53 protein-coding genes (2 of these 53 cut by a window edge) are annotated in these 57,671 nt (G+C 41.4%); 16 read left to right on the top strand and 37 right to left on the bottom strand.

The genetic code is table 11. From position 1 onward, the window contains the following. The 18 genes from BFP97_RS14840 to BFP97_RS14755 all read right to left on the bottom strand — a co-directional run. A protein-coding gene (locus BFP97_RS14840; protein WP_069843176.1) for an acyl-CoA dehydrogenase family protein crosses the window boundary here: on the bottom strand, positions 1–1,616 show its 5' portion. 190 nt of this gene lie to the left of the window's left edge; the window shows 1,616 of its 1,806 coding nt (coding positions 1–1,616); the start codon lies at positions 1,614–1,616; its stop codon lies off the left edge, out of view. A gap of 48 nt (positions 1,617–1,664) precedes the next feature. Continuing rightward, positions 1,665–2,015 carry a four helix bundle protein gene (locus BFP97_RS14835; RefSeq protein ID WP_069843175.1) on the bottom strand — a complete coding sequence of 117 codons (351 nt, stop codon included), beginning with the start codon at positions 2,013–2,015 and terminating at the stop codon, positions 1,665–1,667. A gap of 51 nt (positions 2,016–2,066) precedes the next feature. Beyond that, positions 2,067–3,245: an acetyl-CoA C-acyltransferase gene (locus BFP97_RS14830; protein WP_069843174.1), complete on the bottom strand. Its 1,179-nt coding sequence runs from the start codon at positions 3,243–3,245 to the stop codon at positions 2,067–2,069. Between the two features lie 33 nt (positions 3,246–3,278). Beyond that, positions 3,279–3,635 carry a four helix bundle protein gene (locus tag BFP97_RS14825; protein WP_069843173.1) on the bottom strand — a complete coding sequence of 119 codons (357 nt, stop codon included), beginning with the start codon at positions 3,633–3,635 and terminating at the stop codon, positions 3,279–3,281. Positions 3,636–3,660: 25 nt separating this feature from the next. After that, positions 3,661–6,045, bottom strand: coding sequence for a 3-hydroxyacyl-CoA dehydrogenase/enoyl-CoA hydratase family protein (locus BFP97_RS14820; RefSeq protein WP_069843172.1), 2,385 nt, complete (start codon positions 6,043–6,045; stop codon positions 3,661–3,663). A gap of 4 nt (positions 6,046–6,049) precedes the next feature. After that, positions 6,050–6,484, bottom strand: a complete 435-nt coding sequence (locus BFP97_RS14815; RefSeq protein WP_069843171.1) for a MarR family winged helix-turn-helix transcriptional regulator — start codon at positions 6,482–6,484, stop codon at positions 6,050–6,052. Between the two features lie 101 nt (positions 6,485–6,585). After that, complete coding sequence (locus tag BFP97_RS14810; RefSeq protein ID WP_069843170.1) at positions 6,586–9,198, bottom strand: SLBB domain-containing protein; 2,613 nt, start codon at positions 9,196–9,198, stop codon at positions 6,586–6,588. Between the two features lie 197 nt (positions 9,199–9,395). Next, positions 9,396–9,596: a hypothetical protein gene (locus BFP97_RS14805; protein WP_069843169.1), complete on the bottom strand. Its 201-nt coding sequence runs from the start codon at positions 9,594–9,596 to the stop codon at positions 9,396–9,398. A gap of 8 nt (positions 9,597–9,604) precedes the next feature. After that, entirely contained in the window at positions 9,605–11,464 is a 1,860-nt protein-coding gene (locus tag BFP97_RS14800) for a tetratricopeptide repeat protein (protein WP_069843168.1), read from the bottom strand. Between the two features lie 368 nt (positions 11,465–11,832). After that, on the bottom strand, positions 11,833–13,467 hold the full coding sequence (locus BFP97_RS14795) for an Ig-like domain-containing protein (protein ID WP_069843167.1): 1,635 nt from the start codon (positions 13,465–13,467) through the stop codon (positions 11,833–11,835). Further along, complete coding sequence (locus BFP97_RS14790) at positions 13,464–14,348, bottom strand: class I SAM-dependent methyltransferase (protein WP_069843166.1); 885 nt, start codon at positions 14,346–14,348, stop codon at positions 13,464–13,466. The genes BFP97_RS14795 and BFP97_RS14790 overlap by 4 nt, the downstream gene beginning before the upstream one ends. Further along, the gene (gene mnmG / locus BFP97_RS14785) at positions 14,345–16,210 is read right to left on the bottom strand and encodes a tRNA uridine-5-carboxymethylaminomethyl(34) synthesis enzyme MnmG (protein WP_069843165.1); all 1,866 of its coding nucleotides are present in this window, start codon (positions 16,208–16,210) and stop codon (positions 14,345–14,347) included. Before mnmG ends, BFP97_RS14790 begins: the two co-directional genes overlap by 4 nt. 75 nt (positions 16,211–16,285) lie before the next feature. Further along, a complete protein-coding gene (ybeY, locus tag BFP97_RS14780) occupies positions 16,286–16,714 on the bottom strand; it encodes an rRNA maturation RNase YbeY (protein WP_069843164.1) in 429 nt (142 codons plus the stop codon). After that, positions 16,714–17,115 (bottom strand): ATP-binding protein, encoded by a 402-nt coding sequence (locus BFP97_RS14775; protein WP_069843163.1) that lies wholly within the window; start codon positions 17,113–17,115, stop codon positions 16,714–16,716. Before BFP97_RS14775 ends, ybeY begins: the two co-directional genes overlap by 1 nt. 8 nt (positions 17,116–17,123) lie before the next feature. Next, positions 17,124–20,510 carry a DUF4175 family protein gene (locus BFP97_RS14770; RefSeq protein WP_069843162.1) on the bottom strand — a complete coding sequence of 1,129 codons (3,387 nt, stop codon included), beginning with the start codon at positions 20,508–20,510 and terminating at the stop codon, positions 17,124–17,126. Positions 20,511–20,601: 91 nt separating this feature from the next. Next, the gene (locus tag BFP97_RS14765; RefSeq protein ID WP_069843161.1) at positions 20,602–21,360 is read right to left on the bottom strand and encodes an exodeoxyribonuclease III; all 759 of its coding nucleotides are present in this window, start codon (positions 21,358–21,360) and stop codon (positions 20,602–20,604) included. After that, complete coding sequence (locus BFP97_RS14760) at positions 21,357–21,722, bottom strand: hypothetical protein (protein ID WP_069843160.1); 366 nt, start codon at positions 21,720–21,722, stop codon at positions 21,357–21,359. The genes BFP97_RS14765 and BFP97_RS14760 overlap by 4 nt, the downstream gene beginning before the upstream one ends. Continuing rightward, on the bottom strand, positions 21,715–22,068 hold the full coding sequence (locus BFP97_RS14755; protein ID WP_069843159.1) for a carboxymuconolactone decarboxylase family protein: 354 nt from the start codon (positions 22,066–22,068) through the stop codon (positions 21,715–21,717). The genes BFP97_RS14760 and BFP97_RS14755 overlap by 8 nt, the downstream gene beginning before the upstream one ends. Positions 22,069–22,095: 27 nt before the next feature. Here BFP97_RS14755 and BFP97_RS14750 point away from each other — a divergent pair, with 27 nt between their 5' ends. After that, positions 22,096–22,800, top strand: coding sequence for a ComF family protein (locus tag BFP97_RS14750; RefSeq protein WP_069843158.1), 705 nt, complete (start codon positions 22,096–22,098; stop codon positions 22,798–22,800). Positions 22,801–22,853: 53 nt separating this feature from the next. On the opposite strand, the gene BFP97_RS14745 is transcribed toward BFP97_RS14750, so the two are convergent. Then, the gene (locus tag BFP97_RS14745; protein ID WP_069843157.1) at positions 22,854–24,407 is read right to left on the bottom strand and encodes an SUMF1/EgtB/PvdO family nonheme iron enzyme; all 1,554 of its coding nucleotides are present in this window, start codon (positions 24,405–24,407) and stop codon (positions 22,854–22,856) included. 282 nt (positions 24,408–24,689) lie between these two features. Between BFP97_RS14745 and BFP97_RS14740 the strand changes: the two genes are divergently transcribed. The 3 genes from BFP97_RS14740 to BFP97_RS14730 are packed head-to-tail and all read left to right on the top strand — an operon-like array spanning position 24,690 to position 27,182. Continuing rightward, complete coding sequence (locus tag BFP97_RS14740; protein ID WP_069843156.1) at positions 24,690–25,862, top strand: sensor histidine kinase; 1,173 nt, start codon at positions 24,690–24,692, stop codon at positions 25,860–25,862. Further along, positions 25,859–26,584 (top strand): LytR/AlgR family response regulator transcription factor, encoded by a 726-nt coding sequence (locus tag BFP97_RS14735; RefSeq protein ID WP_069843155.1) that lies wholly within the window; start codon positions 25,859–25,861, stop codon positions 26,582–26,584. Before BFP97_RS14740 ends, BFP97_RS14735 begins: the two co-directional genes overlap by 4 nt. A gap of 10 nt (positions 26,585–26,594) precedes the next feature. Continuing rightward, complete coding sequence (locus tag BFP97_RS14730; protein WP_069843154.1) at positions 26,595–27,182, top strand: hypothetical protein; 588 nt, start codon at positions 26,595–26,597, stop codon at positions 27,180–27,182. Here the strand turns inward: BFP97_RS14730 and mfd are convergent. Further along, on the bottom strand, positions 27,163–30,513 hold the full coding sequence (gene mfd / locus BFP97_RS14725; protein WP_069843153.1) for a transcription-repair coupling factor: 3,351 nt from the start codon (positions 30,511–30,513) through the stop codon (positions 27,163–27,165). The genes BFP97_RS14730 and mfd overlap by 20 nt on opposite strands. 132 nt (positions 30,514–30,645) lie before the next feature. On the opposite strand from mfd, the gene BFP97_RS14720 reads away from it, so the two are divergent. Further along, positions 30,646–31,272, top strand: coding sequence for a heme-copper oxidase subunit III (locus BFP97_RS14720; RefSeq protein WP_069843152.1), 627 nt, complete (start codon positions 30,646–30,648; stop codon positions 31,270–31,272). A gap of 93 nt (positions 31,273–31,365) precedes the next feature. Here BFP97_RS14720 and BFP97_RS14715 read toward each other — a convergent pair whose 3' ends face one another. The 5 genes from BFP97_RS14715 to BFP97_RS14695 form a co-directional block, all read right to left on the bottom strand. Further along, positions 31,366–32,589 (bottom strand): hypothetical protein, encoded by a 1,224-nt coding sequence (locus tag BFP97_RS14715; RefSeq protein WP_139135320.1) that lies wholly within the window; start codon positions 32,587–32,589, stop codon positions 31,366–31,368. A 148-nt stretch (positions 32,590–32,737) separates the two neighbouring features. Beyond that, positions 32,738–33,502: a LytR/AlgR family response regulator transcription factor gene (locus tag BFP97_RS14710; RefSeq protein ID WP_069843150.1), complete on the bottom strand. Its 765-nt coding sequence runs from the start codon at positions 33,500–33,502 to the stop codon at positions 32,738–32,740. A gap of 1 nt (position 33,503) precedes the next feature. Next, positions 33,504–34,523, bottom strand: coding sequence for a sensor histidine kinase (locus BFP97_RS14705; RefSeq protein WP_083262581.1), 1,020 nt, complete (start codon positions 34,521–34,523; stop codon positions 33,504–33,506). A gap of 9 nt (positions 34,524–34,532) precedes the next feature. Next, positions 34,533–35,798 (bottom strand): hypothetical protein, encoded by a 1,266-nt coding sequence (locus BFP97_RS14700; RefSeq protein ID WP_139135319.1) that lies wholly within the window; start codon positions 35,796–35,798, stop codon positions 34,533–34,535. Positions 35,799–35,928: 130 nt separating this feature from the next. After that, entirely contained in the window at positions 35,929–37,011 is a 1,083-nt protein-coding gene (locus BFP97_RS14695; RefSeq protein WP_069843148.1) for an amidohydrolase family protein, read from the bottom strand. A 95-nt stretch (positions 37,012–37,106) separates the two neighbouring features. Here BFP97_RS14695 and BFP97_RS14690 point away from each other — a divergent pair, with 95 nt between their 5' ends. After that, positions 37,107–37,865 carry an SDR family NAD(P)-dependent oxidoreductase gene (locus BFP97_RS14690; RefSeq protein ID WP_069843147.1) on the top strand — a complete coding sequence of 253 codons (759 nt, stop codon included), beginning with the start codon at positions 37,107–37,109 and terminating at the stop codon, positions 37,863–37,865. Here the strand turns inward: BFP97_RS14690 and BFP97_RS14685 are convergent. From BFP97_RS14685 to BFP97_RS14675, 3 genes are read right to left on the bottom strand one after another with little or no spacing between them, the layout of a single operon-like run. Further along, positions 37,862–39,187, bottom strand: a complete 1,326-nt coding sequence (locus tag BFP97_RS14685; RefSeq protein ID WP_069843146.1) for a sensor histidine kinase — start codon at positions 39,185–39,187, stop codon at positions 37,862–37,864. The genes BFP97_RS14690 and BFP97_RS14685 overlap by 4 nt on opposite strands. A 2-nt stretch (positions 39,188–39,189) precedes the next feature. After that, entirely contained in the window at positions 39,190–39,873 is a 684-nt protein-coding gene (locus BFP97_RS14680; protein WP_069843145.1) for a response regulator transcription factor, read from the bottom strand. Further along, positions 39,870–41,222, bottom strand: a complete 1,353-nt coding sequence (locus tag BFP97_RS14675; RefSeq protein WP_139135318.1) for a hypothetical protein — start codon at positions 41,220–41,222, stop codon at positions 39,870–39,872. Before BFP97_RS14675 ends, BFP97_RS14680 begins: the two co-directional genes overlap by 4 nt. 80 nt (positions 41,223–41,302) lie before the next feature. Here BFP97_RS14675 and BFP97_RS14670 point away from each other — a divergent pair, with 80 nt between their 5' ends. Next, positions 41,303–41,866 carry a DNA-3-methyladenine glycosylase I gene (locus tag BFP97_RS14670; RefSeq protein ID WP_069843143.1) on the top strand — a complete coding sequence of 188 codons (564 nt, stop codon included), beginning with the start codon at positions 41,303–41,305 and terminating at the stop codon, positions 41,864–41,866. On the opposite strand, the gene BFP97_RS14665 is transcribed toward BFP97_RS14670, so the two are convergent. Further along, a complete protein-coding gene (locus tag BFP97_RS14665; RefSeq protein ID WP_069843142.1) occupies positions 41,863–42,351 on the bottom strand; it encodes a hypothetical protein in 489 nt (162 codons plus the stop codon). The genes BFP97_RS14670 and BFP97_RS14665 overlap by 4 nt on opposite strands. Before the next feature lie 79 nt (positions 42,352–42,430). Here BFP97_RS14665 and prfA point away from each other — a divergent pair, with 79 nt between their 5' ends. Both prfA and BFP97_RS14655 read left to right on the top strand, forming a co-directional pair. Beyond that, complete coding sequence (gene prfA / locus BFP97_RS14660; RefSeq protein WP_069843141.1) at positions 42,431–43,504, top strand: peptide chain release factor 1; 1,074 nt, start codon at positions 42,431–42,433, stop codon at positions 43,502–43,504. Beyond that, positions 43,501–43,923: a secondary thiamine-phosphate synthase enzyme YjbQ gene (locus BFP97_RS14655; RefSeq protein WP_069843140.1), complete on the top strand. Its 423-nt coding sequence runs from the start codon at positions 43,501–43,503 to the stop codon at positions 43,921–43,923. Before prfA ends, BFP97_RS14655 begins: the two co-directional genes overlap by 4 nt. Here BFP97_RS14655 and BFP97_RS14650 read toward each other — a convergent pair. Then, entirely contained in the window at positions 43,920–44,948 is a 1,029-nt protein-coding gene (locus tag BFP97_RS14650; protein WP_069843139.1) for a patatin-like phospholipase family protein, read from the bottom strand. The genes BFP97_RS14655 and BFP97_RS14650 overlap by 4 nt on opposite strands. Before the next feature lie 73 nt (positions 44,949–45,021). After that, positions 45,022–45,252 carry a helix-turn-helix transcriptional regulator gene (locus BFP97_RS14645; protein WP_255399468.1) on the bottom strand — a complete coding sequence of 77 codons (231 nt, stop codon included), beginning with the start codon at positions 45,250–45,252 and terminating at the stop codon, positions 45,022–45,024. Positions 45,253–45,358: 106 nt separating this feature from the next. Here BFP97_RS14645 and BFP97_RS20660 point away from each other — a divergent pair, with 106 nt between their 5' ends. Continuing rightward, a complete protein-coding gene (locus tag BFP97_RS20660) occupies positions 45,359–45,553 on the top strand; it encodes a hypothetical protein (protein ID WP_139135317.1) in 195 nt (64 codons plus the stop codon). Here BFP97_RS20660 and BFP97_RS14640 read toward each other — a convergent pair whose 3' ends face one another. Further along, a complete protein-coding gene (locus BFP97_RS14640; RefSeq protein ID WP_139135316.1) occupies positions 45,554–46,099 on the bottom strand; it encodes a hypothetical protein in 546 nt (181 codons plus the stop codon). 17 nt (positions 46,100–46,116) lie between these two features. After that, entirely contained in the window at positions 46,117–47,532 is a 1,416-nt protein-coding gene (locus tag BFP97_RS14635) for a pyridoxal phosphate-dependent decarboxylase family protein (RefSeq protein ID WP_069843137.1), read from the bottom strand. A 51-nt stretch (positions 47,533–47,583) separates the two neighbouring features. Here BFP97_RS14635 and BFP97_RS14630 point away from each other — a divergent pair, with 51 nt between their 5' ends. From BFP97_RS14630 to BFP97_RS14615, 4 genes are read left to right on the top strand one after another with little or no spacing between them, the layout of a single operon-like run. After that, a complete protein-coding gene (locus BFP97_RS14630; RefSeq protein WP_069843136.1) occupies positions 47,584–48,006 on the top strand; it encodes a VOC family protein in 423 nt (140 codons plus the stop codon). Continuing rightward, a complete protein-coding gene (locus BFP97_RS14625) occupies positions 48,003–49,253 on the top strand; it encodes a metal-dependent hydrolase family protein (protein WP_069843135.1) in 1,251 nt (416 codons plus the stop codon). Before BFP97_RS14630 ends, BFP97_RS14625 begins: the two co-directional genes overlap by 4 nt. A 1-nt stretch (position 49,254) precedes the next feature. Next, a complete protein-coding gene (locus tag BFP97_RS14620; protein ID WP_069843134.1) occupies positions 49,255–49,983 on the top strand; it encodes a DJ-1/PfpI family protein in 729 nt (242 codons plus the stop codon). Positions 49,984–49,998: 15 nt separating this feature from the next. Next, complete coding sequence (locus BFP97_RS14615) at positions 49,999–51,711, top strand: tetratricopeptide repeat protein (protein WP_069843133.1); 1,713 nt, start codon at positions 49,999–50,001, stop codon at positions 51,709–51,711. Here BFP97_RS14615 and BFP97_RS14610 read toward each other — a convergent pair. The 3 genes from BFP97_RS14610 to BFP97_RS14600 are packed head-to-tail and all read right to left on the bottom strand — an operon-like array spanning position 51,708 to position 54,809. After that, positions 51,708–52,406, bottom strand: coding sequence for an ABC transporter ATP-binding protein (locus BFP97_RS14610; RefSeq protein ID WP_069843132.1), 699 nt, complete (start codon positions 52,404–52,406; stop codon positions 51,708–51,710). The genes BFP97_RS14615 and BFP97_RS14610 overlap by 4 nt on opposite strands. 11 nt (positions 52,407–52,417) lie before the next feature. Further along, entirely contained in the window at positions 52,418–53,896 is a 1,479-nt protein-coding gene (locus BFP97_RS14605) for a DUF5687 family protein (protein WP_069843131.1), read from the bottom strand. A gap of 7 nt (positions 53,897–53,903) precedes the next feature. After that, positions 53,904–54,809, bottom strand: a complete 906-nt coding sequence (locus BFP97_RS14600) for a M20/M25/M40 family metallo-hydrolase (RefSeq protein ID WP_069843130.1) — start codon at positions 54,807–54,809, stop codon at positions 53,904–53,906. A gap of 177 nt (positions 54,810–54,986) precedes the next feature. On the opposite strand from BFP97_RS14600, the gene BFP97_RS14595 reads away from it, so the two are divergent. Continuing rightward, a complete protein-coding gene (locus BFP97_RS14595; protein ID WP_069843129.1) occupies positions 54,987–55,952 on the top strand; it encodes a hypothetical protein in 966 nt (321 codons plus the stop codon). Positions 55,953–56,030: 78 nt separating this feature from the next. After that, on the top strand, positions 56,031–57,581 hold the full coding sequence (locus BFP97_RS14590; RefSeq protein ID WP_069843128.1) for a M20/M25/M40 family metallo-hydrolase: 1,551 nt from the start codon (positions 56,031–56,033) through the stop codon (positions 57,579–57,581). A 50-nt stretch (positions 57,582–57,631) separates the two neighbouring features. On the opposite strand, the gene yjjX is transcribed toward BFP97_RS14590, so the two are convergent. Then, positions 57,632–57,671: the final stretch of an inosine/xanthosine triphosphatase gene (yjjX, locus tag BFP97_RS14585; protein WP_069843127.1), read on the bottom strand. It continues 491 nt past the right edge of the window; the window shows 40 of its 531 coding nt (coding positions 492–531); its start codon lies beyond the right edge, outside the window; it ends in the stop codon at positions 57,632–57,634.

Raw genomic sequence — 57,671 nt, 5'->3', positions numbered from 1 at the left:
TGCGCCATGTAGATTTGCGTCATCGCAATGTAGTCCGCGCAAGCTTCTTCGCCTCTTAGGCTGATCAGCTTCTCGGTTCTTAACATGGCAGATTCTACTGCATAAATCTCGATGAGAATATCCGCCAGGTTCATCATGACCTCTTGCTCATCCTCGATGCGATCTTGTAAAGCCATCGCAGCTTTACCACCCACCATTAGGAAGACCTTCTTTAGGTTTTTGATGACTTCCTTCTCTGCGTTGAAAAGTACTGACTTGTCAATCGTAGAGAAAGTCGGTACTGCAGTCAATTCTTTCGACACGGCCATCGCTGGCTCAAACATATTGAGTTCGCCTTTCATCGCACGCTTAAGGATCATACCAATCATTAACATGCGGTTGATCTCGTTGGTCCCTTCGTAAATTCTTGCAATACGGGCATCTCTGTACGCACGCTCCATTGGTGCGTCTGCCGAGTATCCCATTCCTCCATATACCTGAAGGCCCTGGTCAACTACATAGTCAAGTACTTCTGAACTGTGAATCTTTCCGATCGCACATTCAATAGCAAACTGCTCGACCCCTTTTAGTTTGGCCTGAGCGTCATCCATGCCTGAAGCCGTAAGATCATTGATCTTGTCTTCAATGTTTTGGCCTGCTCTATAATCCAATGACTCTGTTACATAAACACGGGTGGCCATTTCGGCTAGCTTATGCTTAATCGCACCAAAGCTGGAGATCGAAACATTGAATTGCTTTCTTTCATTCGCGTACTGTGTCGCTTGAGAGATGACTGTTCTGCAACCACCCAATACACCTGCACCGAGTTTGATTCGGCCAATGTTCAGGATATTTACCGCAATCTTAAATCCGTTTTGCCTTTCTGAAAGCATGTTCTCCACCGGCACTTCCGTGTCGTTGAAGAATACCTGACGGGTAGAAGAACCCTTGATTCCGAGTTTCTTCTCTTCATCGTTCATGGTAATGCCATTGAAAGATTTTTCTACGATGAAGGCGGTAAGGTTCTTATCGTCTTCGATTTTCGCGAAAACGATAAAGAGGTCTGCGAACCCTGCATTGGAGATCCACATTTTCTGACCCGTGATTTTGTAATGACTTCCGTCTTCTGAAAGTACCGCTTTAGTCTTCCCAGAATTCGCATCAGAACCTGCATCAGGTTCCGTCAAACAGTAACAGGCTGCCCACTGTCCCGTAGCCAATAATGGAAGGTATTTCTGTTTTTGTTCCTCGTTTCCGTAATACAAAATCGGTAGTGTACCGATACCCGTGTGGGCTCCGTATGTTGTAGAAAAAGAACCTGCCGCACCGATAATATCCGCGATGAGCATGCCTGTATTAAAGCTCATGCCCAACCCGCCATAGTTCTCTGGGACGGAAATACCTAGTAGACCTAGTTCTCCCGCTTTCTTGAAGATTTGCGGAACCAACTCAGGGTCTTTCATGCTATCGATCTCGTCCGCCTTTGGGGTAATTTCGGTATCGATAAAATCTTGACAGGCTTGCGCCATCATTTTTTGCTCTTCGGAAAACTCTTCTGGAATGAAGACTTCCTGGGCGTCTGTTTCTCTGACGAGAAATTCGCCTCCTTTGATTGAACGTTTAGTAACTGTAGTCATGTGATTGTATTTCGTTATTAGTATTGAGTACTGGGTAGTGAGTATTGATTACTTAAGCGATTTCTTTAGGTTAAAAATCATCTTTTGTAGTTGATCAATCTCACTGGTCAATACTTCAAACATTTCCATATTCAATAATTCTAATCTCTTTGCTATGATCAATTGTGTTTCTATTTCACACAAAGAGCCATATGCAATTCCTAACATCTGGTTGAATTCTCCTTTAGTATTCCTACCAGCACCTTCAGCAATATTTGAACTCACAGACACTGAAGCTCTTCTTAGTTGGCTCGTCAACCCAAACCTCTCGTCACTGGGGAAACCCTGAGTTGACTGATAAACTTTCTCTGCCAACTCAATGGCCTTCTGCCATATTTTGAGCTCTTTATAATTATGCATCTGTTTATTCAAATGTGAGTAGTCTCAATACGCACTACTCATTACGCTATACTATTTCAGAAACTCGTAGATTCCTGCTACTCCCTGGCCACCACCAACACATGCGGTCACCATACCATATTTGGCATTACCCATTCTCCTCATCTCGTTGAAAAGCTGTACCGAAAGCTTGGCTCCTGAACAACCCAGTGGATGGCCTAATGCAATTGCTCCTCCGTTCACGTTTAACTTTGAACGATCTAAGTCGAGCTCTTTGATGACTGCCAAAGATTGCGCGGCAAATGCTTCATTTAGCTCGATCAAGTCTAAATCGGATTGTTTCAAGCCTGCTTGCTTCAGGGCTTTTGGCACCGCCTCCACTGGACCGATACCCATGATTCGTGGGTGTACCCCGATCGCTGTGTAAGTCACCATTCTAGCGATTGGCTCTAGCTTCAACTCTTTTACCATTCGCTCAGACATTACCATCACAAATGAAGCACCATCTGAAACTGGTGAAGAGTTACCAGCGGTTACCTGCCCGCCTTGTGCGAACACGGGTCTCAAACCACCGAGTACATCCATGGATGTGTCTCCTCGAGGTCCTTCGTCCTTATCAACCGTGTATGACTTCTCGTGAATTTTTCCATCAGGACCAACTACTTTGTCCGTGACCTTAATCGGTACAATTTCATCGTCAAACTTGCCGGCCGCTTGTGCCGCCACTGCCTTGGTATGTGAATCCAGTGCAAATTGATCGGCTTCTTCTCTATTGATATTGAATTCCTTGGCTACCTGCTCAGCAGTTAAACCCATGCTGAGATAATAGTCGTTATGCTCGGTGGCCAATTTGTAGTTCAAGGCTGTTTTGTATCCCATCACTGGAACCATCGACATGGATTCGGTTCCGCCTGCAATGATGCAGTCTGCCGTTCCTGCATGTACTCTGGCTGAAGCCAAAGCAATCGCTTCGAGGCCTGAACCACAATATCTATTGACCGTAACTCCAGGTACTTCGATCGGCAATGACAAGAGTGAAATCATTCTGGCCATTTGCATGCCTTGCTCTGCTTCTGGGACCGCGTTACCCACGATCAAATCATCCACGCGTTTCGCGTCAAAGCCATCTACCTGGCTTACCAAATGCTTTATTACATCGGCAGCCATATCATCAGGGCGAACTGTTTTCAAAACACTTCTTTTACCCCTACCTACTGCCGTCCTATATCCTGCTACTATATATGCATTCATTAGATTATTAGATTATAGAGATCAGATATTAGACTATTGACCTCTTAGTTTATTCATTAAACCAATTATCATTCTTTGTACTTCAGATAATTTGGCCGTCATCTCGTCAAATGCAGAACTCTCTAAATAACTCAAGTCTGCTGATACAATTAATTGGCTTTCCAGCTCATAAGATGAGCCTAGTGCCATATCCAGAAAACGGGCAAAGTCATTGTCTGTCCCTCTTCCAGCACCTTCTGCTATATTCGACATCACAGATACGGCACATGATTGCATCTGTGATATCAAGTTGTATTTCTCACTCTTCGGAAGCCCAGCGGTTACCACATAAACTTCCTTGACCATTATTCTCGCCTTTTGCCATACTTTCAGTTCTTTAAAGTTGTGCATGAGTCTAATGTCTAAAATCTGATATCTAGTTTCTTAAAGGTTTACCCTTGAAAAGAATACTGTGAATTCTTTCGAGTGTTTTCGGTTCTGCCGTTAACTCGACAAACATTTGTCGCTCTAAATCCAGTAAATACTGTTCCGATACTTTTTGCGGATAGGTCAAGTCTCCTCCACACATGATCCAACCAAGTTTGCGTGCAATCTTTGCATCGTGCTCCGAGATATAATTCCCCAAGAGCATACCGTTGATACCTGCTTCAAAGAGTGCTAGGCCTGTTCGTCCCTGTACTTTGATATCCTTTCTCTCCATTGGTTGGGTATAGCCCGCTTCGTGCATCTCTAAAACTTTCGCTTTTGCATCCGTTAAGAGTCGCTTGCGATTTAGCGTAATGCCATCTTGCGGTCTCAAGATGTGCATGGCTCTGGCTTCTTCCGCTGAGGTAGCAACCTTGGCCGTAGCGATATTCATAAATGCTTCTTGCAAGCGATTGAGTTCTGGATCTCCTCCTTCAATGGAGTCGGCCACCCTCATGGTCAACTCTTTGGTTCCACCACCGCCCGGGATCAAACCAACACCAACTTCTACCAAACCAATATAGGTTTCCGCATGTGCCTGAATGGCATCGCAGTGAAGAGACAGTTCGCAACCTCCACCCAGTGCCAAGCCTGCCGGTGCAGAAACCACAGGAATAGATGAGAACTTAGCCCTCTTCATGGTATTCTGGAACTGTGCCACCATGAGGTTGACTTCGTCAAATTCTTGGTCTCCTGCGAACATAAAGAGCATTGCCAGATTGGCACCTGCAGAGAAGTTCTCTCCTTCGTTACCGATCACCAAGCCTTTGTAATCTTTCTCTGCCATTGAAATAGCCGTTTCGATACCTTCGATCACTTCCTGCCCAATGGCGTTCATTTTGGTATGGAACTCCAAGCATAATACACCATCTCCAATGTCGAAGATAGATGCGCCTGCATTCCCCCATACCTTATTGGTTTCTCGGATGTTTTCAAGGATTATCAGATCTTCAGTACCTGGAATGGTTTTGTATGCCTTGGATGGAATGTCATAGTACTTCTTGATACCATTCTCAATTTTATAGAATGACTCGTGACCCGCATCTAGCATCTCATAAACCCAAGCTGCTGGCTTCATGTCTATGCCTTCCATCTGCTCAACTACGGATCTAACACCCAATAAATCCCAAGTATCGAAAGGACCCATTTGCCATGCAAAGCCTGCACAAACGGCCTGGTCTATTCTGAATAGCTCGTCAGAAATTTCTGGGATACGATAAGTCACGTATTTGAACGTATCGTAGAATGTCTTTCTGTAAAACTCACCCGCCTTATCATCAAAGTTGACGAGTGTTTTAATTCTGGTTTTTAGGTTCTCTTCATCCTTTACTGCCTCAAGCGCCTTGAACTTAGCCCTTGTTCTATCTCCGTATTCGAAGGTTTTAAGGTCGAGTTCCTGAATTACTCTTTTGCCATTGGCGTCCTTCGATTTCTTGAAGTAACCTTGTCCGGATTTATCACCAAACCAACCTCTTTCGTGAACTTCTTTAACAATGCCCGGTAGCACGAAAGCCTCCTTAGATTCGTCATTCGGAAGGCCAGCATAGAGGTTGTTCGCAACATTAACAGTTGTATCCAAACCAACCACATCCATCGTGCGGAAAGTGGCTGACTTGGCCCGACCAATAATCGGTCCGGTCATACGATCTACTTCGCCCACCGTCAAGCCCATATCTTGTATGGTATGCATGGCCGACATGATGGCGTAAATACCAATTCGATTGGCGATAAATGCAGGAGTGTCTTTACATAGCACGGTTTCCTTGCCTAAGTATAGATCACCATAATGCATCAAATAGTCTATGATCTCTGAATCTGTTTTTGGACCTGGAATAATCTCCAGCAACCTCAAATACCTTGGTGGGTTAAAGAAGTGCGTTCCACAAAAGTGCTTCTGGAAGTCTTCACTTCTTCCTTCGGACATCATGTGCATAGGAATACCCGAGGTATTCGATGTAATTAATGTGCCGGGTTTTCTATACTGCTCGACTTGATCAAAGATGATCTTCTTAATATCAAGCCTTTCCACAACCACTTCAATGATCCAATCGACACTGGATATTTTCGACATGTCATCTTCAAAGTTGCCCGTCTTAATACGCTGGGCAAATGACTTGTCGTAGATAGGTGAAGGCTTAGACTTCAATGCAAATTGGAGTGCATCATTTACAATTTTGTTTCGTGCTGCTGGGTTGGCTTTTTGATCTTCGGCCAAGTCTCTTGGAACGATATCCAACAGCAATACTTCAACACCGATATTAGCGAAATGACAAGCTATCCTAGAGCCCATTACTCCAGAACCTAATACTGCTACTTTCTTAATACTTCGACTCATGTGTTTAGAATATTGATTTTGAATCTATCAATTGATTAATCTTAGTTATTACCTCAAAGAAGGCGTCAAGCTTTTCAGGTGCAATCGATTGCCGAATGACTTCATTAAATCGAATAACCGTTTCTCTTGAAACTCTCCTCTTTTCCTGGCCTGTTTCTGTGAGAAAAATTCTGACTGAACGACCATCATTTGGGTCTTTCTCTCGGTAGATAAAGCCCTTCTCTTCCATGCTTTTTAGCATTCGTGTCAAGCTTCTTGACTCTAAGCCCATTAATGGAGCAATCTTAGTTGCGGGAGTGCCTTCTGTCGGATCAATGTTCAATACCACGAAGGCCATGGACGTGGTGCTTTCATGTTGTACCGCCTGTTGATTATACATTCGGTAAATGGCATGCCAGCACATTTTTATTTGGTGATCTACAGTTTCTTCTCTCTTCATAAGCTGCTGTGAGGTTTACGAAGTTAGAAAAAATTTGTTATGCATGCATACTATTTTTCTTGAAAAGTGTTCTTCGACCAAACTGGCGAGATGTCATTAGATTAATTTCCGAGTCTTTCTACCAAGAATATGGTAGTCAGCGTTGAGCTCACAATGGCCGCGATAGTACCAAAGTTTTCCAGGAATTTGCCTGGCTCTCTCTCCCTAGTTTTAACCGGTTTGGTCGAAACAGTTATGACCGAACCATCTAAAACTTTTGGGTTAGAAAACCAGCCAATCTTACGTGTAAAGCCATCTGGCCTTGTGAGGAATATCTTTTTAGCCTGCTTTGTTTTTCCTCCTGAATTTCTCAGGTAAGCTCTTACCCCTTGGTTCTCAATGAACTTCTGCAAGGATGGGTTCACCACTTCTCCTTGAACATTTATCGTGTATACAGATTCAGGGATGTAAATTTGATCGTTGGGTTGCAAAACTATATCAAATTTCGAACTCCTTTTAGTAAATAGGTCGTCAAAAGAAAAGGCCAAACGCTGTCCATTACGTATAAATGTAGCCCCTCCTAGATATGCGTTGGGTGACAGCCCTCCTACTTTATCAATAAGACCCAAAAGTGTTTCTCCTTTGCTTTCCAAAGAGTATGTTCCAGGGAACTTAACTTCACCACCAACGGTGACGCTTCTTTGTTCAGAAGATCCAGGTATTCTGTCTACAGAAATGTTGTCATTATGTTCCAAGAAGTAGCTGGCGTTTGATTTAGCCTGAACTCCAAGTAAATAGGGTAAATCTGTTTTTACTCTTGTTAACTCGGCTATCTGGTTTCCCGTAAAGTCAAACTTCTCTCTCGAAACAGTAACTGAGTCTTTGAAGGAAGTTCTTACAAAGCCACCAGCTTGAAGAATTAAGTCTTCAACAGTCATGCTGTCAGTCAATACAAAACGGCCTTCGTTTTTAACAGCTCCACGAATGGTCACATACTTGTCAAGCACTTCATTGATATCACGACTATATAAGATCACCTTGTCCTTAGGTTTCAAAACTGCATTGAATTTCTTATCTAAAACATTGTCTAAATTGAACGGGATGACTTGATATTCTGTTTTTCCAGCCTGATACCTTAACAGGTCAGCTCGGCTAGTCAAGATTCTATTCTGATATTCCAAATCCTCAATGTTCGCAGACATAAAGATTAAATCATAAAGACTCAGGTTTTCTCTCCATAAGACTGTCTTAGGTTCTGACAAAAAGCCTTCAATAGACACCGTCTCTAGTGATTTTAACTCTTGGTCACTATAAATTTTAATCGAATCATCCGCTTGCAAATTCAAATCTGAATTTATCTGGCCATTGATAATTTCAGAAAGCGATAATGATCTGAACTTTAGATCACCGTTTCTGTCTTTCCTGAAAAGGTCAAGTTTTTCGAAGTAGGTATTTGGTCTAAGGCCTCCTGCGTTTTCGATAAGCGATCTTATAGTCATATCTTCCACAAGCTCATACTCTCCAGGTCTAAATACAGAACCTGCAATAGTTACTAAGTTGTCGAACTTGTCCAACACCTTGTTAAAAATAATCTCATCTCCATCTTGAATTCTGAAATTGACCCCATCCTGCAAGAGTTGTCCATAGTCGATAGTTATAATCTCACGATCGAAAACAGAATCGCTGTCTCTACCTATAAGAGGTTTCACCCTTTTAATTGTAACAGATGAAGTATGTGCAGTAGGTTTAAGTCCTCCGGCAAAGCCTAGCAGATCTACCAAACCTTCACCTGATTTCAATTCGTATATTCCCTGTCTATTAACCTCTCCCTTTAGCGATATACTATTCATTCGACTCTGAATAAAAATCACATCATTACTCATCAGACGTAGGTCTTCAGAGATAGAGCCTTTGATTAAATAGTCATAAAGGTCTATGGTCGATACAAACTTGTTGTTTCGAAAGACTTTTATGTCTCGTAGTGATCCTGAAGTTTTGATTCCACCAGAAGCATAAAGTGAATTCAGCGTAGTGGCGAAAGCGTTAATAAGGTGTGACCCTGGGTTATTAGACTCACCCATGACCATAATTCGAATCGGCCTTAGTTTCGTAAGTGAAACGTCTAAGAAAATTTTGTCTTTAGTCAGACCTGAATAGAATCGCGAGAGATATTGTTTTAATCTTTGATTTAAGTTTTGATATGTAGTACCTGAAACAAACACTTGCCCTACATTTGGCATAAAGAGGTTCCCATTGATATCTACGACTCCCTCAAACTGAAACTCAGCTTCTCCCCACAAGTAAACTCTCAATTCATCACCCGGCCCAACAATGTAGCCTGGGTCTATATTCCCAACAAGTGCCTGTTGATTTGCATAAGGGTTATTGTTGAAGACATCATAACCAAAGTACTTTAATCCATCATTGTCATCAGGCTTTTCGGAAACCTCAACAGTCGGTGCTACTTGATTGTTCTGATCCTTTATCTCTGTTGTGTAGTCTACAAGGTCGGGAGTAATCTTTGTAACAGGGTTTACTTCATTCGTTGACGTCTCTTTGTTTAAGATATACTTTTGAAGGTATTGGTCGTAATCCAATCCATAGAGTTTTGCTTGTCTCCTTGCATCCTCTTCAGAAAGGCCTCTTTTTCGCAGCTCTGCTTGAACCTCTTCAATGGTATCAATGCCTCTTTTCTCAAGTTCTCGGTTCACTTGTTGCTCAGTTTGAGCAATCATTAGTGATGTTAAACAGAGAAAAAGTAGCACATAAAAATTCCTTACTACTACGTATTTTAGTTTAGTGCTTATCATCGATAACTCCCCAAAAAAACTACCAGCCTAGATTTGGGGGATTCAAAAATAGTAAATTTCTCGTTTACAAAGTAAAATTTGATTTTTGTTGACACTTTATTAGCACTTAGATCATTTTCTGATCATATATCACTAACGTCAAAATCAGGACCTTTACCGTAGCGGATAAGGTCAAAGAGGGAGTAACTCTCAAGGGTGTGAATATCTTTTAGATTACAATCACCATCAGACATTATCTCCAGTACTTCAAACTCAAAGGATTCTCCAAAGTTGATCAGTTGGAACCTTTTACCTACCCTTAGGTTATTAAAGGAGCTCGCCATAAAACCCTTTAGTTTTCATTACTGAAATCACCCCTAAGTTCCCTAAATCTGGTTCTGGCTTCAGCTACATATATGCTTCCCGGAAACTTGGTCAGTAAGTCACTATAGATTTTCATAGCAGATTCGGAATCTCCAAGGTCATCCTCATGAATTACTCCTGTCAAGAACAATGCATCATCTCCCAGTATCTCAAAGTAATGTGCTTCGTTGATCTTATTCAAAGACTTAAGCGCGTTTTCAAAGTTTCCTAATTCTCTTTCTGTTTGAGCCTGTAGATAAAGCAGTTCGTCTACAATAGAGTGATAACTATATTTCACCAACATACTGTCCATCGCTCTCAAAGCCGCAGTTTTTTGGTTTTGAAATAAAAGCAATTCAATATTGGCATATTCTTGCATGACTACATCTGTACTGTCGAAAACGGTGTTGTTTTTGATAAGAATACTTAAATCAAGTGCATCATTCGCTATTTCTCTTGAGGTAGCAAGTTTCAGAATATCCAAATTACTTTGAGCAAGTTCAAAATCTCCTTTGAAATAGGACAGTTTGGCACTTTTCAGCTTAGCTGTATAGCCAAGGGGTTCATCCTTAAACATTCTTTCTACCTGACCATATAATAAGATGGATTCCCATGGCTCCTTATTCAAAAGGTATATATCTGCAAGATCCATTTTTGCTTCTGCTACCACATTATGCCTGCCCACTTGTTGTTCGAGCATCGTAGTCAGTGTTTCTATTGCTTCCTCAATTTCATTTAGTTGGAATGCCTGTAGCAATGCAATTCTTCTTTGGGACTCCATCACCGAAAAAACATCTCTCGATTCTGAGATAAAGACCTCATATCTCGTAATTAAATCTCTTATCGCAGCTGAATCAATAGGGTAGCTATTTTTCAACACCTCCTCTTCTGACAACAATACATAACGAGAAGCCAACCGTCTACTGGGGCTTTCAGGAAACTCTTCAATTATATAGCCGAAGGCTTTTTTCGAGGTTTTATAATCTGAATTTCTAAAGGAAATCATTCCCACATTCATAATGTTATCTCCGTTGTTAGCAAGCCTTCTGTCCAAAGCCCTAGCCTGTCTAAGTGCTGCGGAAAAATTCTTTTGCTGAAGATGTGTCCACACTAAAAGGTTATTGTATGTACTGTTACCTGCTTCCTTCTGTATCACTTCATAGAGTGTCATTTCCAGTGTGTCAAGATCTTCTGGCTCTTGCAAATAACGCTGAAGGGAGTTTTTTACATAGTTGAGGTTCTGCGGTTGATTTTTAGAGAAGTTCAGATACTCTGAGATCATTGGTTGCTTCTTGTTCATCAGTCGATAAACATTGGCCAAGTCCAGTGCAAACAAATCTTCTTGACCTAATGCATTTCTTCCCTTGATATAAGTATCAAGTGCTTTCTCTCTAAAGTTTCTTTCAAAAAACACCTGAGCAAGAAACCTCGTCTCATTAGATTTTTTACCGACTGACGCCCTATCTGTGACTTTCTTAATGACTTCTTCCAGTAAGGCATTGGCCTTCTCATCTTCGTTTTTAGTTCGGTAGAGTACCCCCAAATCAACTTCATAAATGAAATTAGAAGCATTATCTTTAATGATTCCCTTTAGATATTTTTCGGCTTCACCAAATTCCTCAATAGTAAGAAGCAACTTGAAGTAGGTATCGTGAATTCTCGGAATATTGCGTCTGTTCCGCGCAAGTTTTTTAAACTCTGCTTTTGCCTTATCGAACTCACCTTGGTTGTAGTATTCTTTGGCAATTTGAACTGGATCATTTGTCTGAGCATCTGCATAGTTTGAACTAATTATGGTGCAAGCTAAGATGGTTAGACAAGACTTTATCGACAGTTTCAACACACTCATATTAGTATATTATTCTTTATATAAAATTAAGTTGTTTCTATTAGGGCTGTGGATATGTGGAAATCTCTTTCATTCACACTAAGCTAAGATATTTGTTTACGAAATGTTCACGATACAGTTATTCTTAACATTTTATACACGTGCTAAACCTTTGTTTATTAAGTGATTAAAAAATTAGTATTGATAAGTCCGTGGAAACGTTGATAAATACGGGTGATATGTGAACTGTGGATGGCTTGGTGATAGCGTGTTTGAATGGAGGAACTTATCCAAGAAGATCAGAAAGTGTTTAAAGAAATGACCGAAGGTGTGGAGAAGTTGATGAGATTAAATCTTTTATACACAAGTTATCCTTACGGATTCAGAACCTAAAAGTAGATGTTTAGGTCCGTTTGCTCCCAGTTCTTTCGCACTTCTATGAGTTTCGTTTTATAGAAATCATCATAGTAGAATTTAGCAGGTTCGGGACCTTCCCATTTGAGAACATTTCCAATATCCCATTTCCCATTAGCATTAAGGTCCTTGATAACCCTGATGAAGTAACGTCCCGCAGGTAGATAATTGAATAAGAACTCCTTTTCAGTAGAAGATTCTATGACTTCGAGGGTTCTTCCGTCTAGTAATTGAACTATAATATTTGGTGACTCGGATATAACTGTGCCTCCTATAGTTGCAGAGTTTTCAGTGGTAAGGAGAGATATGTTTTTGTCTTGGGCGATTGATGAATCATTTTCAGCGGAGATGAAAGCTGCTTGCTTGAATGATAAGGCAATGCTAGGTGATGATTTTTGATTTAGTAGAGCTACAACATCAATCGGGAAGGAAGCCTTTGTGTTGAGCGTATTCCAAGTGATGGATGTAATATCAATAGGTACTTGAGCCGTACTATCTAATTGATAGTACAAACTGTCAGCATTGAAGTCTATTACAGGTTTACTGAATGATAAGGAAATGGTGTCCTTGGGAGGAAGTTCATTGCTGGTAGGTGTTACGTCTATACTGAAGTTTGCTGGGGCTAACTTTGAGTCATTGAATGTAACTTGGGCTGTGTCGGTGTGAATGGTGTTTAAGGAATCCTTTGCGCTAAAGATAACTTGGGTGGTATCTGAATATGATCTATTAGAACGATATAACCTGACCTTTGAGTTTTCAGGTTTACTATAGATGAAGTCTTCACCTTCTAATATTTGGAAGTCCGTGATCGATTTGTTGAATGATATATCGAAGTATACCCCAAAAGGTCTGGCTGAAGTGGTTCTGAGTTTGTCTGTATTGAGACCTTGTATTGTGAAATCTATATCTGTAAGGGAACGGCTTACGTTGAGGGTGTCCTTGTAAAACCCATATAATTCAGTCTCGCTATCAGCTTGGCTATTATTATTCTTATCCCGTACAGCATAGACTCTGAACTTTCCATTAGGTAGATTACGGAAGCTGTAGTTACCAACAGAGTCGGTTCTACTGTAATAGGATGCGGGGCCGTTTAAAATATCTAGGGAATCATTTTCTGTATAAAGAGAGACGAGGAGGTTCTCTATTGGTTCTTGATTATAGAGGTTTAGAACTTGACCTGAAATAGTCAGAGAGTCAATATATTCACCAGTAGAGAAACTCAGATTTATTCCTTCAGCAGGATTGTTATTGGTAATGTCCTGAATGGTACTACCGAAACTCAGGCTATATGTTGTATTCTCATCAAAAGGCTCAGTGAAGCTTAAGGACAATATATTTTTATTGACTCTGGCTCTGTAGGTACCATTTGGTTTTGGGGTTATGATAAGATCTGTTTCAATGGATCTTGTAACGATACGCTCATCGAATGTGAGTTGGATTGCCTGACCTGTGAAATTGGTAGTTCCATCTGTAGGAGAGGAATTGAGTAACGATGGAGGCGTCTCGTCAATTGGCCCGCCTGTGGGAGCTCCTACTCTCGCACAGGAAGTAGCGATCAGAATTACAAGGCCAAAGAGAAGACTTGAAATGAATTTACCGTCAGACTTCATTTGCTTAGAACGTAAATAAGGCTACTGTATTCATTCGACTTTTTGGCTTTTTTATTGGAAATGAACCCATTTAAAAATGCTTTCAAATAATTTTTCTTACCCGACTGATACTCTTCTGAAAGTAAACTAACATAATAGCTATCAAATTTCATGGGATGCGTGGCGACAATATTCAGGCCAAAATTCTTAGCAAGTTGATGGATGCTCTTTTGAGAAAAGTGATAAAGGTGACGAGGAACATCATAACCAGCCCAAAATTTCTGATAGCATTGGGCATCATAAGACTTGTAATTGGGTAAGGCTAGTATGATTACGCCATTATTGTCTAGTCTTGAGATGAGTTGATTTAAAGTCGCTTCAAGGCTGTGAACATGTTCCAGTACATGAAATAGACTAATGGATGAAAATGTTTCATTGATTGGTAGCGCTTCCAATGATTGAAAAGTGCTCGCAATATTATATTGTTCTATGGCAATGGTCCTTGCTTTTATATCTGGTTCGACACCATTGACTTGCCAGCCTTTTTTACTCAAGAGGTTGAGAAATGAACCGGTGCCACAACCAAAATCAAGATGCTTTTTGTTAAGTGTATACTTGTTAAGTAGGCTAAGTTTGTACTTGAAGTTTATCAGTTGAATGCGTTGGTATAAAAGTGTGAATAGACCGCCTTTTTTATCCCCGTGAGACACGTAACTATTTGATTTATAGTACTTTGTGATTTTGGTCTGGTCTGGCCGAGGGTTAGTTGAAAGAGTATCACACTTTTTACAAAGGCTAAGTTTGAACGACTCTTGGTCACCAAAATAGTCAGGGACTTCTTGATGAAATTCAAGTTGATTGTTGCCACATACCGGGCAAGAAGTAATTGTTTCGTTGCTCATCGGCCCATGTAAACCATTAGTACGGATATATCGGCAGGTGAAACACCACTAATCCTGGAGGCTTGCCCAATTGTTTTAGGTCTGACTTTTTCAAGCTTTTCTTTCGCCTCAGAAGACAGGGCTGGAATGCTTTTGAAATCGAAGGCCTCCTTAATTTTCAGGTCTTCGAGCTCGGAGACTTTTTGGGCTAGCTTGGTCTCTTTATCTATATAGTCTGAATACTTTATATGAATATCGGCCCCATCGATAATGTCTTGTTCATATTTTGACAGATAGGTTTCGAGTGTGTCATCGATACCTTTGAGATCATTTACATGAACCTGTGGTCGCTTTACTAACTTGGACAGTGTGGTGCGATGTTGAATCTCAGCGGTTGAAAGCTCTTGCAGTGTGGGGTTAACTTGAGCGGGATCCACTTTCTTTTGATCGAGGTCATTCAGTAGCTTATGGATTTGAGCTGAACGATCTTTCATAGTATTGAGCCGCTCGTCTGTAGCGAGTCCCAGGTCATAACCCTTTTGAGTGAGTCGAAGGTCTGCATTGTCTTGTCTTAAGAGTATTCTGTGCTCGGCTCTGGATGTAAACATGCGATATGGCTCGTCTGTTCCCTTATTAATTAAGTCGTCAATCAATACGCCTATATACGCCTCTGATCGAGAAAGCGTGAACTCTTCCCGTTCATGATTCTTCAAATGAGCGTTGACTCCTGCCATTAGGCCTTGACAAGCCGCTTCTTCATAGCCGGTGGTCCCATTAATCTGACCAGCAAAATATAGGTTAGATATGAGTTTAGTTTCCAAAGTATGATTGAGCTGTGTAGGTGGAAAGTAGTCGTATTCAATGGCGTAACCTGGTCTGAACATTTTTACATTTTCAAACCCACTGATTTTCTTAATGGCTGCGTATTGAATATCCTCGGGTAAAGAAGTAGAAAAGCCATTCACGTAGATTTCTACAGTATTCCAGCCTTCCGGCTCAACAAAAATTTGATGCCTATTACGCTCAGCGAATCGATTGATTTTGTCCTCGATAGAAGGACAATAACGTGGGCCTATCCCCTGTATTCTTCCATTGAACATGGGAGATTTATCAAACCCTTGTTCTAGGGTCTGGTGGACTTTTGGATTGGTATAGGTGATATAGCAGCTTCTTTGTTGTTGAAGTGGTTTTGTATGATGACTGAAAGAAAACTTCTGTGGGTTTTCATCGCCTGCCTGTTCTTCCATTTTGCTATAATCTAGGGAACGGCCGTCAACTCTAGGAGGAGTGCCAGTTTTCATTCTTCCTGCTTCAAAGCCTAGTTTGACGAGTTGTTCGGTGATACCCTTTGATGCTCCTTCACCCGTTCTCCCACCTCCAAATTGTTTTTCACCAATGTGTATGATGCCATTAAGAAATGTGCCTGAGGTGAGGACGACTGATTTAGCTCGAAATTCTATACCCATCCCAGTGGTGACTCCAGTTACCCGATTTCCTTCTACAAGAATACCAGTGACCATCTCTTGCCAAAAGTCAACATTGGGGTTGGCTTCAAGTGCTAGGCGCCACTCTTCGGCAAAGCGCATTCGATCATTTTGTGTACGAGGACTCCACATTGCAGGTCCTTTAGATTTATTAAGCATTCGGAATTGAATCATTGATTTGTCTGATATGATTCCTGACATGCCACCGAGTGCATCAATTTCTCTTACAATTTGACCCTTTGCTACACCACCCATTGCTGGGTTGCATGACATCTGGGCTATGGTGTTCATGTTCATGGTAATCAGCAGAACTTTAGAACCCATTTGAGCTGCGGCATTTGCTGCTTCACATCCGGCATGGCCGGCTCCTACTACTATAACATCGTACGCTGGATACATTTCCTTAAATCAATAGTTCCACGTGAAACAGTTGCGCTAGTCGAAAAAGTTTCACGTGGAACACTCTGTGTTTGTTCAAATGTTCAGCAAAGATAAAGAAGCTTCTTCGCTTTTTCTCATGTCTCGTTTTTGCTCCTCAGTTTTGTCCAGTTTGCCAAGAAGGTGTAAGACTCCGTGTACCATCACTCGGTGAAGTTCTTGTTGGTAGGGAACGTTGAGCTCTTTGGAATTTTCACGTACACGATCTATGGAAATGAAGATGTCGGAATCAATTGGCAAACTTGAATCTTCTCGGTTATCGAAGGTTATGATGTCAGTGTAATAGTCGTGTTCGAGGTATTGTTTATTTACCTCTAACAAATAGTTGTCTGAACAATATATAAAATTGACAGACTCAATTTCTTGCGAATAATTGTGAACGACTTCGTTGATCCAAGCACGGAGTACGCGTTTGTGTTTTAGGGTAAATGAGACCTCTTCTTGAAAGAAGTTGATATTTGGCATTAACTCAGATAGAAAGTGAGCTCTAACTTACTGCCGTCACTTTTGAAGTTAACTTCATCTGCGAGGTTCTTAATCAGGAAGATACCTCTTCCCCCTACTTTTTCTATGTTTTCGGGTGCTGTTGGATCTGGAAGGTTTTGATGATCAAAACCATTTCCCTGATCGCTTACCGTAAAGACGATCTGTTCATCATGTAAGTTGGCACTAAGCAAGACATTTTTGGCTTTATCCGATTTATTTCCATGAATGATGGCATTATTAACGGACTCTATGACGGCAATCATAATGTTGCCATAAAGATCATCGGTTAAGCTGTATTCTTCTTTTGCGTTGTCTACGAAACTCTCGACTATACGAATGTTCTCAACAAGAGATGGTATTTCGATGCTTATGTTCTTCATTGAAGGGCTCAATTCTTTTCCTTGATCTTTTTGAAATACTTATTGGTCTCTTTCTTGTAGTAAGGATTTAGTTTGGCTGGTATGGTTCTCAGCAGCTCTATTTCTTTTTCTTTGGCCTTTAAGTATTCATTAAGAGATTCTGGAATTGACAAGTCATAGTCAAAGGCTGTTCGTCCTTTTCGTTCCTCATCTTCACCTCGCTCTTGAACTGAATTCTCAGCTTCAAGTAGTCTTGTCAAGATATCTTGCTGTCTTTGAACGGTCTCGTCAGTAATGCTTTTGTTGATGAGATCCCATTCATTTTCTTCCATTTGATTGATCAATTGATCAATTTTCTCACCCAATTTATTTCCATCGAGTCCGGTTTCAAAATTTTCAAGGGCATTTCTGAGTCTTTCTTGTTGCGAAGCGAGTTTAGCGAGCTGTTCACTGAGCTGTCGCCCAGACATACCACTCTCCTTGAGTTCTTTGATCTGTTCGCTAAGTTGTTGTTGTAGTTCACTTAGCCCACCCATTTGTGGTTTGTTTTTCTGGTTTCCTTTAGAGCTACCTTTGCCCATCTGGCTAGCCATTTGTTGTTGCATTTGTTGGACTACATCATCGAGCAAAAGCGCAAGGTTGTTAATCGATGTCATCGCAAATTGCTGTTTACCAACGGCTTGACTCACCCTTTTTTCTTTAAGTGTCTCTACTGCTCCATCCATTTGTCTATTCATCTCTCCCAATTCACGCATGACGAAGGACGATATTTGAAACACTCGTTGAGAAAGTGAGATGAGACTATCCTGAATGATTTTGGAATCGTCTTGAAGCTTCAGTTGACGTTGAGACAATTTAACATACCGAGGGTCGCTTTGACGGATTTCTTTGAACTCATTCATTAGACCTTCCTGATTAAAAGACAGTGTAACGAGGTTATCTACTAAATCTCGTAGGTTCTCGAGGTTTTCTTGCTGTTGTTCCATCTGCGCTCCGCTCTGCATAGATTGAAGGCTTTGCTTTACCTCTTTCATTTTTTCCGCAGCCCGTTTTTGAGCCTTGGAGGCATTTTGGCGTTGTTGTTCACTTTGAGACTCTTGGCCTTCACTTTTTTGTTGTTCTTTCTCCTGTGAGTTTTCTTCGTTTTCTCCTTTCTCACCTTCGGAATTCTGGCCTTCTGGGTTTAATTCTTCTTGAGCTTTTTGTTGCTCTTCTTTAGCTTCCTCAAGGTCTTCATCCAAATCTTCGGGCAAACTGTCTGGGTTTTTCCTGTCTTGATTTAGCTCGTTGAGTTTGTCCAGTTCCTCTTGTAATTTTTCTAGATCTTCTTGCTCCTTCTTCTGTTGTTCGGCTAGTTCTTCGTTTGTTTTCTCTCCCTTTTGTGTTTCTTTATTTAGGGCTTCCTGATCGTCAATTTCCTCTTGTAACTTCTCGATGTTGTCTTCCAACATCTTGTCAAACTGCAGTTTTTTAAAGAGCTCCAATGTTCTTTCCAGGTCTTCTTCAAGGTTGCTACTGTTTTCCCGAAGATCATCCATTTTGTCCCTAAACTCCTCTATATCAGACTGTTCCTCCAGCAACTCTCTAAGTTCATCATAGAGTTTTTTCATTTCATCATCCAAGACGTTGTTCATGATTTCTTGGAGCTGTTCCATTTTCTGTTTAATGGATTCGTTTTGGGGTTTGAATTGCTCTAGCTTCTGATTGTTTAGCTGGTTTTCCTTTTTCAGTTCATCGACCTTCTCGGCAAGTTTTTCTTTTTGGTCCAGAATTTCTTGCATGAGTTTTTCATCCTGCCACTCTATCTCCTTCTTGGTTTTTAGGCGTTCATCTGCCTCTTCAATCATTTTGTTCAGTTCCCTGGCATCTTCTAAGGTCTTATCAATTTCACTCTGAATTTGCTTGTCATTGGCTTCGATTTCAGCTTCAATGTCTTCCAGCGATGGGATTTTGAAGCTATAGGTTGCAGACTTCACAGCCTTGGAACCATTGACAGCATCATTGTCAGCGACTTGCATATAATACTTCAACTCAGCTCCAGCCTGAATCTTTGCTGAATCCAGTGTATAGACTTGGTAATAACTTTGATCGGATAGCTCTCGGTTAAAAGGGATCTTGAAGGACTCATATGAACGTTCTCCATCATATGAATAGTGAAAGGAAAGGGATGAGAACCCATAGTCATCTCTAATATTTCCACCAAGGACAATGTTTTTGTAGAGCACGGTATCCTGGAATTGATCTAAAACGATTTCTGGGTACCTGTCTTTGATCACTTCGATTTGAAATTTGAGAGAGTCTTTGTTACTGCTGAATTCGTTTTGAAGTTGGATGGAGTAAGGGCCTGAACTTTCAATGGTCTTTTTGATTTGAAATTGACCATTATTAAGGTCTTCGGCTGAAACAAGTTCATTTTTATTGGCAAATAATACGGAGAGTGATTCAGTGTGTTGCGTACTGAACTTCCAACTGACTTGAGTGCCCTCGGGTACCGTAAGGTTTCCAGAGTTACGAATACTCTCATTTTCTCTTAGTGTGTACTTAGGGTATTCTATGTCCATGCTAAAGAGGTCAATAGATGGCCTAAAGGCTGCATCGATTGTATAGCGATCGGATAGTATGCCCTCAGACTCTAGACTGAAACTTATATCACCGCGTAAACGATCAATTCTATATTCAAATTTGTCAGTACCCAGCTTCGAGACTTTAATTTTGCGCTCATTAATCCAAATGAATACATCATTTGGGCTTAATTGTCCTTTTGTTTCTATCGACAGAGTAAACGGCTCATCAATAAAGCCTTCTAATTGCTGAGTGTCGATGATAAAGGAGAATGGTGCCTCAGCCTTGAAGTCAGAATTGTACTTAATGATACGGGTTGAGCTTTCCGTGATAAATTGGGGCAAAAATATTAACAGCGCAACGATGATGGCTACAGGAGTATATACATAACGGAGGTATCTCTTGTTGGCCTTTAAGTCAATGGCATTTACAAAAGGAACTTGTTGAATACTACTACTTTTCTGTCTGATACTTGCTAGAAGCAATTCGTTCTCTTTACTAGAGAGCTTTTCTAACTGAATGATATTCAGAAGCTTATCAGATATTTCTGGGAAGAACTTCCCAATTTGAAGGGCGGCCTCTTCATTACTGATCTGCTTGCTTACATTCTTGATCGTTAAAATATGCCTGAGTACTAAACCATAGAAAGAGACAAGGGCAAAACCTATGAAAGCATATAATAGAGCAGCTCTACCTGATGATCCAAGCCGACCAGAAAACTCTACAGTATTGATGACCAGAAAAAAAGCAAGGATCAGTGCGGCAAACACGATGGCACCCTTAATCGCCTTATTCCTATAGTACTTTGCTTTATAGGCTTTTAGTTGATTTTTCAGTGCCTCATTAGATCCCATGTCCTCTGAAATTTTGTTTTACACTTTAATTACGCAAATCATACGCAAAGGATTGTAAAACGATTGATAAAGAGGAGAATATACTACTTATTCAGTCAATTTCTAATACAATCGGGCAGTGATCCGAGTGATGGGCCCCTGGAAGTATGGAGGCTGACTTTAATCTTTCTTCCATGGATCGCGTGGTCATGTGATAATCAATGCGCCATCCTTTGTTATTGGCCCGAGAGTTTGCTCTGTAACTCCACCAGGAATAATGGTGGGGATCCGGGTTGAAAGCACGAAAACTATCGATGAATCCAGAGTCGATGAATTTTGACATCCACTCGCGTTCTTCAGGAAGAAAACCAGACGAGTTTTTATTGGAAACGGGGTTATGGATGTCAATAGGCGTATGTGCTATGTTATAGTCACCGCTTATCACCAGGTTAGGAATGAATTTAGTCAATTCATGAGCATAGTTATAGAAAAAGTCGAGCCACTCGTACTTGAAGTCTTGTCTAATATCTCCACTTGTGCCACTTGGCATATAAACTGACATGACGGAGAAATTATCAAAGTCAGCGCGGATTACCCGACCCTCATTATCATAGAGGGAGTTGCCACACCCATATTCGACATGTTTAGGTTTGCGCTTAGTCAATATGGCCACACCACTGTAACCCTTCTTCTCTGCGGTTTCCGTGTACAGCTCATACCCTAACTCTTTGTAAAAGGGCTCAATTTGGTCTGCCATGGCTTTAAGCTCTTGCAGGCAGACAATGTCTGGGTTTTCTTCACGAAGCCAAGAGTCAAAACCCTTTTTTAATGCCGCTCTAATCCCATTGACGTTGTAAGAGATGATTTTCATAGTGTGATTTTCAAGTCGTATTCTTTTTCAAAGTACTCCAAAACATGCATTTTGAGTAATTTTTCCTGGTCTAACAGGTCAAAGCGAGGTAATTTATTCATGGCCACCCAATGTGGCCAACCTTCTTTGTCAAGGCCTTCTAGCTCGTAGTAACCAGAATAGCTCAGAACTTTGCAAATGGCGATGTGCATAAGGTCTTGCTTCTCTTCTTTGGAGAAGTTTTGCTTTCCCTTTCCCAGTTCCTGAACTCCAATAAGGAATAGTGTGCTATTCAGGTCCTTTGGTCGCTTGCCAATGGTTTCACCTAGTTGAGTGAGTAGCTTCACCCATTTTCTTTGAAGCTCAAGGTCTTTTTTATACATTTTCGCCTTCTTCCTGTAGGCTTTCCCAGTATTCAACGGCTCTTCTCAAGTGAGGGATTACTATGGTGCCGCCAATCAGGTTGGCAATAGAAAGGGCCTCGAACACCTGTTTAGTTGTAATCCCCACCTCATGACATTTGCCTAGGTGGTATTTGACACAATCGTCACAGCGAAGCACCATTGAACAAGCCAAACCGACAACTTCTTTGGTTTTAATATCAAGCGCGCCTTCGGCAAACGCATTTGTGTCAAGGTTAAAGAGTCTCTTGAGCACTTTATTATCTTCTTCGAGAATCTTCTCGTTCATTTTGGCTCTATAGTCATTGAACTCTTGTACTATACTCATATTTCTCTTAATTTATTCTTTAATAAAATGAATCAAAGATCGCTCTCTACATTTTTGGCTGATTTCGTATCTCTATTCTACCCTAACCTCTGTTTAGGTTGTGAGGGCTTGCTCCCAAAAGGCAGCGACTATTTATGCCCGAAATGTCACTACAATTTACCAAAAACCCATACCCATAAGCTTGAAGTTCCACAGTTCAGGGAAAAATTTGATGGAGTCATTGAGCTAGCTCATGTTTTGGTTTATGCTCACTTTTTTAAGAAAGGGCTCATTCAGAAAGTCTTACACCACCTGAAATATGGTAACCAACCAGGAATTGGAGAGATGATAGGCCGAAGATATGGTGGAGAGCTGTTTGAGGACGGTTTTGCTGGTGCTTTTGATGTTATAGTTCCTGTACCATTGCATCCTAAAAGACTGAAAGAGCGTGGCTATAATCAAAGTGAACATTTTGGACTCGGCTTGTCTCGATCACTGAGCCTTTCCATGAATTTGGATACGCTCATTAAGGTGAAGCATGTTGATTCACAGACAAGGCGGTCTAAACTGAGTAGGATCAAAAATGTGGAAGGTGTTTTTGAGGTATTAGATAAGGACAACCTTCGAGATCAACGTGTTCTCTTAGTTGACGACTTATTGACAACAGGTTCAACATTGGTGGCGTGTCTGGAAGTTTTACAGCAATGTGAACCTCGCTCTTTGAGCATTGCCACTATTGGGGGTGCTAAATAAAAAAAGGCCTCAATTCTGAGGCCTTGAAATATCTTGAAGCTTGGTTCTTCTACTTACTTTCTGCCGAAAACCCTGCTTATGATGCCGTTAGATTGATCTAGCTGTCTTGAACCGATTGAGATCATCGCACAACGGAACCCGATAGTAGAAGTGGCCCTGTCCATGTCAAGGAACCTTCTGGTACCTGGAGCCATCCAGTAAGCGACATCTTTCCAAGAACCACCTTTATATACTTTGGAGCGATCGTTTACTAGTGAGCGATACTCGAGTTGAGGGTTAAATGAAACACTATCTCTTACTTGGCTGGACTCCCAACCATAGTCTTTTTCTGAATCGCCAGTACCATCTTTTCTCACAGGGTTCAAATCATCGAAGTCACCGTATGAAAGTGGACGATAAGTATCAAAAACCCACTCACTGACATTACCTGCCATATTGAAAAGGTTAAAATCATTTGGTTCTCTTTCGCCAACAGGCTCTGGAATTACAGAGGCATCATTGTTGACATTACCGGCAATACCCGCATAGTCACCGCGACCTCTCTTGAAATTTGCCAAGTGCTCACCTCTCTTTTTGCCGAAAGGATTTCTTGTACTTCTTCCATCCCAAGGGTAGATTCTTCCGTACTCTTCATTTTCATCTAAGTAAACGGTACCAATGGTCGCTTTTGCAGCATATTCCCACTCAGCTTCGTTAGGGAGCCTGAACTGTGGTAAATAAATACCTCTTTCAATGAACTGTCTTTTGTTAACTTCCTCATTCATGAACTCAACCACCTCTTGCTGAAAATCATCAAAGTCCTCAACGGAGATCAACTGCTTGTCGCCATTGTTGTCACCAATTACTTGACCACCTATTCCTAGCTCATAATCACCAGAGGTCTCATTAACCACGATGAACTCTTCCTGGAAAGTCAAAGGCAGCTCTTCAAAATCCATTTCAAAGATTTGCTTAAGGTTTACAAAGTCCGTTCTCCACTTAGAATAATCGACCACCTGCCTCCAGGTTACTCCTACCACCGGATAGTCATTGAATCCTGGGTTACTATAGTAATTCTCTGCGTAAACATCGTTAAACGAAAAATTGCTTGTCCAAACCGCATCGTTCGGAATGATATCCACCATCATTTTTGGGTTACTCTTGCTATGGGTTGGCCCCTGAAGGTCTGGAATGAATGGTAAGATTGGGTCTGCTGCGTTTTCGTTATCCTTAGAATTTGGATCTTCTATTTCGATGTTCTTTGGAAGGGGTAAGTCCTGAGGGTTGTACTGGTAGTGTACATACTCCCTCCAATCTTTGTTGGTGACTTCTGTTTCGTCCATCCAGAACGAGTTAACCGTCACAGTTCTCTCGACATTGTCACGAGAACCATAAAGATCTTGTTCATAAGAGCCTAAAATAGTTCTACCTCCCTGCACAAATACCATTCCCGGAGGGTTTGGTAATGCCTGGTCGTCATATGGTTTGAAGCCGAGGTTGCTCTTTTTTGTGGCATACGTAGCACCAGTAGTAGTACTTTGGCTAGTTTTCTTGGAGCAAGCACTAATGGAGAACAAAAGTATAACACTAAGAGCGCCTACTTTCAAATAACCCGCTGTGTTTTTCATTTTTAACTATTTAAGCTTATTCAGGTGAAAATTGAACTCGCTAATATACATTTATACTCAATCTATCACAAAATCAGCCTTCTGATTCAATGTCCAAAACGAGATAATTGAACGGATATTTCAGAAAATGAGATAAATGTTGCCGACTGTCTCGGGCTATGTTGCCTTATGGGTCAACAGCCTTAAAATAACTTGAGCAGACTATAAGTCACTTGATCAGCCTATATTACCTTTCAGTCAAAGGCTAACATGGCCTTGACATAAAACCATTTTATTTGAAACATGAATAAAAATAAGCTCTATTGGATGCTTCAGTTTGGCGGCTGGGGTGGCTTAATGCTAACGAGCTTTTTAGCGATGGTTATGTTCATGCCTTTTCTACCGGCACTGGGCACTAACCTGATGGCAATTTTACTAGGTGTTTTTGTCAGTCACTTGTATAGGGGCTACGTAAAACGCAAGAATTGGAAAGAACTGCGTATTGCCAAGCTTTGGCCAAGAGTTTTCCTAGCGAGTGTCATTCAAGGAGCTCTCTTATCGGTATTGACCTTGCTGATACTCATTGGAGTTTTTGTCCTAATTGCTACAGCTGACCCTGAGGCAATCAATGGCCTAATGGGTATTCCTGAAATAGAGGGTATTGATGAGGAAACTATGGAAAAGTTCAGGCAAGCAAGCATTTCCAATTTTTCCGGAAGCAAGCTCCTGGTATTCCTATTGAGCTTTGTTGCCAGTTATGCCATTTATTTCATCTGCTGGTCAGCTTTGTATTTTGCCTATCAGTATTTGCAAAAAACCAGAGAGATGGAAATTGAGGGATGGAAGCTTTCGGCATCTATAAAAGATGCGGAACTCAGTACACTTAAGGCTCAAATCAATCCACACTTCATGTTCAATAGCCTTAATAATATCCGTTCTCTGGTGGTTGAAGACTCAGAGAGGGCGAGGGATGCCATTACCCACTTGTCAGACCTGCTTAGGTTTTCGGTTCAATTCGATCAGTATGAAAAAGTTTCCTTAGAAAAGGAGCTGGAAGTTGTATTAGACTACCTCAAGCTAGAAGCCATTCAATTGGAAGAGCGATTGAGATATACATTTGATATTGATAAGTCTACAAAAGAGATGCTCATTCCACCAATGATTGTTCAGACCCTTGTGGAAAATGCTATTAAGCACAGTATTAATAATCTTCCGAACGGGGGAGAAATCATCATAAAGTCAGCGATCAACAATGATTTCCTTTTTATCAATATAACCAATACAGGCCAATTGAAGAGAGACAAAAAACAGGCTTCTGAAGGAAAAAGAAGGGGTATTGGCATTAGTAATGCACGAGAGCGGTTGAGGCTGCTTTATGGAGAGAAGTCTGGTTTGACGGTTCAAAACCTCAATGAGCATATGGTATGTGCTACTGTTAAGATACCTTTGAATGATAAAGAAAGATTTGCCTTATGAAAACACTTATAATTGACGATTCCAGGTTAGCGAGAAATGAACTTAAGAGACTGTTGAAGGAGTTTGACAATGTTCAAATTGTTGGAGAGGCTGCAAGTGCTGATGAGGCGAAAGAAAAAATCAATGAGCTCAAACCCGACCTGATTTTCCTTGATATTCAGATGCCAGGAAAAAATGGGTTCGAGTTGCTGGAGGAATTAGAGGTATTGCCAGAAGTAATCTTTTCAACAGCCTATGATGAACATGCGCTAAAAGCCTTCGAATATAACGCACTAGATTACCTCGTTAAGCCAGTACAGAAACAGCGCCTGGCTGGGTCGGTTTCCAAGGTCTATGATAAAATCAAGAAGAAGGAAAATGAGCAAAACAGTACACAGGAAGGCATATTGACGATTAATGATCAGGTTTTCGTAAAGGATGGAGAGCGCTGCTGGTTTGTTCAATTATCTGATATCAGGCTGTTTGAGGTGAGTGGTAACTATACTACCGTCTACTTTGATACTTCAAAGCCGATGATTACGAGAACTCTTAATTACCTGGAGTCAAGGCTTGACGATAAGACATTTTTTAGGGCGAACAGACAGCAGATTATTAACCTGAAATGGATAGAGCGAATAGAGCCTTGGTTTAGTGGAAGTTTGCGAATTTACCTTAAAGGAGGGGAAGAGATTGACGTTTCAAGAAGACAAACCCTTAAATTCAAGGAGTTGATGAGTTTCTAAATACTGAGTGATGAAGTTCAATTTCAAAAGGGCGGTTTTTGAATTTCTGTCAATTGTTGTGGCAGTAATTTTGGCCATGTCTTTGACTGAAATGAGACAAAATTACCTCAATAAGCAGCTTGCCGAGAAGTCCTTTTCAAATATTGTAGATGAAATCGGAGAGAATAGGGAGCGGCTGGTTAGAGATTCTGCGCGCATTGCAAAAGACTTGGAATTCATCAAGCAATGGATTCAAGATGTGCGAGATGATAAGACACCAGAGGACTTTTCATCCGGTTTTTCACTATCATTCCTGAATAAGGCAGCTATGGAAGTGGCTCAAAATAACCAGTCGCTGTCCTTCATTTCAAATGAAAGAAACATTGCCATTTCAGGGATTTACGATACTCAAGCCTTCTATCAGGAACATGGTGCCAAAACGTTCGAGATAATGGGTGATATGTCTAGCAGTATTGTAAACTCAAAGGCCGATGAACTACTACCGTACGTACTCAGATTCAGGTTTCACCTAGGGGTGGTGTTTAACACGGTTAAGGCTTATTTGTTGGAATCAGATGCCTTTCTGAATAATGACGAGCTTATGCCAGCATCTGATTAAGGAGGGTCTTTCCCTCCTCAACGGATTGCACTTCGCTAAAGGTCAGGATTAATCGTGTTTTGTATTCCTTCATTTTACTTTTCTTCGGATGTTTTTGCACAAAGGCTAGCACCTTACCAAAAGTTGGTGATTGAAAATAAGCTTCATTGTCCGAGGGCATAAAGTAACACTTCATCACCTCGTTTTTCATGACCACTTTTTCAAAACCGAGCTGTTCTGCTGACCACCTAAGTCTTACAGTTTCCACCAGATCATTAACTGCATCAGGCATTGGCCCAAACCGATCGCTTACATTGCCAATGAATTCCTGAAGCTTTTCTTCGTTTTTAATACTATCCAGTTTGGAGTACAAGCCCAGGCGTTCGGAGATATTAGAGACGTATTTATCCGGAATGAGGATTTCCATGTCCGTTTCGATGGTACAATCCTGAGCAACGATTTTCGCAGCCTCTTTGGCCAAGTCATTGACAAAAAGGTCTTTGAAATCATTCTCCTTCAATTCCTGTACAGCCTCGTCCAAGATTTTGTGGTACATGTCGAAGCCCAAGTCGGTAATAAAGCCGCTTTGCTCACCTCCAAGGAGGTTTCCAGCTCCTCGAATATCTAAGTCGCGCATCGCGACTTTGAAGCCATCACCTAAGTCAGAGAACTCTTCCAATGCACTCAGGCGTTTTCTAGCTTCTGAAGTAAGTCCAATTGTAGGAGGTGTAAGGAGATAACAAAATGCCTTTCGGTTAGATCGCCCGACTCTTCCTCTCATTTGGTGAAGGTCGGAGAGCCCGAACATATGAGCATGGTTGATGATGATGGTATTGGCATTAGGAATATCGAGGCCTGATTCAATAATGTTGGTAGAAACCAATACGTCATATTCGCCCTCAATGAACTTGACCATTCTCTTTTCTAAAAGACTGCCCTCCATTTGACCATGAGCTATGCCTATTCTCGCATCTGGAACCAGCTTGAGAATGATGTTACCGATTTGCTCAATATCATTGATGCGGTTGTGTACCACGAATACCTGTCCACCTCTACGCAATTCAAAGCTGATGGCGTCACGCATGATGACCTCATTGAAAGTATGAATTTCAGTGGTCACCGGTTGCCGGTTAGGCGGAGGGGTGGCAATTATACTTAAGTCTCTTGCACCCATTAGTGAGAAATGTAGAGTCCGTGGGATTGGAGTAGCTGTAAGGGTCAGAACATCCACATCTACGCGGAATTCTTTTAGCTTGTCCTTAACCTTTACCCCAAATTTCTGCTCTTCGTCAATAATCAAAAGGCCCAGGTCTTTGAAGGACACGTCTTTATTTACAATTCGATGGGTACCAATCAGAATTTCCGTTTTTCCTTCTTTTACTCTAGCCAATGTCTCCTTAATCTGCTTGGCAGTCCTGAACCTGTTGATATATTCTACCTTAAGCGGGAACTTGGCGAGCCTTTCAGAGAAGGTTCTGAAGTGCTGCATGGCTAATATAGTTGTTGGGACAAGTACTGCTACTTGTTTTCCGTTGACCGCTGCCTTAAAAGCTGCTCTAATCGCTACCTCTGTCTTTCCAAAGCCTACATCCCCACATACCAAACGATCCATCGGGTGCGATAGCTCCATATCATTTTTTACATGTTCGGTGGCCATCGCCTGATCTGGAGTATCTTCATATAGAAAAGAAGACTCCAGTTCGGCCTGCATAAAGCCGTCTTGTGCAAAGGCAAAACCAGGAGCATTCTTTCGCTTGGCATAAAGGCTAATTAGGTCTTTGGCAATGTCTTTGACCTTTCCTTTTACACGCTTCTTCTTATTCTCCCACTCTTGGCTACCCAATTTGCTCATGGTAGGCGCAGCACCCTCTTTTCCCGTGTATTTAGAGATTTTATGTAGTGAATGTACGCTTACATAAAGCAAGTCATCATCACGGTAAACCAGGCGAATGGACTCTTGTAGCTTTCCGTTGACCTCTTTCTTTTCCATGCCGGCAAACCTACCAATGCCATGATCGATGTGGGCGACATAGTCTCCAGGATGCAAAGAACGCAGCTCTTTTAGCGTGAGCGCCTTCGATTTCGAATGCTTTGCCTTGCTTTTGTATTTATGAAAACGATCGAAGAGTTGATGATCAGTATAGCAAAGCACTTCTCGGTTTTTATCGATAAAGCCCTGCCTAAGACTGACATTTATGGGAAGGATTTTCAGTGTCGGATCCAACTCAAGAAAGATTGTTTCTAGGCGACTGATTTGATTAAGCGAATCAGCTGCGATGCAGAGGCTCGTATTTTTGAGCTGCCATTGCCCGAGGTTTTCGGCTATAGCATCAAAGTCTTTGTTAAAGGACTGCTGTGGCTCTATATCAAAGGTAAAAGTGTGATCCGATTTAAGGTGTGACCGGTTACCAAACTCTATCTGGGTGTAGCCTTCAAGCCCCGATTTGAAAGTTTCACGTTTCTCAAACAACTCTTCTGGACTTAGCACCACCTGTGTGTCTGTGACCGCAAGTACTTGATCGAAGTTTTCGGTTGCCTTGACAAAGTATTTCTCAATGATATCCAATGTCTGCTCGTAGTCTTTAAACCAGATTTTCGAATTTCTGGGCACGAAGCTCAGAAAGGACTGCCTCGTTTCTTCCAGTAACTTAGTCTGAACGTTAGGAATAATATTGATTTCCTTAATGTTGTCCTGACTCAGTTGTGAAACAGGGTCAAATGTTCTGATACTGTCTATTTCATTTCCAAAGAGCTCAATTCGATAGGGCAAATCGTGTGCATAGGAAAAGACGTCCAGAATACCTCCACGAACAGAGAACTGTCCAGCTTCATAGACAAAGTCCGTTTGTTCAAAGTCATAGGTCTGAAGCAATTCTGTGAGAAACGCTACATCCAAAGACTCACCTACTTTGGCTGAAAAAGTATTGGTGGAAAGGGACTTTTTGTTGATTACCTTTTCCGTGAGCGCCTCAGGGTAGGTAACGATCAGCTCACCAATAGAGGCCTTATGGTTGATACGGTTAAGAATTTCTGCCCGCATGAGAATGTTGGCATTCTCTGTCTCATCAAACTGATAAGGTCTTTTGTAAGAGGTAGGAAAGAGTAGCACCTCCTTGTCTCCCATAAGGTTTTGCAAGTCATTGTGGAAGTAAGCGGCTTCTTCCTTATCATGGAGGACGAATATGTTGGTTTGCTTATTCAGCTGGTAGGTAGCTGCGGCTATAACTGCATCCAGACTACCTACCAATCCTTTTAGTTTTAGGTAGGTGGTTTCGTTCGGCTTAATTCTTTCCGCTATTGACTGAATTACCGGATCCTCTCTATAAATCTTTATGAAATCTCTAACCTTCAATTGATCTGTCTGAAGTGGCTTGCAAATGTACTATTTTTCGAATACCCGCTTATATAAGTGATTCTTGCGGTATTAAGATTTTTTTGTTGCTTCACATAACCCTTTCGTTTAAAGAGTTGTTACGGTTGCCTGATGAAAAGTGCAAAAAACAGATTAGACCTTAAGAAAGAGGCTTTCAAGCGCATTGAAGAGATGCATCCGCATATGGTTTTGCTTTATGTCGGGATGATTGGTAGTGGCATTATCTTTTTGTTTACCATAGTGGCCTTTACTGTTTCGCGCCCTGAAAGCAGCGAATTTCTCAAGATAGATTTCCCTAAGTCCTTTATCGTCAGCACCCTATTTATGTTGAGCTCTAGCTTTACCGTTTCCAAGGTGTTGCCTGCTTTTGAGAAGGATGATCTCGATGAGGTCAAAAAATGGCTGGGTATTACCCTGCTCTTGGGTCTTATTTTTTCTGCTGCTCAGGTGACAGGCTGGAGAGAGTTGCAATCCAACAATATCTTTTTTAGTGGCCAAAGAACGGGTGCTTATCTCTACGTCATTTCTGGGTTGCATGTAATACATGTACTGGGAGTACTGATTTATCTAGTGTCTTTACTGATGGAATGTCATAAGACTTCTAAAGATGTGGTCAAACACCTGCTATACGCGACCAATCCATATCAGAAAGTCAAGTTCAAAATATTAACAGACTTCTGGCATTTTACCGATGCCGCCTGGATCGTGCTGTTTTTCTACTTTCTCTTTAGTTTTTAAGTATAAAAAAAGGCCGCGTGACCAAACGCGACCTTCAAGCAATAGACTTATGAAGAATTATTTTTGACTTTTGGGCTTGGCCCTTCTGTTGGATTAGTTAAACGTAATTGTCTTTATATCGTCCCATCTGATGTACTTTGGATCGCCACCACCGGTGAAGACTAATACACCATCATTATCTTCGTTTACATCTCGTGCATCTCCTAACATGAGCTCGGTGCCGTTTTTCAACACTACAATTGAGTTGTCATAGTTCTTAGGAGTGATAGACTTAATATTTCCCATGGAGATAATGTATTCGACATCGTCATCGTGTCCTTGAAGCATTTCGAAAGTATACTCTTCGTCCAAGTCATAGATGATATCGCCATTGAAAGTCTCGCCATCAGTCGTTTCAACTGTACCTGATAACTTCTTCATGTCCGAGAAGTCAGCGTATGACATGGCATTACTAGGAGCCTCTTTGAAAGTTACTTTTTTGAATTCTCTCCAAGGAATGTCTACACGACCAAAGTCTGTAGTGACGATGATACCGCGGTTCTCGCTGTTGACATCGTTGGACCCCCTTAGGTACATTTCTCTGCCTGATTGCGTAACAATGTTGCTACCACCTCTGTCTCTTTCGATTGAAGCAAGTTTGCCAAATTCGATCTTGACATCACCATCTCTTGTGTCTCCATCAAGAATATCCTCAGAAAGTCTTTCATCGTGATCCCACTGAATAAAACCGGTGTACTCACCACCATAAAACTCTACTGTGCCGTACATAGGATCACCCATTCTATCACGTAGGTTTTTAGGAGTATCCATGAATTCAATTGATTCAATTCTGCTCCATCGGAATGTAGTTTTGCCAAGCTCGCTGTCCATAATGTGAACTTCTGTATTGAAATCATTAGAGCCGTCTTCAACGTAAATGGTCTCTCCATTTCTTAGGGTTAGTTTCACCTCAGAGCGTCTCTGGATCTCTAATTTGGCGATGTCTCCAAAGCGTGCCTGAAACTCATGAGTAGTTTCGTAATCACTGTTCCAGCTGATGTTCCAGCCATTCCAGCGGTTTCTTCTCCTGCTGTCGTCCCTAAGATCATTGCGATCGGCACGACTCAGGTAGCGATAGTTTTCGTTCTCTTCTTTGTTACCGTTGAATATGTCTGTCCAAATCGCCTCTTCTTTTCCCCAGCGAATTTGGCCAGTATAAGAGTCGCCATTAATGGTAGTAAGCTTACCGTAAATCAGGGCCTCTTCTTGCGCATTCATAGCGAAAGAGCTGATCAAGGTTAAAGTGGCGATCAAGGTGGTTTTTAATTTTAAGTTCATGACCTTTTTATGTTTTAGTTGTTGTTTCTTTTTTGATAAACCAAATATGGAATGATCAACCCACTCCTGAAATGAGTCTGGGTTATACTGGGGCATTTTTGAACTGAAACGGGAAGGGGTAATACCGAATCTGACTGTCTGATTCAGCCTATTGGTCTAACCACCGCTTAAATGCAGGGGTTTTTTCACTACTGACTACTATGTCTTCGTCAATATGCGGGTTGAGGCCGAGCTTAACCCTTCCTTTAAAATAAGGGTGGATATCAGTGACCGAATCAAAGTGCACGAAGAACTTTCGGTTTACACGATAGAATTGTTTTGGGTCCAACAGTGATTCCAATTCCTCCAATGTAGGGTCAATAGGCAGTTTTTGACCCTCGAAGGTCATCAGGTAAGAAAGCTTATCTTGAGAATAGAAGTAGGCAATCTTTTCTACGGGGATGGCTCGAATCCTTTGGCCCAGTTTTACTAAAAACCTTGATTTATATTCTTTGGTTGCACCACTGATTACCGCCCTGATTTCTTCCATATTGATCGGGCTATTGCTACTCTCATGTTGAGCCTTCTGCTCAAACTTATCTAAGGCATTAGATAGCCTTTCCTTTTGAATGGGCTTAAGCAAATAATCTATGCTATTCACCTCAAAAGCCTTTATGGCATACTCATCATAGGCTGTAGTGAAGATAATAGGGGTCTTTACTTCGACCTGATCGAATATTTCAAAACTTGATCCATCGAGTAATTGAATGTCGCTAATGATAAGATCAGGATGTTCATTGTTTTGAAGCCAAAGTACGGCTGCCTCAACAGATTTCATGGAAGTAACCACATCTGCTTCTGGCTTGATACTCTTGACCAATTCGATCAAGCGATCGGAGGCCAGTTTTTCATCTTCGAAAACAACTACTTTCATACTATTCGCTTTCCAAATCTATCAGAGGGATTTTGACAATAAAGTTGTCAGGGTTTTTGAATACTTGAACCTCTTTGTCTGTAAAATAAGAATATCTTTTCTGAATATTGGTTAACCCCGTTTTTCCACTATTTCTCTTTTCTACCCGTTTTTCCTGTAATGGATTTTTAACAGACACGTAGCCATTTTGGTAGGAGATGTGAATTTTTAGTGGTCTTATTTCTGAAATAACGTTATGCTTTATGGCATTTTCGATGAGCATTTGAAGCGTTAACGGAGGAAGGTACTTCATGTGCGCCTTACTATCAATATCTATGAAAGTTTGGATGGTGTCTTCAAACCTGATTTCCAAAAGGTATAAATAGGATGCGATAAACCTCAATTCATCATTGAGGGTAACGAGCTCTTCCTTACTACTTTTCAATATGTTTCTATAGACATCAGCGAATTTCTCTAAATATGTCTGAGATAGCTCAGTATCAACACTGATGAGAGATGACAGGATATTCAGGTTATTGAATAGAAAATGCGGGTCTAAGTGGTTTTTGAGTGTTGTGAGCTCCGCTCGAATCGTTTCTTTCTGAAAAGTCTCGGAATTGACCTGAGCGGTTTTCCAGTTACTCAAAAATTGTATACCGAAATTGATGGATATAGTAGGCAACAGAATTAATATGCCATAGACATTCATCGAAAGCACTTGGGTTACATTCGGTGGATCGCTGGTCAGTCCTAACTTGAGAATGAAGTAGCTAAGATTAATGATCAGTAGTGACATCAGAATACCTATTCCCAACTGCCAGTAAAACCGCTTATTGCCGTGTTCTAGCCAGGGTAATTTCTTATCGAGCCTTCTGGTCAAGAAGTGGTTTGAAACCCAGACTAGTGCCAGGGTAATAACCAACCAACCGGCTGTCAAATACAGCTCTCTATCTGAATCTGTTAGATATAGCGTCAAAAAAACAGCCCCGACTAATACGAGGCTTGCTATGAGCTGTACTGAAAACTTCTTGGAGAGTGCCACTGCTACAATTTAATCAAAAATGATCTCATCAATTTTTGACCACCGGATATATTCCGGATCACCAGATTTGGAGACAAAGACCAGTACACCAGCGTTGTCACTACTAACATCACGGTGATCTCCGAGCAACAGTCTTTCACCATTTTTCATTTCGACCATAGAGTAGTTGTAATTCTTTGGAATGATGCTTTTGATGTTTCTAAAAGGTATTTGGAACTCCACTTTATCATCATTAGCATCTAAGATCTCGAACTCCCAGGCTTCGTCTAGGTCAAAGGCGACAAGGCCTTTGAACTCATCGCCATCAATAGTTATCACCGTGGCATTGATTCCTTTGGAAACAGGAAAGTCATTATAGTCCATTCCGGTACTTTCATCATCATCAATTTCTAAGTCGACAAAATCGCGCCATCCTACTTTTACCAAGCCATAATTTGGGTCGTAAACAACCACGCCTCTGTTTTCTTGGTTCACATCATTACTACCGGTAAGGAAAAGGGTTCTACCAGAACGGAGCGTTAGGTCAACGCCATTTCTGTTCTTTGCAATCTTCTGAATACTTCGGAAGGGTATCTTTTTATCGCCATCACGATCTTTGCCATCAAGAATCTCGTTCATGAGTCTCTCATCGTCATCCCAAGCAATTATTCCCTTGAAAGTGCCTTTTCTACCTGCATTGACAATACCATAAATCGGTTTGCCGAAAGTTTCTTCATAGCCTTCAGGAGCGGCCATGAACTCTACTTTATCAATTCTACTCCAGGATAACTTTACTTCTCCGAGTTCGAAATCCATCACACCTATTGTTGTGCCGAAGTCTTCGCTGTTGCCACCGGTAATTTCGAGAGCTACGTTGTTTTTTAAGGTGACTTTGGCTCGGTCTCTTCTAAGTGGTTCAATAGACTTAATATCTCCGAACCTAGCCTTGAATTCGTGTTGCGTTTTGGAGAATTTGTCTTCCCAAATGCTCAGCACGCCTAAATCGAGAGATAACCATGAATTGCCCTCTTCTTTACCGCCAAGCTCTTTGATTTCTGACTTCGAAAGAAATTTCATGAAGTCATTCGAGGTTTTTGTACCATTCAATATTTCTACCCAGAATAATTCCGCTTGTCGCGCATTATCTCCGCCCCACTTGATCGCTCCGGTGTATTGATCCCCACTTACGGTAGTTACTTTACCGTAAATGGCCACATTTTTTTGGGCTTTAGACTCATTGGTAATGATTATCAAGCCTATGCCTATTCCTACAAACAGCAATATCCGTCTTATCATGGTTTGACTTATTTGATTCTGTTTTTGCATACTACAAACGTAGCTGCTGAGTTGTGTGATTTGAAGCTTATCAGGCCAGACTAGGGCTTTCATATTTCTGAATCGGGAAAATTAACGACTGAGTTTTTAGTTAATCAGGGAAGGCACTTACGTCAATTCCAGGGATAATGCGGATTGCATTCTTGTAATATAGCTTCTTTAACACCTCATCAGAGAGGCCTAGACCGTACATTCTCCAAAAGGCGTGATAGCGTTTATAATAAGGAAAGTATTCATCTTCAGACTCCAAAACTCTGAAATAGGTGGGGTATTCTTCTGGGTTGTAAGCATCCTTGCCGAAAAGGATTCGATCTTGATACTTTTCCATAAAGGCCTTGGCAAAGCGTGGTTGTCTGCCTAGCTCAGCGATTACTGCACCGATTTCTACCATCATATTGGGCATTTCTTCCAGAAGTTCACCCAAGTGGTTCAGGTCATTTGCATACCAGCCCATGTGCGCAGCAATAAAAGTAGTATTTGAGTGCTTTTTGAACACATTATGTTGCTCCTCTATCATTTTCGCCCAAGGGGCCGGATCGTCATCCTCTCTTTTTCTTCTTGGACGAGTCTTCAGTTCTAACCAACGCTCATTGTTGGCATCAAAGGGCTCCCAGAATTGCTTTGGGTCAGCGGTGTGAATTAAGACAGGGATTCCGAGTTCGCCACATTTTGCCCAAAGTGGATCGAGGCGTGGGTCATCGACCGCTACACGATTGCCCTCTTTATCTTTTACCGAAAAGCCAAGGCTCTTAAAAATCTTCAACCCTCTAGCACCTTGATTGTAATCTCTTTCTAATTGAGCTGCAGCTCTTGGTCCCCAATCATCATCTATATTGTTAAAGTTGGCATTTGCGAAGATGATAAAGCGTTTGGGTTGGTTGTCCTTTATGTTCTTTATTCCATCTGCCACAGCTTTTCCACTGCCACCGGATAGGTTGACCATGAGGCCCATGTTCAAACCGTCCATTTCAGAGGCAAGTTTGTTCAAGTCTCGCTCACCCATACGCCATTGGTGGCTATGAACATCTATGAAAGGGAATTTGGCCCTAGAAATCGGATTTTCTGGAACGACTAAGGAAGAAGGCGGGTCGTATTCTTCAAAAGTAATTTGAGCTACTATGGCTTGTTGGGCCATTAGTAAACAGCCTAGAATCAAAAAATGATGTCTTTTCATAATTAGTAGTGTTTGAGGAATTAATCGTATTTGATTCCACAATGTTTTTTAAGCGGGATTAAGAATGTAATTTATTCGACCAAAAGCATTTATACATGGAGATTTCTTTAAAAGGAAAAGTCGTGTTGGTAACAGGCGGCTCTAGGGGTATTGGAAAAGCTATATCTGAGGGCTTGGCAAACGCAGGCGCGACTGTAGCAGTCCATTTTAATTCCAGTCAAGCAGCCGCAGAAGAACTTTGTGAAAAGTTTGGGAATGGTGCCAAGCCTTTCCAGGCTAGTTTAGAAGAAGTTGATTCAGTGATTTTATTGTTTAAACAAGTAACTGCTCACTACGGAAGATTTGATGTGCTAGTGAACAATGCTGGAGTTGCTGTTTCATCTTATCTGACCAAAAATGATTCCGACTGGCTGGATGATTGGGACAGGACATTTGCTGTAAACACCCGGGCAACAGGCCTGCTTTGTAAGAAGGCCATCGAGCATTATTCTTCAAAGGGTGGTGGAAGAATCATCAATATTTCTTCCAGAGCGGCATTTCGGGGAGACACCATGGACTATTTGGCCTATGGGGCGTCCAAAGGGGCGATTCCCTCTCTTACCCGTTCTATAGCAAGGCATTGTGGAAAGCAAAACATCAAGGCGTTCAATATTGCGCCAGGCTTTGTGCGCACGGATATGGCTCAGGATTTCATGGATCAATATGGTGAATCCTTCGCCTTGGATGATATTGCTTTACCAGAACTAACAGAGGCAAAGGATCTAGCACCAATGGTAGTGCTTTTGGCTAGTGGCTTGGCCGATCATGCTACTGGCAGTACCATAGACATTAATGCGGGAAGCTATGTACATTAAATGGGAATGATGAGACTGGTGGTAAAGACACCGCTTTCATCTGAGCTGGTGAAGGTGAACCCTTGCTTTTCGGCAAGTTTTCCACAAATCCAGAGTCCTAGTTTATTACCACTCATTTTTTGACGTTTCAAGTCAATTTGATTGATAATAGTTAGTTCTACACTGTTATTGATTATACTTTGGCTAATTCGAATAGGTTTAGAGTTGCATCCATACTTGACAGCATTTTGTATAATATTGACAAGTATACTTTCCATTTTAGATTTGTCTCCTTTCATCTTGACTTCCGACAACGGAACAATATTCAGGCTTATGTCGAATTCACTTTCCTTAATAGAAGGATTCATTTTTTCAAGTACATCATAGAGCAAGTCATCCAGTCGAAACGGGGTCATATGGATTGTAAGCGTGTCGGCCTTGAGTTGACTCATTAATAGAAAGTCCTGAACTACATATTTCAATCGGATGACCTCTTCTCTTTGACTTTGTAGTGTCTCGCTGTGATTTCCATGATCGACCTTTTCCAATTTAAGTTCTAACTCGGCTAACATATTGGCGAGTGGTGTTCTCAGTTCATGTGCTGCTGATGCAAAGAATTGATTTTGGTTCTGAATGGATGACTCTATTCTTTGAATCATCGCGTTTATGGTCTCGGCCAGCTCGGTGAGTTCATCATTAGCTTTAGAGACAGGAAGCCTATCCATGGCCAGTGAGGCTTTAATGGACTTGGCTTGCTCGGTCAGTTGCCTTATGGGCTTTAGCGTATAGCCTGCTATCAAGAGTGCAATGACAAAGGAAAGTAGGGCTGCCCCAATGTTTGCCAGAATCATCCAAGTTTTGATATTGGCAATTTGCTCAAAGATCAATTGATTCTTTTTGGCAAGAATCAAACTAACAATTCCTATTTGACCGTTCAAGGCTTGTTTTTCTATTAGGCAAAATGTGAAGGAGTCTAGCTCTAGAATAATCGAAGACTCCAATTCTGGCACATACGCTTCGTCCTGAAGCACTGAGAATAGGTCTGTGTAGACTTCTGGAAAATCAGCGCGTTCGTAGAATTTTTGACTTTCAAACCCAGACTTAAACCAGATTTGAATAGGCTGATCTTCTTTTGTAATAGGCACCTCGGTTGGCCTTTCAGCAAGAGATCGAGCTATGCTTTCAGCTTCAACGGTAATACCTTGATAATAGGTTTGAATGATGCTCGATTTTACCTGATCGAATAGAAAGTAATTAGAAACTGAGATGACAATCAGGAAAACCGCAAAGAAGGCAATAGCGATTTTGAATCGAATACTCTTAAATGAAAAAGGATTGCCCAATATTATCGCTTAGTAAGTTCTCCAACTATTTTGTATCCATAGCCCACTTGTGTTTCGATGAGCTTTGGTTCAAAATCGTGATCAATTTTCTTTCTTAATTGATGCATGTGGACTTCAATCACGTTGCTGCCCATGTCAAAGTTGAAGTTCCATATTTTTTCCGTGATCTCCGCCTTTGACAGTACGCGGTTGGCATTTCTTAGGAGTAATTCGAGAATGGAAAACTCTCTTTTGCTTAACTCAATTAGTTGATCTGCTCTTTTTACTTCTCTTTTGATCAGGTCAATTTCAAGATCTTTTATCTTGAGGATAGAAGCTCTTTTTGATCCAAACTTCCTTTGAACGTTTCTAACACGGGCTTTGAGCTCTTCAAAGTCAAATGGTTTCTTGATGTAGTCGACTGCACCTAAGTCTAGCCCTTCTATAACATGATCGCTTTCACTCAATGCACTCATAAATATTATGGGGGTATCAATCGAGAACTTTCGAAGGTTTTTAAGTACTTCAAACCCATTTTGACCAGGCAGCATAATGTCCAAAAGAATTAGATCAAAATGATCTGCTGCTGCAGTTTCAAGGGCTGCACTGCCACTGCTTTCCAGCTTGACGTTATAACCGGCTTCTTGTAGACCTTTTTGAACAAAGGCGGCTAGCTTGACCTCATCTTCAACTAAAAGAATATTCATTGGCTAGTGCTTAATGATGTCCGATTGACAAATTTAATATTGTAAACAATGACATGTTCAGGTGCAACAATTGTATAACCGGCCTTGTCGATTTCACTTGAGATCTTTTTTCTTTTCCAGCCTTGAACTTGTATTTGAACACCTTCTTCAACCAAGTCGAGAATTGATAACATAACAATTGGGTCTAATTTGATATAAACGCTGTCGTCAAGAATTAGGCTTTCAAACCTGTTCGGGTATTTTCCTTTGTTATAGTTGATTTTACTAATACTCCCCTGATAGTTGACTTTATTAGAATGGTAATCCTCTTTGGTACCATATCTAATACTGAGCGGTTCAACTATTACTTCCGATGTACTATGGCTTATAGCCCTCAAGGTTTTACGGTTGGGCATTTCTCTATAATAGAGGTTGATCACATCATTTTTTTTGGCTTTGACAACCAACTGTTCAATTTCAACAGCACTCTTGCTATTAAAGTAAAAGGTGTCCAGCTTTTGTCCTTCAACTCTGGCAGAAAGGCCATTCACTAACCCATTGTTTGCAGAGATTAAATTCGCAGAAGAAATTTCAGCCTTTCTCAGCAGATCATTCCCGAAGCCGAAATGACGCAATGCATTAAAACCAGCTGTTTTTGCTGAGTATTTAATGTTTCCTGACGTTATTCGGTAAATATTGGGGTTTTTGTAGTATAAACCATTTCCTTCTTTTTGAGCCCTCAAGTAAGAAATGAATTCTTCATTAAGCGTATTTTCAAACCTTCCTGAGAATTGATAGATTAAAGTGTCATCGTTTTCCAATACTAGCATTCCCTCATAGTCTGTCAACCGTATTCTCTCATTGACTTTCACATTAAGGATCGGCTTAGTTTGGGTATTTATAGACAGGTTTCCTTTCGACTCAGCTAAATAAGTACCAGTGGAATTTTGGACTTGCTTCAGATAACCCAAGCCTCGAATGGGCTTTCCTAACTCCTGTTCAAGGTCTTTCATAGCCAGGTCTTTAAACAACACTTTGTTAAGCAATAGCTTGTCACCAGAAGCCACGACCTCAACCTCTTGTCCTTCTTGAATATAAGGTCCAATACTTTCTCCTCGGAAGGGAATAAGGCGTAAAATCATTAGTTTATTATTCTTTAACCTTAAAACTATTCCGTCAAAGGCCCCTCCATATTTGTGACCACTGAAGAGCATTTTTTCTATGGTACCCTTATACTTCTTTGTGATATGATCATTAGTTCTGCCCATTCGCTTGATTTGTTCCAAACGACTATTTGAAATTCCCTGGCTTAGCGCTGTCTCACAAAGGCATAAACAGACTATAATGGTCAAGAGAAGGGACTTCTTCATATTTTATAATTTTGATCAAACATAACCCAAGGACATTAAATCGAGCTTAAAACCAAATTAATCTTTCTTAATTTGACCACATGAAAACAAGGTGTAGCTGGTGCCAAGGTTCTTTTGAAGATTATGTCAGATATCATGACGAGGAATGGGGCGTTCCTGTCCATGATGATAGGGTTCATTTTGAGTTTTTGATTCTTGAGGGTGCTCAGGCGGGGCTCAATTGGTCTACGATTTTGAAAAAGAGAGAAGGTTATCGAAAGGCATTTGCGGATTTTGATCCCACTATTGTCGCTAATTATAGCGAGGCAGAAATGGAGCAGCTTTTACTTGATCCGAGCATCATTCGTAATCGATTGAAGGTGAAAAGTGCGGTGACCAATGCACAAAACTTTCTCAAAATTCAAGACGAGTTTGGTTCTTTCGATAAATATATTTGGTCCTTTGTAGATGGAAGGCCTATTGTAAACCAATGGAAGTCTATGGCGGAGGTTCCAGCTACAACAGCAGAGTCTGATAAAATGAGTAAGGATCTAAAAAAGAGAGGCTTTAAGTTTGTGGGCAGCACGATAATGTATGCTTACATGCAAGCCTGCGGCCTTGTGAATGATCATGTTGTAGACTGTTTTCGCTATAACGAAGTCTAGTCCTTAATACTCAAAACCACATTTTTACGAGGAATCTCTATTGCCCACATACCGACCATGACTGTATCAGCAAACATAGGTTTAGTGTAGTAAAGCATTTTGCTTTCATCCAGTTTTTGAATGTTGGGTTCAGAAACAAGGTTGTTATCTCGATTGTATCGGTATGCCTCAAAAACTTGGAGCACCTTACCACTTAAATCTTCATGGTCATCAAAAAAGTAACGTGCTTTATGATAAACAGAATCTGGACCAAATTCAGTGTTAATGACATAAGTCTGCGTAAGTGGTTCGGGCACAACCTCAATGGAAAAACTTTTTGAGAGCGTGTTGCCAATTTCCATGGCCCTTTCAATGATTTCTGCCTCTGAAACTACTTTGATTTCACGGTCTTCCATTTCCTCACGGGCTTTAGTAGTATCTATCTTTTGATCCCCACAGGAAACCAGACTTAATGAGACTAGAATAAAGGCGAGCAGCTTTTTCATTCTTCGTTTTATGGAATGGTATACAAATGTATAAGGGATTGCTATTGTTTTTTAATTTTAGGGAATAAACCCATTCGGAATGATTGAAAAACTTGTAGCCATTAAGGACAGATTTGAAGAAGTAGGCCAACTGCTGGTACAGCCAGACGCCATGGCCGATATGAAAGTCTATTCTAAGCTGAGCAAAGAATACAAGGATTTAGAGAAGATCGTAAAGGTTTATGATGAATATCAGAACGTGATAGACAACATCGCTTCTGCTAAGGAAGTACTTCAAACTGAAAAGGACGAAGAGTTCAGAGAAATGGCGAAAATGGAGCTTGATGAGCTGGTTCCAAGAGAAGAAGAACTCGAGGCTGAAATCAAGGTATTACTGATTCCTAAAGATCCGGATGATCAGAAAGATGTGATTATGGAAATCCGTGCTGGCGCTGGAGGCGATGAGGCGGCCATTTTTGCGGGTGACCTGTACAGAATGTACGATCGCTTTATTGAGACTAAAGGCTGGAGCAAAGAGTTGATCAGTTTGAGTGAGGCTTCTTCTGGAGGCTTTAAGGAAATTGTCTTTGGAGTTTCTGGTGATGATGTTTATGGATCGCTCAAGTTTGAGTCTGGCGTTCATCGTGTGCAGCGTGTTCCTGTGACAGAATCGCAAGGTAGGGTTCACACTTCCGCAGCCTCTGTGGCAGTACTTCCTGAAGTTGATGAAGTTGATTTTGAACTCAATATGAAGGATGTTAAAAAAGACACCTATCGTAGTTCCGGGGCAGGTGGTCAGCACGTTAATAAAACAGAATCAGCGGTAAGGCTTACACACCTTCCAACCAATACAGTGGTAGAATGTCAAGATGGGCGATCTCAACATAAGAACTATGACAAGGCCTTGCAGGTACTTCGATCAAGACTTTATGAGATGGAGCTGAAGAAGCAGCAAGATGAAATTGCAAGTGACCGAAAGTCTCTGGTTGGTAGCGGTGATCGATCTGATAAGATTAGAACCTACAATTACCCACAAGGTAGGGTGACAGATCATCGCATTGGTTATTCTGTTCACAACCTACCGACCGTTATGGATGGGCAATTGGGCGACTTCATCGAAAACCTTCGCATAGCCGAAAATGCGGACAAGCTTCAAGACGGAAGCGAAGAATGAAATACTTTCAAAAAGAACTAAGCCTTAAGCCTCGAACACGAGGCTTTCATTTGATCACCCGAGATATAATTGCCGCCTTACCTGAGCTTGGAGACTTAAATACAGGGCTATTGCATGTTCATATAAAACATACTTCTGCAAGTTTAACGATCAATGAAAATGCAGACCCTACGGTTCGTGAAGACTTCGAAACCCACTTCAACTTATTAGTTTCAGAAGAAGAGAACCACTATCAACATACCTTCGAAGGTCCAGATGATATGACTTCACATATCAAGGCGTCCTTACTGGGTCCATCAGTGACAATTCCAGTGACTAAGGGTCACCTTAACTTAGGGGTCTGGCAAGGCGTTTACTTATGCGAACACCGTAACCATGGCGGAAGCCGTAAACTGGTCTTAACGCTTCACGGTACTTAGGACAGAATTTGATCTACAATGCTATTCAGCTGATCCTGATTGGCAGAGATATATTGTAGACCCGCTTGATGCAGTGCTTTCAGGTTCTGCTCAGAAACATCATCCATTTGTGCATTCGCTTCCCCTAAGCCCGGTTGAATTCGGTGATAATATTCACCATTCTTGGTAGCATCAAATATTTGATTGAGCTGATAATTTACCGTCTCAGAGTTACCGGACATCATAACATCGATAACCGGTTTTATCCAACCAATAGCGCCCCATTTCTTGGCCTTATCATAGTGATAACTTTCCTTTACCGTTCCTGTGCCTATGGACAATATCATCATGTCTTTGGCAGAGGGGAAAGCGATATCATTAGGTGTATCCAACTTGCTAAAATCGAGTGCTCTCGCTTCCGAATAGGCACATAAGGCGGGGTTATTGGCAAAAACACCCCCATCAACTAATGTAGAAATAGTACCGTTTTCAGAGCTAATGCGAGCAGGTTCAAAGTAAGTAGGTGCGGCAGACGTGGCTCTGGTCACTTCTCTTACCCTATAATTTCTTACTGGATTGTCAACGCCATCCAACTTGTTAAAGAAAACCGTTTTACGGTTTGTGATATCATATGAGGTAATAATACATGGCCTTCGCAGGTCTGCTATCCAATGATCTCCAAAATACTGATCGAGTTCTTTGTTAATGGTCTTGGCTGAATACTTGGCACCTGCGATACCGTCTAGCGTTTTAACTTTTTGCCAAAAACTTCTGCTGAAGATATCAGGCCCTGTTTTTAGGTAGATATTCAGTGCAAATTCGGTGGAGTATTTGGACTTACCCTTATCGTCTGGTACTAAGTAGGTACAAGTTAGAATACCTCCAGTACTGGTACCTGCTATTAGGTCGAAGTGATCGGCCAGTTGTGTATTTTCTTGGCCAGGTCTTTTTTGTATTTCGGTTTCGATGTAGTGAAGAATGGTTCCAGGAATGATACCACGAATTCCACCGCCATCAATCGATAAAATTTTGATTTTTTTGTCCATAGTTTCTGTATGTGTTTGAAGGTCAATTAGCTTGACATATCAAATTAAAGAAAATACGGGAATTATGGAGGTTCTAACCTTGGTAATCTGAGGGCTCCAGCTCGAAGAGTTTGTTAACGGAAGTATTAAAGATTTCAGAAATTTTAAGCGATAGTACCGTAGAAGGGGTGTATTTGCCTCTTTCTATAGCATTGATGCTTTGTCTGGATACCCCCACCATTTGAGCAAGTTGCTCTTGGGTAATCTTTCTCTTCTTACGTTCTTGCTTTAAAATGCTCTTCATTCCTTTTGGAACTTTTGACATTCGAAAATAGAGTCAAAAGCGATGCCTTTTAGGACAAGTCTGGTTAACTTTTTATTACATTTTATTCCCGAATTAGACTTTATTGTTACACTGCTGTTAAAAAAATGTGAACCGCTACTTAACATTTGAGATTTGGACTATCTTTGTGGCCTTAACAGTAAGAACTATGTTGTTTGATCCACCAATCGCTTCAGGCGCAAATACATTTATCTGGATTGTTGTAATCCTTATCGGTTTTGTCGGTGCGCTAAGTCAGCACGATGCCCTTTTTAAGGGTAAGAAGAAAAAAGAAGAGCATTAATCAAATGCGTTTGACTAGTCTGTAATAGTCAAACATTGTAACCCTGAAGGCTTCTCTCGACTTATCCGAGTCAAGAAAAGAAACCCAATTATTGTTTATTTGAAGTTTAAACCGACAGCCCTGCTGTAGTCGATCATAGAGTTTGTCTGTGAAGGCGACTTGTGTGGTTTTGTTGCCAGGGGTATAAATAATTTCGCCATTTTCTTCTCCCAGTTCCCACTGAACGGTAAGTTCGTTTTGCTTGCCGATGACCTCGTTAGGTTCTAGCAGCAAATACGCCTCATCATACCGCCAATTATCTACAATCGCTAGGTTGATTACTGGAGCTTCAGTAGAAAGGTCTCTTTGCTTGTGTCGATAGATGTCAAGCTTTGCAGCTTCCATTACTTCTAGCTCATAATAGATTCTTCTTACATTTTTAAAAAAGAGCCTTGAGGCGTCATCTGTAGTAAAAACAATTTTATCCTTGTCGACCTTTGTCTGCTTATCAGGGTTGCAGCCCAAGACGAGCAAAAACGCTATACAAAACGCTAAGTTCTTGTTCATAAAACCCTAACCCAATGTCACCGTGGTTGTTTGAGTTTAGAAGCAGTCTCCTGGATCAGTTTCCAGGCATTTTCCACATGGTAAGCTTCTAGGTTAGTGTTACCGAAAGAAAGTCTCAAAGTAAACCGATCATGTAACTTGGTTTGGGTAAAGAAGAGTTTACCCGACTGGTTTATCCTCATCATGATCTGTTCATTGATTTCATCAAGCTGACCTTCAGGCCCTGAGGTATACCTAAAACAAACCGTGTTGAGTGGTACCGGTGCCATTAATTCGAAATCAGGATGTGCAATGACCTCATTAGCAAGCCATTTTCCCAGTGTAATATGTTTTCTAATTGTCTCCTGAATGCCTTCTACACCCATTTCACGAATGACAAACCAAAGTTTTAGGGCTCGGAACCTTCTACCCAAAGGAATTCCCCAGTCGCGATAATTTTTGACTTCACCATCAACAGAAGTTTTGAGGTAATCTGGGGTAATGGTGAATGTGTTGACCAAGGCAACGGGATCTTTTACATAGTAAGCAGTACAGTCGAAGTTGGTAAACATCCATTTGTGAGGGTTAAAAACAAATGAATCTGCTTCTTCGATCCCTTCAGACATCCACCTTAGCTCTGGCAAGACTAACGCTGTTCCCGCATAAGCAGCATCGACATGGTGCCAGATTTTGTATTGCTTACAGATATCACTGATCGCTGAAATGGGGTCTATGGCTGTGGTACTGGTGGTACCAATTGCCGACACCACACATAAAGGAGTAAAGCCTTTTTCAATATCCTCCTCGATTGTATCTAATAATTCTTCTGCTCTCATAGCGAAGTTTTCATCGACTTCGATTGGGCGGAATTGTGCGGCTCCGATCCCCGCGATTTTCACTGCCTTTTCAATGGAAGAATGAATTTCAGAAGAAGCATAAACCGTGAACTTCTGTTCGTCAAAACCCTTTTCGTTGACAGCATATTCAGAGGCTCGCTCTCTCGCAGTGAGTATGGCACAAAGCGTGGCGGTGGAGGCAGTGTCTTGAATGACACCGGTGAATGTGCTAGGTAAGCCGAGCATGTCACGTACCCAATTCATAACTGCTTCTTCTAATTCTGCCGCTGCAGGTGAGGTCAACCAAATCATGCATTGTGAGCCGAGGGTACTCATTAGCATTTCGGCAAGGACAGAGGCTTTACTTTTATTGGCAGGGAAATAGGCCATGAAGTTTGGGCTTTCCCAATGTGTGATGCCCGGCATAATGACATCCTTAAAGTCTTGGAAAATGGCTTCAAAAGTGTCCGGGGTATGAGGAGGAGCAGCGGGAATCTGCTTGAAGATGTCACCAGGCTGAATGTCAGGCAAGACTGGATAGTCTTCTACATTGTCAAAATAGTCAGCCATCCAGTCGACCAATTCATGGGCATGCTTTCGAAAGTCTTCGGTGTTCATCTCTTTCCCCTTTGCTTTCGTGCAAATTATTGATGATTTTACCGAAAACAAATGCATATGAACGCTCCTTTTCATTTGGCCTTCCCTATTAAGGATATTGAATCAACTCGTGAGTTTTACGGAGGCCTATTGGGCTGCGAAATAGGCCGGTCTACAGACAAATGGATCGACTTTAATTTCTTTGGTAACCAGTTGAGTGCACATGTGAAACCAGAGGAACTGGCTGCAGCACACACCAATGCTGTGGACGGCAAAAATGTACCAGTTCGTCATTTCGGGGCAGTATTAGACTGGGAGAAATGGCATGCATTGGCGGATAAACTTAAGGGAGTAGGAACGGAGTTCATTATCGAACCCTACATCCGATTTGAAGGGGAAGTGGGAGAACAAGCCACCATGTTTTTTTTAGATCCAAGCGGTAATGCACTTGAATTCAAGTCATTCAAAGACCCATCTCAAATTTTTGCAAAATGAGAAAACAACTGATCATAGCGATAATGCTCAGTATTTCGGTTTTGGCTTTTGCCCAAGTAGACTACTTGCTAAAACCCGATCGCGTTTTTGATGGAAAGTCAATGCATACTGACTGGGTGGTGACCGTTACTGGAAATGAAATTACTTACGCTGGACCACAAAAAAATATTCAGGCCAAGAAAACAATCGACCTCAAGGGAATGACTCTGATGCCGGGGCTTATTGAAGGGCATTCTCATATTCTGCTTCACCCATATAATGAGACTTCCTGGAATGACCAGGTGCTTAAAGAATCCTGGGCAGAACGCTCGGCAAGAGCGGTAAACCATATGGGGGCTTCTTTGATGGCAGGGGTTACTACCATGCGCGACTTAGGTTCAGAAGGAGCTGGCTATACTGATGTTGGCATAAAACAAGCAATGGAAAAAGGGGTGATCCCAGGTCCAAGGTTGTTAGTTGCTGGAAAAGCAATTGTCGCTACAGGAAGTTACGGACCCAAAGGCTTTCACGAAGGAGTGAAAGTGCCACTTGGAGCAGAACCGGCCGATGGTTATGATGACCTAATCAAGGTGACAAGAGACCAAATTGGGAACGGAGCGGATTTTATTAAGGTCTATGCTGATTACCGGTGGGGTCCAGACAGGACTGCGCAGGCTACTTTTACCATCCAAGAACTTAAAACCATCGTAGAGATTGCAGAAAGCAGCGGACGATATGTAGTTGCTCATGCTTCTTCACCAGAAGGAATGAGAAGAGCAATAGAGGCTGGAGTTGAAACCATAGAGCATGGTGATGGTGGCACACCAGAGTTGTTTGCTTTGATGGCGGAAAAAGGAATTGGCTTCTGCCCAACACTCGCGGCAGGGGATGCCATTACGCAGTACGGGGGCTGGAATAAAGGGGTTGACCCTGAACCTGCTAGAATAACGAATAAGCGAAAGTCTTTTAAGTTGGCTCTGGATTCCGGTGTTAAGATTGTCTTCGGAGGAGATGTTGGCGTTTTCAGCCATGGTGATAATGTAAGAGAACTGGAAATGATGGTTGATTATGGAATGAGTCCTCAATCCACTTTGGAATCTGCGACTTTGCTGAACGCGAACATGTTCCACTTGGATAGATTGGGTCAAATAAAAAGTGGGTTTCTAGCTGATATCATTGCTGTTGAGGGTAATCCACTAGACAATATTTCAAATTTGAGAAGAGTAGAACTGGTCATGAAGGATGGAGTGATCTATAAAGGAAATTGATATGAAAAGAGTCTATTTTTTAAGCCTATTAATACTCCTGTCCGGGTGTATGACAAGTGAGAAACCAAAAGAAGTTGCACAGACAAGTTTAGGAATACATAAGCCGGAAGACGCTCCTAAAAAGGTCTTGAACGTTGGTTTCTTAGCAATTAATGGAGTTTATAACTCCGAGCTCATGGCGCCCTATGACATTTTCCAACACACTATTTTTCATACCGACCCAGGCATGAAGACCTTTATTGTCTCACCAACGCTTGAGCCCATCGTGACCTTTGAGGGAATTACAGTCACGCCACACTACAGTTTTGAGAATACACCTGAAATTGATGTACTCGTGGTACCCAGTGCAGAACACAACATGGATTCTGATCTGGAGGATGAAGTGTTGATCAATTTTGTGAAGGAAACAGGCACCAAGGCTCAATTTGTAATGTCTTTATGTGATGGCGCTTTTATTCTGGCTCAGGCAGGTCTATTAGATGATGTCAAGTGTACTACTTTTCCCAGTGACATAGACAAGATGCGAGCGCGTTTCCCGGCACTGGATATTTATGAAGAGGTGAGTTTTGTCCACGATGGCAAGGCGATTACTTCTGCTGGTGGTGCAAAATCATATGACCCTGCACTCTATCTGGTTGAATACCTCTATGGAAAGCAAAAGGCAAAAGGAGTGGCCAAAGGCTTGGTAATCGACTGGAATGTAGGTGATATCAAAAGTATTTTACCTTAAAGAACAACACACACAATGAACGATGCATATCAGGCACAGCAAGAGCTGATGCAAGCCATACAGAACTACCAAAAAGGAGATCTTAAAAAAGCTGCCGAGACGTTAGAAAAACTGAGTGGAACGTTTGGCCACTCTGATCAAGTGCACTCGCTTTTAGGCACGGTGTACTTTGGATTGAAAAAGTATAAAGACGCCATTCGTAGTTTTAAAGAAGCAACAAAAATAAACCCCAATAATAAAGAGGCATTGATAGGCATTGGTTCTGCTGAAAAGTCTAGGGGCAGATTCGAAAATGCCGAAACAAGTTTCAAAAAGGCATTGAAACTGTTTCCTAACGCTGCTGAATTACACTTTAATATTGGTGATTTACAGGTGGCTATGGGTAATCATAAGTTGGCCATTCAGTCTTTCGGTAAGGCATATGAATTGAACAAAGAGCTCTATCCGGCACTGATGCAATTATCATCTCTTCATTATGAGTTAAAGGAGTATGAGAAGACGGAGTATTATCTGGAGGTTCTCTTAGAGAGAGATCCAGAAAATCATCAATTATTGGCTAAGCTAAATGAAGTAAGGTCCTTACAGGGCAAGACTGTTTTAGAAGACCCAAAAATAGTGGTCGGTAAATCAGATGTTACAGAAGTGAGAAACCATGAAGATGCGGCACAATGGTTTGAGTCCTTTGGTATTGCCCCAGACAATATTGAGGACCTGATATCCTTGGCGCATTTGTTTACGGAGCAATCCAAACATAGCGAAGCCGAGAAGGTTTATCAACATATTCTTTCTATCGACCCAAACAACCAAAAGGCCAAGCATTCTCTTGAAGGAATGTTAGCTTTAAAGATACCCAGGTGGCATTTTGATATGCTGGCAGACTCCAAGAGGAATGATGCATTTGAGAAAGCAATAGTGAAATGTATTGATAAAAAGTCAAGAGTACTTGATATTGGTACTGGCTCAGGACTGTTGTCTATGATGTCTGCAAGAGCAGGAGCAGAATCTATACTTGCTTGTGAAGTAAACCCTGAAATTGCCAAGGTTGCCACCCGAATTGTTCAGGCCAATGGTTATACCGACAGGGTTAGTGTGATAAATAAACGGTCAGACCATTTGGAACCCGGTGAAGACTATACAGGCAAGTTCAATGTTATAGTTTCTGAAATACTAGATTCAGGAGGTTTAGGTGAAGGGGTTCTTCCTTCATTGAGACAGGCAAAGAGTGAGATGGGAACATCAGATGTCAAGATAATTCCTGCAGGCATTGCTCTGAAAGCTCAACTGATTGAGATTCCAAAACTGCATGAGGTGAATCCAATCAAGACCATATCTGGGTTTGATCTCTCGATATTTGATGAATTCCGAGTTTCAGATACTTATACGCCAGTGAATTTGGCAAACCAAGACTACAAGGGACTTAGCGAAATATTCGATCTGCGTTCTTATGACTTTTATAATATTCATGAGTACGAGATTGATTTTGATAATCCTGAGATTGATCAGCTAGAAATAGCTGTTTCTGACAATGGAATGGTGCAAGCTGTTGCTTTTTGGTTTGACCTGCATATGGATGAAGAAGACACTTATTCTTCTGGGCCAGGAGGTGAATTGGACCACTGGCTTCAAGCCATATATTACTTTGAACAGCCCAAAAGGGTTGAACAGGGAGATAGGGTTTCTTTGAAAGCCTTATATAGTGATTGGATGGTACGGTTTAGGCTATCTTAATAGGTAGCGAAGTACTCTTTCAGGTCTTTTAAGGTCGATGCACTGGTAGCAATATCTTGTTTGATCTCACCCTTTTCTAAAAGAACAATTCTTTCACAAACCTCCGTGACATGGTTGAGGTCATGGCTAGAGATCAGCATGGTCAACTGATGACTTTCTTTCCACTCTCTTAGTAAGTTTTTTAGCCTGATTTGAGTGGTTGGGTCGAGGTTTGCGAAGGGCTCATCTAGGAGAATTACTTCTGGGCTGCCCATCAAAGCTGCAGCTATTCCCACTTTCTTTTGGTTACCCTTAGAAAGGTCACGGATATATTTCTTCTTTCCGACAATCTCATCATTGAAAAGCGCTTCAAATTGGCTTAGAAACTCTTTCATATCTCCAGGAGAATAATTATGCAGTGAACCTACAAATTCGAAATACTCGTCTGGGGTCAAATAGTCGATCAAGAAAGACTCATCAAGAAAGGATCCTGTGTAGAACTTCCAGTCTTCCGAAGCCTGAACATCAACACCTTTAGAGGTCACGGTTCCTTTTGTGGGCCTCACCAAGTCTAGGATCATCCTAAAGAAAGTCGTTTTTCCTGCTCCGTTATTACCTACCAAACCAAAGCTTTCTCCTTTGCCAATGGATAGTTCAGGAATGTTGACTACTTCAACGCCCTTATATGCTTTAGAAAGTTCTTTAACGTCAATCATAATCCAATAATTTATTGTGCACGGAAGCCCGCTGCAATTTTATGTCTGTTTTCTGTAAATGATTTAGTGAGATAGTCTATCACCTTGTTTCTTAGTAAGAATCCAATTAACCCTACTAAGCCCACTAACAAAAGGCCATATGTACCATAACCCATTGCCAATAGCGGACCGTAGAATACATAAGGTAAAACTAGCACCGGTATGGCGATTAAGAATTGAGCTGCACCAACACCCTCGTAGTTGAAAGCAGCACCTTTATTGAGGTCAATTTTCTTAGGGTTGAACATAGCGATCCGCATAACGAATGGAAGGTTGACCCCAATGTTAAATAGGTATGCTGCCAAGTTGAAGAGGACAATTTCTAAGCCGAAATAAGCATACCCCAAAGAGGCCACAAAGGCAACAGTTGCTGCTGCAACGAACATATAATACTTAGCTTCAAAATACTGTCGAATATTCGTCTTTCGAATTAAGACAAAATCGAAGTAACCACTTTCCCAGCTTAGTAAGAATTGACCATGGTTGATAAAGAAGGCGCCCGTAACGAAAATTCCTGCGAATAGGAAAACGCCACTCATTTGCTCCATATAGACGTCTTGTGTATAAAAAATCAATCCATATAAAAGTAGCATTCCACTAATTACTAGGGTATTTCTTGGTCGCTTGTGTCTTAAAATTAGCTTCAGTTCAAGCCCAATCAACTCTCCAATGCGCCCAAACCTCTTGAGGAATGAAAAGTCTCCTGATATTTTCGTTTTGTTCTTCCTGGTAGAAATCTCTTCAGGATAAGTATTCTTAGCCAGGTATATATAGTTGAGCCTATACAGAATGACCCACAATGCTACTGGAATGGCCGCAAAGGCCGGCTGCACTAGGACTGCTCCAAACAGTTGTTCTGATAGGGCAGAGAATGATATGATTTGGAAATAATCGAGAGCTCCCAAGCCAGCAAATAGAATCACCATACCTAGCAGTAGGTTGGGCATATCATTGAGCTTCTTTTTGAAAAGAATACCGAGAAAATGTATGGTGAAGACCATACCGATAATCATCACTAGCCATAAAAATCCTGTCAGCGCACCATACTCTCTCCCTACTCTCACGATAGCGGATGGTGTGAGTAGAAACAATGCCAGTAGATTAAATACACTTACCTGACTTTTTCTGAGCATAAAATTCAGGAACTGGCTCTTTTTAATCGGTAAGTGCAAGTAAGGCTGAATACTGAGCACAGGAACGTTTTGTAAAAAGAAGCGCAGGATGAATTCAAAGAAGAAATAATAGAGCAATGCTCCATTGATCAATTCGATGGGGTCTTTATCCGGAACAACCTCTTCAAGACCAAAGGCAATTCCGAATCCAGCCATAATGGCGTAGACCATGAGCATGACTGCGGCAAAACCCAGAAAGATATTCGCGAGTAGATTCTTTGCCCAAATCGGTGACCTGAAACTCTCTTTCCAGGCATGACTAATAAAGGTTTGAATCATATTTATATCAGTTAAGTGAAGTGTCTAGTGCCAGAATACAATCTAAAATGGCGTGTGCTGCCCGTACATAAAATTCCTGATTCACATTTTCGAAAACATCTGTTGGTTTATGATAATGCGCATGGTCTTCTACTCCGAAGTACAGGAACGGAATCCCCTTTCTATGAAATGCGCCATGATCAGACTGCAGAGTCCAATCATCATTACCTAGATCAGGAGAGTCATGGCCAATTTTTAAGTTCAAAGGTTGAGGGTCAATTTTTTCAATAATGGGCTTTAGGTTAGGGTAATGATGTGTTCCAGCCACATAAAGCTCATTTTTATCGTTCATGCTAATCATGTCCATATTAATATTCAAGACAATGTTTTCTAATGGAATCCGATCATCTTCCAGAAATGCCTTCGCACCTTGAAGGCCCATTTCTTCTCCGTCCAATGCTGCAAAGACCAAAGTATGCCTTGGCCTGTTAGCTTTAAAGTATTCCATCATGGCGAGCAAAGCAGCCACTCCTGATGCATTGTCATCGGCACCATTATATATAAGGCTATCGCGAACACCGAGATGGTCGTAATGGGCAGTGATAACAAATGCAGTCTCCTCCTGCCCTCGAACATATCCGATCACATTAACCCCCTCAACCTCTTCACCTGCTCTGTTTTTAAATGTAAAAGGGTGTAAGAAACCCTTATTAAGGCTTTTAGCCCTTACATCCTTCATTTGACCTACAATGAACCTTCTAGCCGCCTCAGCACCTGGAGTGCCCGTTCTTCTACCTTGAGCAGCATCATGAGAAAGCCTCCTCAAATCATCGAGCATATATTCAGAATCGAGCCGGTCGATTTGAGCCGTGGTTGGTAGGGCAATGAAGAGGGCTATAATAAATAGGGCAATGAAATTTGAATACCTTTGCATCGTTACTAGGGTTATCGAAAGTTGGTAAAATCCTTTATGTTGTGATTAAAATAACTTTCATAAACTTAATCAATACGAAACGAAGTCTTGCGACCATTTATACAGAAGTTAACTTACTTTTTAGCCCTTACCTGCCTATGCTTTACTGCTAAGGCTCAGTCTGAGACTAATCAATTATTGGAAAAGCTTCAGCTTAACCAAGCCTTATATCCACCCGAAAATATTCTAAGTACTAAATCCATTGTGCTGCTTTCTGTGCCTGAGGTCGCTGAGCAAAGCGAGTGGATGATTTTGGTGGATGAACTGCAGCAGTTTCTGGCAGAGGAGGGTATTGATGCGGTGGCCTATATCAATGTGCAATCTCTTTTTTCAATTCCGAATAAGGTTTTGGAGATACCTGAATATTTAAATCAGCGAGAAATTCAAAACGTGATTCTGTTTGCAGCCAAGGATGAGGATACTCCGGTTTTCTTTGCTGTAGGACCTTATAATGGTAAGTCATCATTTTTTGACAAAGGCAGCACCTTCTACGCAAGATCTGCGACCAAGCTAGAAAGCATCACTTCCGAATTGAGCACTTATTTTAAAACAGGTTCTTTGTACAGGGATAATCTTTTGGTCAATGAATCACCCGAGTTTTTCTTTCCAGAAGTTGAACTGGGCATAGTGGCCAAAAGTATTCCACCAAGGTTGGCAGAGTTCAAAGTTTCTGTTGAGGCTATGGATTTAGAGCTTTTTGAACAGGTGGGGCCACCTTCGTTTCGATATGAGAATCTCAATAATCAAGAAGTTTTCGAGCAAGAGATGAGGGATCGCAATTATTCCTTAGAAGCACTGGTCACCGACACAACCAATAAAATATTCTATAAGGATCCCACAAAAACGAATCAGGCTTTGAGGCAAGAAGGCTTTCAGTATGAGCTCATGTTCGTTAGTGGTACGGACAGTCGTGTTTATGATTGGTTGCCTTTTCCAGATAGGCCGAAAACAACAGGTAAAATCATTCATAAATTCTATTTGAATGACCTCAGGAATAATAATATCTATGTTGGAAAAGAGTGGGACGCCTCCACGGCCTGGCATCAGGCCTTAGACAGCTTTTTAGCTCAAATGGATAAGGTTATCCAAGAAAAATCGAATTAATCCCACATATTTTCCGCAGGTCTAATTTTCCAAGCGACTCTTTGCCTTACTTCTTATATTTAGAAAAAAACACTTAAAATGAGGAAGTTAAGTACACTTTTTGCGTGCCTATTTTTTGTTGGCACAACCGCCTTTGCCTTCCAGAACACGGAAGTTGATTATAACGCGGTCTATAAAATCAAAGATGAAGGGTTGAACAATAGCCAGGTAATGGACATCGCCTGGAATTTGACCGATAGAATTGGGCCACGTCTGACGGGATCATCTGGTTTGAAAAAGGCCTATGATTGGACCGCAGGTCAAATGAAGGAGTGGGGCCTTTCCAATGTTAAGGTTGAGCCTTGGGGAGAATTTGGTCCTGGGTGGGATGTGAAAAAGTCCTATCTCGCGATGACTGCCCCATACTACCAAGCCATTATTGGTATACCGAAGGCCTGGACCCCAGGAACGAACGGTCAAATTCAGGCAGAAGTAGTTTATGTAAACATTCAGAATGAATCAGAATTAGCAGAGTACAAAGGAAAACTTGCCGGTAAAGTCGTGATGCTTCCTACAACCATTGAGGCTAAAACTACTTTCGAGGCTGATGCGAGAAGATGGACAGAAGATGAATTAGAAGGAATGACTTCTTCCAGAGTGAGTAATGCCAATAGAGACTTCACTCAAAGAAGAGTCTCTGAGTTCAGAAGAAGGGCAAACCTGAGAAATGCAGCTTATCAATTATTCAAAGATGAAGGAGTGAAGATGGTACTCAACACACATAGAGGCGGAGGACAAGGAACATTCTTTACATCTAACGGTGCGAGAAGAGATCCTAATGCTCTTCCTGAAATGGAGATAGCTCCTGAGCATTATAATCGAATGGTAAGGTTAGCCATCAAAGGAGAGCCAGTTATGATCGAGGCCGACACGAAGACAGAGTTTTACAGAGATGACTTGAAAGGATATAATGTCATTGCAGAAATTCCAGGGTCAGATCCTAACCTGAAAGATGAAGTGGTAATGTTAGGAGCACATATGGATTCTTGGTTTGCAGGAACCGGTGCTACCGATAATGCAGCGGGTTCGGCTACAATGATGGAAGCCATCAGAATATTAAAAGAATCTGGTGTTCCTTTAAAGAGGACGGTTCGCATCGCACTTTGGAGTGGCGAAGAGCAAGGGCTATATGGTTCTAGAAACTACGTTCAGAATACCTTCATGAAGAATGGAGCACCAAACAAGGCGCATGAGAAGTTTTCGGCTTACTATAATATGGATAACGGAACCGGTGCTATTAGAGGTATTTACTTACAGCAGAATGAGGCCGTTAGGCCAATTTTCGACAGCTGGTTCTCTGTCTTCGAAGACATGGGTGCTAACACGGTAACCATTAGAAATACAGGTGGAACAGACCACCAGGCTTTTGATGGTATTGGACTACCTGGCTTTCAGTTTATCCAGGATCCAATTGATTATGGTACAAGAACACACCATACCAACATGGATTTGTTTGAGAGGTTACAGGCGGCTGACCTAAGGAAGAACTCAGTCATCATTGCCACAATGGTAATGCAAACAGCCAATATGGACCAAAAAATGCCAAGAAAGCCGAAAGTCTTTGACAGTAGCTTGAATCGATCGAGATAAGCTCAAAAGATAATTCACTAAAGCCACTCTGATTCATCGGGGTGGCTTTTTTAATATAATTCTGGATGCAAGAATGGAATCAAGGCTAGT

The sequence above is a fragment of the Roseivirga sp. 4D4 genome, assembly GCF_001747095.1.
Lineage (GTDB): Bacteria > Bacteroidota > Bacteroidia > Cytophagales > Cyclobacteriaceae > Roseivirga.
Note: the sequence above shows the minus strand (reverse complement) of the source record. Positions and strands in the feature narration are given on the sequence as shown.

Bases quoted from the DNA above. Each gene is read 5' to 3' on its own strand.
- BFP97_RS14835 (WP_069843175.1), bottom strand. From the start codon at position 2,015: ATGCATAATTATAAAGAGCTCAAAATATGGCAGAAGGCCATTGAGTTG.
- BFP97_RS14830 (WP_069843174.1), bottom strand. From the start codon at position 3,245: ATGAATGCATATATAGTAGCAGGATATAGGACGGCAGTAGGTAGGGGT.
- BFP97_RS14825 (WP_069843173.1), bottom strand. From the start codon at position 3,635: ATGCACAACTTTAAAGAACTGAAAGTATGGCAAAAGGCGAGAATAATG.
- BFP97_RS14820 (WP_069843172.1), bottom strand. From the start codon at position 6,045: ATGAGTCGAAGTATTAAGAAAGTAGCAGTATTAGGTTCTGGAGTAATG.
- BFP97_RS14815 (WP_069843171.1), bottom strand. From the start codon at position 6,484: ATGAAGAGAGAAGAAACTGTAGATCACCAAATAAAAATGTGCTGGCAT.
- BFP97_RS14810 (WP_069843170.1), bottom strand. From the start codon at position 9,198: ATGATTGCTCAAACTGAGCAACAAGTGAACCGAGAACTTGAGAAAAGA.
- BFP97_RS14805 (WP_069843169.1), bottom strand. From the start codon at position 9,596: ATGGCGAGCTCCTTTAATAACCTAAGGGTAGGTAAAAGGTTCCAACTG.
- BFP97_RS14800 (WP_069843168.1), bottom strand. From the start codon at position 11,464: ATGAGTGTGTTGAAACTGTCGATAAAGTCTTGTCTAACCATCTTAGCT.
- BFP97_RS14795 (WP_069843167.1), bottom strand. From the start codon at position 13,467: ATGAAGTCTGACGGTAAATTCATTTCAAGTCTTCTCTTTGGCCTTGTA.
- BFP97_RS14790 (WP_069843166.1), bottom strand. From the start codon at position 14,348: ATGAGCAACGAAACAATTACTTCTTGCCCGGTATGTGGCAACAATCAA.
- mnmG (WP_069843165.1), bottom strand. From the start codon at position 16,210: ATGTATCCAGCGTACGATGTTATAGTAGTAGGAGCCGGCCATGCCGGA.
- ybeY (WP_069843164.1), bottom strand. From the start codon at position 16,714: ATGCCAAATATCAACTTCTTTCAAGAAGAGGTCTCATTTACCCTAAAA.
- BFP97_RS14775 (WP_069843163.1), bottom strand. From the start codon at position 17,115: ATGAAGAACATAAGCATCGAAATACCATCTCTTGTTGAGAACATTCGT.
- BFP97_RS14770 (WP_069843162.1), bottom strand. From the start codon at position 20,510: ATGGGATCTAATGAGGCACTGAAAAATCAACTAAAAGCCTATAAAGCA.
- BFP97_RS14765 (WP_069843161.1), bottom strand. From the start codon at position 21,360: ATGAAAATCATCTCTTACAACGTCAATGGGATTAGAGCGGCATTAAAA.
- BFP97_RS14760 (WP_069843160.1), bottom strand. From the start codon at position 21,722: ATGTATAAAAAAGACCTTGAGCTTCAAAGAAAATGGGTGAAGCTACTC.
- BFP97_RS14755 (WP_069843159.1), bottom strand. From the start codon at position 22,068: ATGAGTATAGTACAAGAGTTCAATGACTATAGAGCCAAAATGAACGAG.
- BFP97_RS14750 (WP_069843158.1), top strand. From the start codon at position 22,096: ATGAATCAAAGATCGCTCTCTACATTTTTGGCTGATTTCGTATCTCTA.
- BFP97_RS14745 (WP_069843157.1), bottom strand. From the start codon at position 24,407: ATGAAAAACACAGCGGGTTATTTGAAAGTAGGCGCTCTTAGTGTTATA.
- BFP97_RS14740 (WP_069843156.1), top strand. From the start codon at position 24,690: ATGAATAAAAATAAGCTCTATTGGATGCTTCAGTTTGGCGGCTGGGGT.
- BFP97_RS14735 (WP_069843155.1), top strand. From the start codon at position 25,859: ATGAAAACACTTATAATTGACGATTCCAGGTTAGCGAGAAATGAACTT.
- BFP97_RS14730 (WP_069843154.1), top strand. From the start codon at position 26,595: ATGAAGTTCAATTTCAAAAGGGCGGTTTTTGAATTTCTGTCAATTGTT.
- BFP97_RS14720 (WP_069843152.1), top strand. From the start codon at position 30,646: ATGAAAAGTGCAAAAAACAGATTAGACCTTAAGAAAGAGGCTTTCAAG.
- BFP97_RS14715 (WP_139135320.1), bottom strand. From the start codon at position 32,589: ATGAACTTAAAATTAAAAACCACCTTGATCGCCACTTTAACCTTGATC.
- BFP97_RS14710 (WP_069843150.1), bottom strand. From the start codon at position 33,502: ATGAAAGTAGTTGTTTTCGAAGATGAAAAACTGGCCTCCGATCGCTTG.
- BFP97_RS14700 (WP_139135319.1), bottom strand. From the start codon at position 35,798: ATGATAAGACGGATATTGCTGTTTGTAGGAATAGGCATAGGCTTGATA.
- BFP97_RS14695 (WP_069843148.1), bottom strand. From the start codon at position 37,011: ATGAAAAGACATCATTTTTTGATTCTAGGCTGTTTACTAATGGCCCAA.
- BFP97_RS14690 (WP_069843147.1), top strand. From the start codon at position 37,107: ATGGAGATTTCTTTAAAAGGAAAAGTCGTGTTGGTAACAGGCGGCTCT.
- BFP97_RS14680 (WP_069843145.1), bottom strand. From the start codon at position 39,873: ATGAATATTCTTTTAGTTGAAGATGAGGTCAAGCTAGCCGCCTTTGTT.
- BFP97_RS14675 (WP_139135318.1), bottom strand. From the start codon at position 41,222: ATGAAGAAGTCCCTTCTCTTGACCATTATAGTCTGTTTATGCCTTTGT.
- BFP97_RS14670 (WP_069843143.1), top strand. From the start codon at position 41,303: ATGAAAACAAGGTGTAGCTGGTGCCAAGGTTCTTTTGAAGATTATGTC.
- BFP97_RS14665 (WP_069843142.1), bottom strand. From the start codon at position 42,351: ATGAAAAAGCTGCTCGCCTTTATTCTAGTCTCATTAAGTCTGGTTTCC.
- prfA (WP_069843141.1), top strand. From the start codon at position 42,431: ATGATTGAAAAACTTGTAGCCATTAAGGACAGATTTGAAGAAGTAGGC.
- BFP97_RS14655 (WP_069843140.1), top strand. From the start codon at position 43,501: ATGAAATACTTTCAAAAAGAACTAAGCCTTAAGCCTCGAACACGAGGC.
- BFP97_RS14650 (WP_069843139.1), bottom strand. From the start codon at position 44,948: ATGGACAAAAAAATCAAAATTTTATCGATTGATGGCGGTGGAATTCGT.
- BFP97_RS14645 (WP_255399468.1), bottom strand. From the start codon at position 45,252: ATGTCAAAAGTTCCAAAAGGAATGAAGAGCATTTTAAAGCAAGAACGT.
- BFP97_RS14640 (WP_139135316.1), bottom strand. From the start codon at position 46,099: ATGAACAAGAACTTAGCGTTTTGTATAGCGTTTTTGCTCGTCTTGGGC.
- BFP97_RS14635 (WP_069843137.1), bottom strand. From the start codon at position 47,532: ATGAACACCGAAGACTTTCGAAAGCATGCCCATGAATTGGTCGACTGG.
- BFP97_RS14630 (WP_069843136.1), top strand. From the start codon at position 47,584: ATGCATATGAACGCTCCTTTTCATTTGGCCTTCCCTATTAAGGATATT.
- BFP97_RS14625 (WP_069843135.1), top strand. From the start codon at position 48,003: ATGAGAAAACAACTGATCATAGCGATAATGCTCAGTATTTCGGTTTTG.
- BFP97_RS14620 (WP_069843134.1), top strand. From the start codon at position 49,255: ATGAAAAGAGTCTATTTTTTAAGCCTATTAATACTCCTGTCCGGGTGT.
- BFP97_RS14615 (WP_069843133.1), top strand. From the start codon at position 49,999: ATGAACGATGCATATCAGGCACAGCAAGAGCTGATGCAAGCCATACAG.
- BFP97_RS14610 (WP_069843132.1), bottom strand. From the start codon at position 52,406: ATGATTGACGTTAAAGAACTTTCTAAAGCATATAAGGGCGTTGAAGTA.
- BFP97_RS14605 (WP_069843131.1), bottom strand. From the start codon at position 53,896: ATGATTCAAACCTTTATTAGTCATGCCTGGAAAGAGAGTTTCAGGTCA.
- BFP97_RS14600 (WP_069843130.1), bottom strand. From the start codon at position 54,809: ATGCAAAGGTATTCAAATTTCATTGCCCTATTTATTATAGCCCTCTTC.
- BFP97_RS14590 (WP_069843128.1), top strand. From the start codon at position 56,031: ATGAGGAAGTTAAGTACACTTTTTGCGTGCCTATTTTTTGTTGGCACA.